The 48,851-nt window shown below is 51.0% G+C and carries 39 protein-coding genes, 1 tRNA gene and 1 other annotated feature; of the genes, 13 read left to right on the top strand and 27 right to left on the bottom strand.

What is annotated here, in order from left to right:
- Positions 1-447 (top strand): RNA-guided endonuclease TnpB family protein (locus EWH91_RS11560; protein ID WP_165364314.1); only part of this gene is annotated, 447 nt, incomplete at its 5' end.
- Positions 448-582: 135 nt separating this feature from the next.
- Positions 583-1,443, top strand: a complete 861-nt coding sequence (locus tag EWH91_RS11555; RefSeq protein ID WP_129930193.1) for an NAD(P)-dependent oxidoreductase — start codon at positions 583-585, stop codon at positions 1,441-1,443.
- Between the two features lie 58 nt (positions 1,444-1,501).
- Here EWH91_RS11555 and EWH91_RS11550 read toward each other — a convergent pair whose 3' ends face one another.
- Both EWH91_RS11550 and manA read right to left on the bottom strand, forming a co-directional pair.
- Positions 1,502-1,945 carry a hypothetical protein gene (locus tag EWH91_RS11550; protein ID WP_129930192.1) on the bottom strand — a complete coding sequence of 148 codons (444 nt, stop codon included), beginning with the start codon at positions 1,943-1,945 and terminating at the stop codon, positions 1,502-1,504.
- A gap of 25 nt (positions 1,946-1,970) precedes the next feature.
- Positions 1,971-2,927 carry a mannose-6-phosphate isomerase, class I gene (gene manA / locus EWH91_RS11545; protein WP_129930191.1) on the bottom strand — a complete coding sequence of 319 codons (957 nt, stop codon included), beginning with the start codon at positions 2,925-2,927 and terminating at the stop codon, positions 1,971-1,973.
- A 533-nt stretch (positions 2,928-3,460) separates the two neighbouring features.
- Between manA and nrdJ the strand changes: the two genes are divergently transcribed.
- The 3 genes from nrdJ to EWH91_RS11530 are packed head-to-tail and all read left to right on the top strand — an operon-like array spanning position 3,461 to position 6,646.
- Positions 3,461-5,689, top strand: a complete 2,229-nt coding sequence (gene nrdJ, locus EWH91_RS11540) for a ribonucleoside-triphosphate reductase, adenosylcobalamin-dependent (protein ID WP_129930190.1) — start codon at positions 3,461-3,463, stop codon at positions 5,687-5,689.
- An 11-nt stretch (positions 5,690-5,700) separates the two neighbouring features.
- Positions 5,701-6,219 carry an ECF transporter S component gene (locus EWH91_RS11535; protein ID WP_129930189.1) on the top strand — a complete coding sequence of 173 codons (519 nt, stop codon included), beginning with the start codon at positions 5,701-5,703 and terminating at the stop codon, positions 6,217-6,219.
- Positions 6,220-6,226: 7 nt separating this feature from the next.
- Positions 6,227-6,646: a DUF4430 domain-containing protein gene (locus tag EWH91_RS11530; protein WP_165364313.1), complete on the top strand. Its 420-nt coding sequence runs from the start codon at positions 6,227-6,229 to the stop codon at positions 6,644-6,646.
- 739 nt (positions 6,647-7,385) lie between these two features.
- On the opposite strand, the gene EWH91_RS11525 is transcribed toward EWH91_RS11530, so the two are convergent.
- From EWH91_RS11525 to allC, 3 genes are read right to left on the bottom strand one after another with little or no spacing between them, the layout of a single operon-like run.
- Positions 7,386-8,744 carry an allantoinase gene (locus EWH91_RS11525; protein ID WP_129930187.1) on the bottom strand — a complete coding sequence of 453 codons (1,359 nt, stop codon included), beginning with the start codon at positions 8,742-8,744 and terminating at the stop codon, positions 7,386-7,388.
- A gap of 54 nt (positions 8,745-8,798) precedes the next feature.
- Positions 8,799-10,073 (bottom strand): pyridoxal-phosphate-dependent aminotransferase family protein, encoded by a 1,275-nt coding sequence (locus EWH91_RS11520; protein WP_165364312.1) that lies wholly within the window; start codon positions 10,071-10,073, stop codon positions 8,799-8,801.
- Positions 10,070-11,347 carry an allantoate deiminase gene (gene allC / locus EWH91_RS11515; RefSeq protein ID WP_326407610.1) on the bottom strand — a complete coding sequence of 426 codons (1,278 nt, stop codon included), beginning with the start codon at positions 11,345-11,347 and terminating at the stop codon, positions 10,070-10,072. The genes EWH91_RS11520 and allC overlap by 4 nt, the downstream gene beginning before the upstream one ends.
- Positions 11,348-11,679: 332 nt before the next feature.
- On the opposite strand from allC, the gene EWH91_RS11510 reads away from it, so the two are divergent.
- The 3 genes from EWH91_RS11510 (at position 11,680) to EWH91_RS11500 (ending at position 14,471) form a co-directional block, all read left to right on the top strand.
- Entirely contained in the window at positions 11,680-12,720 is a 1,041-nt protein-coding gene (locus EWH91_RS11510) for an aromatic ring-hydroxylating dioxygenase subunit alpha (RefSeq protein WP_129930186.1), read from the top strand.
- A gap of 96 nt (positions 12,721-12,816) precedes the next feature.
- Positions 12,817-13,077 carry a ferredoxin gene (locus EWH91_RS11505; RefSeq protein WP_129930185.1) on the top strand — a complete coding sequence of 87 codons (261 nt, stop codon included), beginning with the start codon at positions 12,817-12,819 and terminating at the stop codon, positions 13,075-13,077.
- Positions 13,078-13,133: 56 nt separating this feature from the next.
- Positions 13,134-14,471: a nucleobase:cation symporter-2 family protein gene (locus EWH91_RS11500; protein WP_129930184.1), complete on the top strand. Its 1,338-nt coding sequence runs from the start codon at positions 13,134-13,136 to the stop codon at positions 14,469-14,471.
- Positions 14,472-14,590: 119 nt separating this feature from the next.
- On the opposite strand, the gene uraH is transcribed toward EWH91_RS11500, so the two are convergent.
- From uraH to EWH91_RS11480, 4 genes are read right to left on the bottom strand one after another with little or no spacing between them, the layout of a single operon-like run.
- Complete coding sequence (gene uraH, locus EWH91_RS11495; protein WP_129930183.1) at positions 14,591-14,926, bottom strand: hydroxyisourate hydrolase; 336 nt, start codon at positions 14,924-14,926, stop codon at positions 14,591-14,593.
- Positions 14,927-14,932: 6 nt separating this feature from the next.
- Positions 14,933-15,460: a 2-oxo-4-hydroxy-4-carboxy-5-ureidoimidazoline decarboxylase gene (gene uraD, locus EWH91_RS11490; protein WP_129930182.1), complete on the bottom strand. Its 528-nt coding sequence runs from the start codon at positions 15,458-15,460 to the stop codon at positions 14,933-14,935.
- Positions 15,461-15,484: 24 nt separating this feature from the next.
- On the bottom strand, positions 15,485-17,107 hold the full coding sequence (locus EWH91_RS11485; RefSeq protein WP_240697350.1) for a PucR family transcriptional regulator: 1,623 nt from the start codon (positions 17,105-17,107) through the stop codon (positions 15,485-15,487).
- A gap of 23 nt (positions 17,108-17,130) precedes the next feature.
- The gene (locus tag EWH91_RS11480) at positions 17,131-18,309 is read right to left on the bottom strand and encodes an amidase (RefSeq protein ID WP_129930181.1); all 1,179 of its coding nucleotides are present in this window, start codon (positions 18,307-18,309) and stop codon (positions 17,131-17,133) included.
- Positions 18,310-18,542: 233 nt separating this feature from the next.
- On the opposite strand from EWH91_RS11480, the gene EWH91_RS11475 reads away from it, so the two are divergent.
- On the top strand, positions 18,543-19,961 hold the full coding sequence (locus EWH91_RS11475; RefSeq protein WP_129930180.1) for an NAD(P)-binding domain-containing protein: 1,419 nt from the start codon (positions 18,543-18,545) through the stop codon (positions 19,959-19,961).
- Positions 19,962-20,030: 69 nt separating this feature from the next.
- Here EWH91_RS11475 and EWH91_RS11470 read toward each other — a convergent pair whose 3' ends face one another.
- The gene (locus tag EWH91_RS11470) at positions 20,031-20,930 is read right to left on the bottom strand and encodes an ROK family protein (RefSeq protein WP_129930179.1); all 900 of its coding nucleotides are present in this window, start codon (positions 20,928-20,930) and stop codon (positions 20,031-20,033) included.
- A 273-nt stretch (positions 20,931-21,203) separates the two neighbouring features.
- Here EWH91_RS11470 and EWH91_RS11465 point away from each other — a divergent pair, with 273 nt between their 5' ends.
- Both EWH91_RS11465 and EWH91_RS11460 read left to right on the top strand, forming a co-directional pair.
- Complete coding sequence (locus EWH91_RS11465; RefSeq protein ID WP_483315837.1) at positions 21,204-22,190, top strand: ATP-binding cassette domain-containing protein; 987 nt, start codon at positions 21,204-21,206, stop codon at positions 22,188-22,190.
- Entirely contained in the window at positions 22,187-23,017 is an 831-nt protein-coding gene (locus tag EWH91_RS11460; protein ID WP_129930177.1) for an ABC transporter permease, read from the top strand. Before EWH91_RS11465 ends, EWH91_RS11460 begins: the two co-directional genes overlap by 4 nt.
- Positions 23,018-23,895: 878 nt before the next feature.
- Here the strand turns inward: EWH91_RS11460 and EWH91_RS11455 are convergent.
- The 7 genes from EWH91_RS11455 to EWH91_RS11425 all read right to left on the bottom strand — a co-directional run bounded on the left by EWH91_RS11455 (position 23,896) and on the right by EWH91_RS11425 (position 34,133).
- Positions 23,896-25,185, bottom strand: coding sequence for an MDR family MFS transporter (locus tag EWH91_RS11455; protein WP_129930176.1), 1,290 nt, complete (start codon positions 25,183-25,185; stop codon positions 23,896-23,898).
- Positions 25,186-25,752: 567 nt separating this feature from the next.
- Positions 25,753-26,817, bottom strand: coding sequence for an iron-containing alcohol dehydrogenase family protein (locus EWH91_RS11450; RefSeq protein ID WP_129930175.1), 1,065 nt, complete (start codon positions 26,815-26,817; stop codon positions 25,753-25,755).
- Positions 26,804-27,475, bottom strand: coding sequence for an MtnX-like HAD-IB family phosphatase (locus EWH91_RS11445; RefSeq protein WP_129930174.1), 672 nt, complete (start codon positions 27,473-27,475; stop codon positions 26,804-26,806). The genes EWH91_RS11450 and EWH91_RS11445 overlap by 14 nt, the downstream gene beginning before the upstream one ends.
- A 157-nt stretch (positions 27,476-27,632) precedes the next feature.
- Positions 27,633-29,465: a putative bifunctional diguanylate cyclase/phosphodiesterase gene (locus EWH91_RS11440; RefSeq protein ID WP_129930173.1), complete on the bottom strand. Its 1,833-nt coding sequence runs from the start codon at positions 29,463-29,465 to the stop codon at positions 27,633-27,635.
- Positions 29,466-29,663: 198 nt separating this feature from the next.
- Positions 29,664-30,248, bottom strand: a complete 585-nt coding sequence (locus EWH91_RS11435; RefSeq protein WP_129930172.1) for a competence protein ComK — start codon at positions 30,246-30,248, stop codon at positions 29,664-29,666.
- A 292-nt stretch (positions 30,249-30,540) separates the two neighbouring features.
- Complete coding sequence (locus tag EWH91_RS11430; protein ID WP_240697349.1) at positions 30,541-31,605, bottom strand: PTS sugar transporter subunit IIC; 1,065 nt, start codon at positions 31,603-31,605, stop codon at positions 30,541-30,543.
- Positions 31,606-31,778: 173 nt separating this feature from the next.
- Positions 31,779-34,133 carry a YfhO family protein gene (locus EWH91_RS11425; protein WP_129930171.1) on the bottom strand — a complete coding sequence of 785 codons (2,355 nt, stop codon included), beginning with the start codon at positions 34,131-34,133 and terminating at the stop codon, positions 31,779-31,781.
- 160 nt (positions 34,134-34,293) lie between these two features.
- Between EWH91_RS11425 and EWH91_RS11420 the strand changes: the two genes are divergently transcribed.
- Positions 34,294-35,202, top strand: coding sequence for an aldo/keto reductase (locus EWH91_RS11420; protein WP_129930170.1), 909 nt, complete (start codon positions 34,294-34,296; stop codon positions 35,200-35,202).
- Between the two features lie 74 nt (positions 35,203-35,276).
- Here the strand turns inward: EWH91_RS11420 and EWH91_RS11415 are convergent, their stop codons facing one another.
- The 9 genes from EWH91_RS11415 to EWH91_RS11375 form a co-directional block, all read right to left on the bottom strand.
- Positions 35,277-36,107: an energy-coupling factor transporter transmembrane component T family protein gene (locus tag EWH91_RS11415; protein ID WP_129930169.1), complete on the bottom strand. Its 831-nt coding sequence runs from the start codon at positions 36,105-36,107 to the stop codon at positions 35,277-35,279.
- The gene (locus tag EWH91_RS11410; RefSeq protein WP_129930168.1) at positions 36,079-37,812 is read right to left on the bottom strand and encodes an ABC transporter ATP-binding protein; all 1,734 of its coding nucleotides are present in this window, start codon (positions 37,810-37,812) and stop codon (positions 36,079-36,081) included. Before EWH91_RS11410 ends, EWH91_RS11415 begins: the two co-directional genes overlap by 29 nt.
- A 4-nt stretch (positions 37,813-37,816) precedes the next feature.
- Complete coding sequence (locus EWH91_RS11405) at positions 37,817-38,371, bottom strand: ECF-type riboflavin transporter substrate-binding protein (RefSeq protein ID WP_129930167.1); 555 nt, start codon at positions 38,369-38,371, stop codon at positions 37,817-37,819.
- 161 nt (positions 38,372-38,532) lie between these two features.
- Entirely contained in the window at positions 38,533-39,372 is an 840-nt protein-coding gene (locus tag EWH91_RS11400) for an SAM hydrolase/SAM-dependent halogenase family protein (protein WP_129930194.1), read from the bottom strand.
- A gap of 130 nt (positions 39,373-39,502) precedes the next feature.
- Positions 39,503-39,773 (bottom strand) — a binding site (T-box leader).
- A 603-nt stretch (positions 39,774-40,376) separates the two neighbouring features.
- Positions 40,377-41,060 carry a YczE/YyaS/YitT family protein gene (locus tag EWH91_RS11395; protein ID WP_206184327.1) on the bottom strand — a complete coding sequence of 228 codons (684 nt, stop codon included), beginning with the start codon at positions 41,058-41,060 and terminating at the stop codon, positions 40,377-40,379.
- Between the two features lie 171 nt (positions 41,061-41,231).
- A complete protein-coding gene (locus EWH91_RS11390) occupies positions 41,232-41,972 on the bottom strand; it encodes a gamma-glutamyl-gamma-aminobutyrate hydrolase family protein (RefSeq protein WP_129930166.1) in 741 nt (246 codons plus the stop codon).
- Positions 41,973-42,194: 222 nt separating this feature from the next.
- Complete coding sequence (gene pepV / locus EWH91_RS11385; protein WP_129930165.1) at positions 42,195-43,607, bottom strand: dipeptidase PepV; 1,413 nt, start codon at positions 43,605-43,607, stop codon at positions 42,195-42,197.
- A gap of 25 nt (positions 43,608-43,632) precedes the next feature.
- On the bottom strand, positions 43,633-45,009 hold the full coding sequence (locus tag EWH91_RS11380) for a sugar phosphate nucleotidyltransferase (RefSeq protein WP_129930164.1): 1,377 nt from the start codon (positions 45,007-45,009) through the stop codon (positions 43,633-43,635).
- Between the two features lie 119 nt (positions 45,010-45,128).
- Positions 45,129-47,618 carry an excinuclease ABC subunit UvrA gene (locus EWH91_RS11375; protein ID WP_129930163.1) on the bottom strand — a complete coding sequence of 830 codons (2,490 nt, stop codon included), beginning with the start codon at positions 47,616-47,618 and terminating at the stop codon, positions 45,129-45,131.
- Positions 47,619-48,039: 421 nt separating this feature from the next.
- Here EWH91_RS11375 and EWH91_RS14500 point away from each other — a divergent pair.
- Positions 48,040-48,111, top strand: a tRNA-Gln gene (locus tag EWH91_RS14500).
- A gap of 268 nt (positions 48,112-48,379) precedes the next feature.
- On the opposite strand, the gene EWH91_RS11370 is transcribed toward EWH91_RS14500, so the two are convergent.
- On the bottom strand, positions 48,380-48,568 hold the full coding sequence (locus EWH91_RS11370; protein WP_129930162.1) for a hypothetical protein: 189 nt from the start codon (positions 48,566-48,568) through the stop codon (positions 48,380-48,382).
- Positions 48,569-48,851: the final 283 nt, after the last annotated feature.

Genomic DNA, 48,851 nt, shown 5'->3' with positions numbered 1-48,851 from the left:
GATGACTTTAAAAATTATAAAAAAGCCAAATTAATGGTTGCTGAATACAATGAGAAAATGACTAATCAACGCAATGACTATCTCCATAAAATTACAATGCAATTAGTTAAAGATAATGATGTCATTGTCATGGAAGATTTGAAAGCAAAAAATCTTCTACGCAATCACAAATTATCCAGAGCAATTGTTAATCAATCCTGGCGGGAAATGAGACGGATGCTTGAATACAAATGTGCATGGCGTGGTAAAAAATTAGTCATTGTCAATCCCTATAAGACATCACAAATATGCTCGGAATGTGGTTATGATGACGGAAAGCATACGTTAGACATAAGGGACTGGACATGCCCTGGCTGTGGGCATCATCACGATAGAGATATTAACGCAGCAAAGAATATTCTTCGGCTCGGGACGAGCCTTGGTAAAAGAGTTGTGACCTCTGCCTGAACGTTAGGTAAGTGTGCAATGTTCCCAGAAGCACACGACTTAAGTCGTGTGAGGTTCACAAGGCATTTCTTTTCAGTGCTGCCAATCTCTGTGCTATGCTATCGATGGATGATTCTTGAAAAGGAGAGAGCATAAATGATAGGATTTATCGGAATCGGTATCATGGGCAGTCGGATGGCCGCCCGTCTCCAGAATGCAGGTAAAGCGCTCGTTGTGTACAACCGGACAAAGGCGAAAGCCGACGCCCTGGTTGCTCACGGAGCAAAATGGGCGAACACTCCGCGTGAAGTCGGGGCTCAGGCGGATGTCGTCTTCTCGATGCTGGCCAATCCGCAGGCCGTTGAAGCGGTCGCCTTCGGTAATGACGGATTGCTGAACGGACTGAAGCCGGGCAGCATCTGGGTCGACAGCAGTACGATCAACCCGGCGACTTCGGTAAAACTTGCGCAGGCCGCTGCCGAAAAGGGCGTTCATTTTCTTGATGCACCGGTTGCCGGTTCGACCGGACCGGCTGAGAAGGGCGAACTGGTCTTCTTTGTCGGCGGTGAAGAAAAAGAGCTGGAAAAGGTACGCCCGCTCCTGGATATCATGGGTAAAGCCGTACAGTATAAAGGGAAGAGCGGAAGCGGAACCGCGATGAAACTGGTCAATAACCTGATGCTCGGGCAGGCCATCGCCGCCTTCTCGGAAGCTGTTGCCTTCGGGGAAAGTCTGGGTCTGGATAAAAAAGGCCTCATTGAGTCGCTGTTTACCGGTCCGACCTGCGCTCCTGTCCTTCAGTTCAAAGAGCCGAAGTTTCTCAAGGAAGATTTTGATCAGGCGGATTTCAAGGTCAGCAGCATCTATAAAGATATGGAGCTGGCTTCTGAGGAAGCCTACGCCCACAACTTTGCCCTGCCGCTCTCCAATTTTGTGAAAGCTCTGTACGGGCTGATCAAACAGCAGGGTAAAGGGGAGTACGACTTTGCCGCGATTTACTCGCTGTTGAAAAAATAACACAGCTTTTTTCGCGAACATATGATATGTAAAAGCGGATCCTCTCCGGGGTCCGCTTTCATTTTACCGTTTTCAGTTTCCTTCTGCGCCACTTTTTCCCGATGGACCGTTTTCTGTTATTTCCCGCTTTCGGGAGCATCTGAATAGCTCTGCGTATTTTTTCAGAGAGAGCCATGGAGGGAACGGGATCAATGACGACCTTTATCTGATGTTTTTTTGCCAGATCTGCTATGCGCATCACGGCACCCACCGTCACATCATGCATCAGTAAAATCAGTTTGCTTCTGGCGATTATTTTTTCAGCCGCACGTATATCCGCCTGATCTGCGCCGCGATCCCCGCCACGAACCAGGATCAGCCGGAAGGCAGGACGTCTCAGGACAGAGACGGACCCCCTTCTGCCCGTCGCAGGATCTGAAACGGGTGCCGCCATCGTTCCGCTCTCTTCAAGATAGCCTGCCCGTTCCACAGCCGGGTTTCCGATAAGCGTGATCGTCGGCACATGCCTGAACCGTCTGCGCCGCATCTCAAACCGGGTTGGAGACGATCAGGTCGAGCCTGCCGGTAAACGATATCGCTTCGACGGTTGACGGGACCACCAGATGATCGCCTTTTGTCAAGGTATATTTTGTCTCATCAATGATGAGTTCGCCATTTCCGTCCAGCACACTGATCAGAAGGAATGGCCAGTTTTTCTTAATCGGCCCGGACTGACCGCGAATGTCCCAGTGCGATACCGTAAACAGTTTTTCACGGAGCAGTTCGGTAAATTTTGCCTGCGCTTTCTGACGGACATGATAGGTTAGCTCCGGATCGACATGGGGACAGTTCGCACAGTCAATGGACTGTCTGATGTGCAGTTCACGCGGCTTTCCGTCTTTTCCCGGGCGATCATAATCATAAACGCGGTAAGTCGTGTCCGAGCTCTGCTGCGTCTCAAGAATCAGGCAGCCGCCGCAGATGGCGTGAATCGTTCCACTCGGCACATAGAAAAAGTCGCCCGGCTTGACCTTCACGCGCCGGAGCAGCGTGTCCCATTTTTTCTCCTCCACGGCCTGACGAAAGGCTTCCCTCGTCGGTGCGGTATGACCATAGACAATCTCTGAGCCTTCATCACAGTCGATAACGTACCAGCATTCCGTCTTACCGAACGGCACATGCTCATGCTGCTGCGCATAAGCATCATCGGGATGCACCTGAACCGACAGATCGGTCCGGGCATCAAGAATCTTCGTCAGGAGCGGGAAAGCATCACCTTTATATTGATCGAAAAGTTCGCGGTGATCCTTCCACGCTTCAGCGAGTGTCCGGCCGGCAAGCGGTCCGTTTTTAATCACGGCCGGTCCGTTCGGGTGCGCAGAAATGCCCCAGCACTCGCCCGTCGTCTCACTTGGAATGTCGTAACCAAAAACATCGCGAAGTTTTGTTCCGCCCCAGATTTTTTCATGAAGGGCAGGTTGTAAAAAAAGAGGTGTCTTATCCATAGAAGTGCCTTCTTCCACTAAGTTCCGTCTGTTGATTGCCGCCATGATCCGGCGGCTTCTGTCCAGTTGTTATTATACCATGACCGGTCACAGAATAAGGGGGAATTCCTGACAATCTGCTGAAGACTGCAGATCACTCTCTAGTGCGTCTGATCAGGCGCGGACGGGGCGACCATCATCGCGCCTGTTTTCGGCGTGCTTTGAACTGTTCAAAGGTATGGGCCGGGCATTCCCGGACAATCGTCGCCCCCCATTTTCGGCGCGTCCTGCTGCAGAATCTGCTTCAAGCCAGAAAGAGGACATCTGATTGGGCGCACCGTTCTGACTCCGGGCGGCCGTATCAATCCGTTAAAATTGAAGATTGCATGACACAAAAAAATTCCTTCTTACGAATTCTGCTGCCTGTCCCCCCAAATCTGCGCTGCAGAGCCATTTTTCGTCCGAGCCGTCGTGATACCACATATAGATCACTCCTTTGACTACGGCACAATATATGGTATTATAATCAGGTAACTTACTGGAGGTATCCGTTTATGAACATTAAATTATCTGACGACTATATCAGGAAAATAAAATCAACCGTTCATCCGCACTGGGGAGAACTCGGATGGGTCACGTATAAAAGGACCTATGCGCGCTGGATTGACCGGCTGAACCGGTTTGAAGAATGGGACGAAACGGTAAAGCGTGTGGTTGAAGGCAACATCAATCTCGATCCGCGTCTGCAGAACGGGACAGCAACACCCGATACCGTACGCGTGCTCAATCAGGAAGCAGAGCACCTGTTTAAACTGATTTACGGTCTGGCCTCAACGCCATCCGGGCGTAACCTGTGGATTTCCGGTACAGACTACCAGAAGCGGGTCGGCGATGCGCTGAATAACTGCTGGTTCATTGCGATACGGCCGCAGGCATATGGGGACAGCCATATCGTGCCCTTCTATCTGAAAAAAGACCAGCCGGCAGTTTCGATGCCCTTCTCCTTCCTTTTTGATGAACTGATGAAGGGCGGCGGTGTCGGATTCTCCGTTTCCCGGAAAAACATCAGCCAGATCCCGCCGGCAGATCGCCAGGTGGATCTGGATATCTTAATCAGTAAAAAGAACGGAGATTACGCAGCAGCGGTTGAGGCCGGGGCCGTGGATGCCGAGGACTGGAAAAAGCATCACGATTCTTCAGCCGTGATGACTTATCAGACACCGGATACCCGCGAAGGCTGGGTAGAGTCCTGTGCCCTGCTCATTGACGCCCACTTCTCATCGATCATAAAAAACGGTGGTCATCTGGCCATCGACGTCAGCAAAATTCGTGAAAAAGGGAAAAGAATACATGGATTCGGTGGGGTAGCCGCCGGACCGGTGCCGTTTATTGAGATGCTTGGCGCCGTCAACCAGGTGCTGAATCAGGCCTGCGGCAGACCGCTCACCTCCGTTGACTGCACAGATATCTGTAACTTAATCGGTAAAAATGTCGTTGCCGGTAACGTCCGCAGAAGCGCCGAAATTGCCCTCGGCGATCCGGATGATCAGGACTTCATCACCATGAAACAGGATCAGAAACAATTAATGGATCACCGCTGGGCATCCAATAACAGTGTCCTCGTCACGCCTGAATTCACCCATTACAGCAAGGTTGCGCGTGCCATCGCCGATAATGGCGAGCCGGGCGTCGTGAATATGGATATGATCCGTAACTACGGACGGCTGGTGGACGGCCGGCAGCCCGGGATTGACGGCGAGGCTGAAGGAACCAATCCGTGCGGGGAAATCTCGCTCTGTAACGGAGAACCCTGCAATCTGTTTGAAGTCTTTCCGGAAATTGCAGAACACCAGGGCTGGGCAATGGATGAGGTGCTTCATCTTGCCGTCCGCTATGCAAAACGCGTCACCTTCTCACACTATGACTGGGCCTGCTCCCGAGCGATCATCCGGAAGAATCGCCGAATCGGTATATCAATGAGTGGTATTCAGGATTGGGTCCTGAAGCGTTTCGGTGAACGTCTGGTGACCGGGTTCAGAAACATCCGTGATCCGGAAACCGGAGAGACTTACCGGAAACCGGTCTTTAACAGAGAAGCCGCCCGGATTTTTGACGCCTTTTACCAGTCCACCGTCGCTGCTGATCAGGCCTATTCAGAAGAACTCAGCTGCCGGCCGTCTATCAAGCATACAACCGTCAAACCTTCCGGAACGGTTTCCAAGCTCGCCGGGATTTCTGAAGGCATGCACTTCAGTTTCGATAAATATCTGATTCAGCGTATTCGTTTCCAGGACAGTGACCCTCTGCTGCCTGCACTGCGCGAAGCCGGCTACAAGGTTGAAAAAGACGTCTACTCTGAAAATACCATGGTTGCCGAATTCCCGGTCAAAGCCGGCGGTGCTGAATATGATCGGTTCGTCTCCGCCAATGATGTATCAATTAGCGAACAGTTTGCGACTCAGCTTTTTCTTCAGACGTACTGGGCTGATAACTCGGTCAGCTGCACCATTACGTTCCACAAAGATGAAGCCGGGAAGATTGCCGGACTGCTCCGCCAATACCGGAAAGCCTGCAAGTCCACCTCGCTGCTGCCTTACAGCGGACACGGATTCGCACAGGCACCAAAGGAACCGATCAGTAAGGCCAGATACCGTGAAATCAAGTCAGGGATTACCGGTGATGTCAAAGCCATCTATCAATCCTTAAACAGCAATCAGTCAGAAAAAGACCTTGAATTAGTTGACCAGAGTGACTGTGCAACCGGCGCCTGCCCGATTAAATAATCGTGTTCATCATGCCGGACATTCATAAAATCACTCTGCTGGCTCTCCTGACCGCTGCCGCTGTTGCCGGACGGCTGATGATTCATGGCTTTAATGCGCAGCCGGCAACGCTGATTATCATTCTGACCGGATGGTTTTTCGGCTGGAAAATGGGGTGTGCAGAAGGCATGCTGACTGCCCTGGTTTCCGATCTGTTTCTCGGTTTCGGATACTGGACCCCCTTTCATCTTGCCGCATGGGGACTGATCGGCCTGCTGTCGGCATGGCTTCCGAAGAAGCACTGGATCTATTTTTTATGGCTGATTCTTTCCGGGTTTTTATTTGGCCTCATTATGGCCCTGTCCTATTTCGCATTTTCTGCTTCTCTCCTGACCGTGATCAGTCTGTGGATCAGCGGCCTGTGGTTTGACAGCTTCCATGCGGCAGGAAATCTGATTTTTGGCCTGTTTTCACCTCTTCTGTTCAGGATATTCAGGCGTGAAGCCGAAAAAATAAAAGCCGGCGAGTCTGGCAGGTATCCTGGGAGGTGAAGTTGTTGTGAAATCATTCTATCGGATCATTATCTATCTTATTGCCGCCCTTCTTTTATTTGGAGCCGGATTTCTGACTGGACAAAAGACCGCACCGAAAACCGTATCGGATCCCCCGGCCGAAAAGAGTGCCGTATTCATCAGTATTGATGACGGTTCCGATGCAGGTGTGCAAAAGGGAAAAATCACACTATCGGAAGATGAAACAGTTTTTACAGCACTGCAAAAGTTTACTGAAGCAAAGCATATCGAAATGAGCAGCAGCGGTAAAGGAAAAATGGTTTATGTGACCAGCTTGAATCATAAGAAAGCGGCAAAAAATGCCGGATGGCTGTTTACAGTGAACGGGAAACAGCCGGACGTCGGTGCCGGCGCGTTTACCGTCCACAAAAATGACCGAATCAACTGGCACTACAGTCATTTTTAGCGGTCATCGATATGCTGGAGGTTATATCATATAGAACGGAAAAAGAGAGACTTCATCAGTCTCTCTTTTTTTGACTTTGAATTGGACAGTACAAATAAACTTCTTTAATTGAAAAAAAGGTGTTGAAGCCGACGGTCTGGCTGAAATATTTACGGAGCGGCTGATATAATCCGGATTGCGGCTGAAATATGTTCTGGGTCGGCTGATATATCCGGAACCCGGCTGATATATTTCTGGAGCCGCTGATAAATCCTGAAAGGCGGCTGAAATATGCTCAGAAGCGGCTGATAAATCCGTGCCTGGCTGATATATTTCTGGAGCCGCTGATATAAACCGAAAGTCGGCTGAAATAGGGTCAGAAGCGGCTGATAAAATCCAAGAGTCGGCTGATATATCCGGAACTTGGCTGATATATCTCCTTCAGGCAGATCTCTGCGCCCCGGGAACTGTGCAGCTATCACCGGGTCGTGCAGGCCGACTCTTCCCTTAATCAACGGTCCAATGGAGAAGCCTGTGCCTGAGTTGTCACATTTTCACTGCGTACCCTCCCCCATTCCAATGTGCTGCCCGCCTTTACAACATATTAACTAAATACGACGTATCTGTGTAAATTTATCTAACAAAAAAGTCCTGACCTTGGCGACCAGGACTCCATTCATTGACTTTACGAGATGATGATAGTTCATTTTTACTCCGTCATGATCCAGGACATTTTCCCGAAACCAGGTCTGATTTTTGGTTACCTGACAGGGTGCAGCACAGACGGCCGAATCCACCGGCCCTTTGCCGCCTGACTGATCTTACCGTTTCGGAAGACAACCCGGCCGCGGTTGATCGTGGCAGCGACAGAGGAAGGAAATTCGTGTCCCTCATAGAGACTGAATTTATTTTTCTGAAAGAGTTTCTCGCGCTCGACCCTGAATGGGGCGTCCGGCCTGATTATCGCCAGATCCGCATCGGCACCTATACGGATCTGTCCCTTGTCATTCAGCCCAAAGCGGGCAGCAGGAGCTCCAGCTGTCCATTCGGCGACACGTGTGAGCGGCAGATGACGGGCTTTGGCGATCTCAAGCACACTGAGCAGAGTGAACTGTCCGCCGCTGATCCCGCCCCATGCCTGAAACAGATTGTCCCGCTCTTTGTCTTTCCACTCACAGGGTGAGTGATCGGAGGAGACCATATCCAAGTCTCCGCGAATCAGGCAGTCAATCAGACCTTTTCGCTCATCTTCGGACCGAAGCGGCGGCGCACATTTTCCCACGACACCCAGCCGGCGAAAATCTTCATGACTGTACATCAGATAGTGGGCACATGTTTCCAGGGAAACATCCTGACCCTTTTTCTTCGCTCTTTGAATGCAGGCCACAGCCTCAACTGTACTGATATGGACAAAATGCAGCCGGCAGCCTGTCAGTTCGCCGAACATTAACGCACGGGAAACCGCCTCAGCTTCAGCCACCGGCGGCCGGCTTTCGGCATAATCATCATATCCGGTCAGGCCCTGTGCCTCTTTTTCCTTTTGCAGAAAGGTGACGATCGGAGCACTTTCAGCGTGCAGTGCGAGGATGCCGCCGAGCGAGGCGATCCGGCGCATGCCGGCAAGCAGGGACAGATCATCAACCGATTCAAATTCCGGATTGCCTGAAGGTGACATAAAAGCCTTGAAACCAATGGCACCGGCGCGGCTTAATCCTTCAAGATCATCAACATGGTCAGGGACCAGGCCGCCCCAGAGGGCAAAATCCACATGTGATTCATTTTCGCCGATCCGAACTTTTTCCTCAAAAGCCGGTCGGGTGACAGTCGACGGAATACCGTTGAGCGGCATATCGAAAAAGGTGGTGCATCCGCCTGCGGCAAGCATCGATGAACCTGTCTCAAAGCCTTCCCATTCCGTACGGCCGGGCTCGTCAAAATGAACATGAACATCGATCATGCCGGGGAGTACGGTCATCCCCTCCGCATCAATGACCTGACCGGCTTCCGCATCCGGTGCACCGAGGGCCGCGATTTTCCCCTTGCTGATGCCGATACTGGTTTTCACAACACCGTCCGAAAGCACCACGTTCCCATTTTTAATCAAAAGATCAAAAGACATGACGTTTACCTCCTTCACTGTTTTCTGTTCCATATCCCGGACAGTTCAGCTTCTTCATCGCGATTCGGCAGTCTTTTTCAGGGAGGCTTCCCGGGTATAAACGTCTATCGCAGCCTGAACGCCTTCCCCGCGGTTCACCTGCGCACCGCAGCGAATCAGGGCCGCTTCCAGTCCGGCAAGAACGGAAAGAACCCGGTCTTCCCGGCAGCTGTAGCCCATCGTGCCGATCCGCCAGATTTTCCCCTGCAGAGCGCCGAACGATCCAGCAATTTCAATCCCGAAATGGTTCAGCAGCACCTCACGGACTTCATCTGCCCGGACGCCATCCGGCACGCTCACGCAGGTTACGGTCGGCATGATACAGTCCGGATCGCCGAACAATTCAAGACCCATCGCCCGGATGCCGGCAATCAGCGCCTTCTGGTTCAGCAGGTGCCGGGCAAAACGGTTCTGAAGCCCTTCATCAAGAACCAGCTTCAGTCCTTCATGCAGGGCATATTCCATTGATGTCGCCTCCGTATGATGGTTCAGGCGGCGCTCGCTCCAGTAATCCTGCAACTGACCGAGATCGAAATAATTACTTCGAACCGGCACATGTCCTTCTGCCTCCAGTCTGTCGGCTGCCGTTGCGATCCCGCGCTCCACTTTCTTCCTTTTCTGAATGACCTGCCGGACGCGGTCGTTATAAGTTATCGGCACAATGCCTGATGGAATCGACAGGCACTTCTGTGCACCGCCGATCACGGCATCAAGGCACCATTCATCGGTTCTGATATCCACTCCGCAGAAGGTGGCGACCGCATCAACGATGAGCAAAGCGCTGTTTTCGCGGCAGGCACGGCCGATTTCCGCCAGAGGCTGCATCCGTCCTGTCGATGTTTCGCCATGAACGAGCGTGACGACTTTTGGGTGCACCTTTTTTATTTCCGCGATCACCTTTTCCGGATCAAAGACGGTTCCCCAGGGGCAGGAAAGGGTATGAATTTCCGCACCGTAACGCTCGCCAATCTCGACAAACAGATCACCGAACCGTCCGAAAATTGGAACAAGCATTTTATCTCCCGGCTCGATCAGACTGGCAATCAGTGCTTCCGTACCTGCACGTGATGTCCCGTCAATCGGGTAGGCCCAGTGATTTTTCGTCTGAAACGCCGCGCGCAGCATCTCCATCACTTCATTCATGATCTGTGTAAACGCCGGATCAAACTGTCCGAGAATCGGCATCGATAACGCACGCAACACGCGCGGGTCGACTTCAACCGGTCCCGGCGTCATGATCGTGCGCGGAGGCACCGACAGATTTCTCGCTTCAGATGGATTTTTCGTCATTGTGAATCACTCGCTTCCCTTTTTTCAGATGTCCAGGCAAGCTGATAAAGCAATTTCATCAGCATCCCGACACCTGTCGCCAGATCCTCCGGCCGGGTAAATTCTTCCGGAGCGTGACTGATCCCCCTGTGGCTCGGAACGAACATCAGGGCAGTCGGGCAGTACGTTCCGAATATCTGCGCATCATGGCCGGCTCCGCTGACCATCTGCTTACAGGGGAGGCCGGCTTCTTCCGCCAGCTTCATATTTAAGGCCAGGAGATGTGGATCCAGCCTGACCGGAGACACATCCATCCATTGATCCATCTGAATGTTCACATGACACTGCTCCGCTGTTTTTTTAAAAAAGCGAGTCAGTTTACGACTGAATTGATCAATAACCGACTGCTGATGATGACGGATATCGAGTGAAAAGCGGCATCTGCCGGGAATCACATTGACCGTATTGGGTTCCGCCTCAATCCGGCCGACGGTGGCAACAAGACCATTCGTCATTTCCGCTGCATCCCGGCTGACTCCGGCAATCATCCGGGCCGCTGCAGCCAGTGTATCGCGCCGGCTGTCCATCGGCGTGGTGCCGGCATGGTTACTTACGCCGGTGAGCGTGATCGTAAAACGCCTCTGACCGACGATATAGCTGACCGGAGCCCACACCTGGTGCCGGATTTCCATCGTCATCCCCTGCTCAATATGTGTTTCCAGAAAGCAGGCTATATCCCGGCGTTCGGGCTGACTGTATTTTCCCGATCCAAACCCGGCGTCCTGCATGGCCTTCAGGAGTGAGATCCCCTCCGAATCGACAATATGTCCGGCCAGATCCGGCTGATACTTTCCTGTCAGATTACCTGATCCCCAGAAAGACAATGGGAAGCGGCTGCCCTCTTCTTCACAGAGCGAAACAACTTCGATCGATCTTTCCGGATTCCCGTATTTCCTTAAAAGACGGCTGACAGCAACCATCGAGGCAAGGATACCATATGCTCCATCGTATTTACCGCCATCAATCACGGTATCGATATGGGAGCCGGTTAAAATCACCTGTTTATCCGTCCCTCTTCCCTGGACACGTCCGAACAGATTTCCGACATCATCGAAACGGACCGAAAACCCCATGTGCTTCCATTTTTCCGCTAATGCATGCTGGGCCCTGCGCCATGCTGAATCATAAAGCAGACGCCGGACGCCGCCGGACGGCGTTTTCCCGTAATGGGACAGCCATTCGATAGAATCACGGAGTTCATCCCTGATTAACACTGAGGTCTGATCAATCATCATTCCTCACCTTCTCATGTTGTATGACCTGACATATACTGATTGAAACATGTTTATTGTAGCAAATGATGATTTCCCGACCATTATCAATTCATCTAATTTTCAGCTGACGGATTGGTTAATATGGCTAAAATCCGGGCATCCACAGGGCATCTGAGCATCGGTTATCCCAACTTACACTTTTTAAGATAAATAATACAAAAACACTTCGAACTTTAGACTATCTATACAAAAATCGCCTGTTTTTGTCAGATATACTGACATTTTATTTTCGTTCTTTTCAGATTTGTTATAAGCTTTTAAAGAATCAAGCAAGAAGCAAAGGAGGAACCAATATGGCGATGATGTCTGTAAAAAGAAGCACGCCACTGCCGGCGGATTGCACATTTACACCAGAAGACTGGAAGGTGCTGGCCCAGTACTGGTATCCCGTAGCAAAAAGTGAAGAGGTGACAGATCAGCCGCTCGCGGTTAAACTGCTGGATGTGGCGCTCGTCGTTTACCGGGCGGGTGCGAAAGCCGTAGTGGCAAGGGACCTCTGCATCCATCGGGGGACACCGCTCAGTATGGGCTGGGTGGAAAATCAAAACATCGTCTGTCCCTATCACGGCTTCAGCTATGCGGCAGATGGCAGGTGCGTCTCGATCCCGGCCCACCCCGGTGCGAAAATTTCTCCACGCCTCTGTCTGACCATCTATCCGGTCGTCGAACGCTACGGACTGGTCTGGACAACACTTAATGGAACCGATGAACAGATTCCGCCGCTTCCTGTATGGCAGGATCCGGATTACCTGTCCTTCCTCGCACCGGTGATTGATATCAACGGATCGGCCGGGCGTCAGGTGGAAGGTTTCCTGGACGTCGCACACTTTGCCTGGGTCCACACCGACACGTTTGCCGACCGGGATAATGCCTTTGTTCCCAGTTACAAGGTCACGCGCACGGATTACGGGATTCATACCGATTATCTGAGTACGGTCAGCAATTATCCGAAGGGAATGGAAGATCCGTCACCGGCTGATTTCAAGTGGCTGCGTGAATATGACGTCTATCCGCCGCTCGCGGCCCGGCTGGTTGTTCATTTTCCCGGGGGAAAACGGCTCTGGATTCTGAATGCCGTCTGTCCGGTTTCCGCCAGAAAGACCCGGCTCTTCTGTCCGATCGCCCAGAATTTCGATAAAAATCTTTCGGTCGAAGAGGCCTGTGCCTTTAACCTGCGGATCTTCAATGAAGACCGGGAAATGGTAGAAAATCAGAAACCGGAGGAGCTGCCGCTTGACCTGCAGGCGGAGGCGCACATTATGGCCGACAAAACGTCTATCGCCTACCGTAAACTGCTGAAAGAGATGGGACTCGGCAAACAGTATACAAGCTGATCATGATGAACAGGCCCTTCATGGCAGAGATTAGAAGACTCGGCAAACAGTATACAAGCTGATCCCGTGATCATCTGAAAAAAGAAGGTGAGTGAATTGGCAAAATACGTCATCGTTGATAAAGATACCTGTATTGCCTGCGGCGCATGCGGATGTGCGGCGCCGGACGTATTCGGATATGACGAGGAGGGATTATCCGAAGTCCTGCTGGACCTCAATCAGGGAACGGCAAAAATTCCGGATGAACTGCTCGATGATGTGGAAGACGCTTTTGAGGGCTGCCCTTCAGAATCGATTAAGATGAGCGATACGCCGTTCAACGGAAATCCGCTGAAGGCAGAAAATGAAGCAAGCTGATTTTTTAAATGACATCCTGCGATTTTAAAGAGAGTTTAAGAATGGGAGTGAAAAATATGGGAACAACAGATAAACCGGGAAGAATTATTTCACTGGGTATCCAGCATATGCTGGCCATGTACGGGGGTGCCGTCATTGTTCCGCTGATTGTCGGGGCTTCAGTGGGCCTGGAAGGAGCGGAACTTGCTCTGCTCGTCTCGATTGACCTGGCGGCCTGTGGTATCGCCACTTTGCTTCAGGCATGGAAAAACCGTTATTTCGGTATCGGACTGCCGATTGTGATGGGGTGTACCTTCACCGCCGTTTCCCCGATGATTATCATCGGAAAATCGTATGGGATAGCCGGCATCTGCGGAGCGATCCTCGTTGCCGGACTGGTTGTCCTTCTGATGTCCACCTTTTTCGGAAAAATCGTCCACCTCTTTCCACCTGTTGTCGTCGGTACGGTTGTGATGATTATCGGCATTACACTGATTCCGGTTGCCATCAACAACCTTGGCGGCGGAGTCGGCGCTGAAGGATTCGGCAGTGCTCAGAATCTTACACTGGGATTCGGCGTACTTGCCCTGATCATTTTCATGAACCGCTTTTTCAAAGGCTTTCTGCGGACCCTGTCGATCCTGATCAGTATTATTGCCGGAACCATCGTCGCCGCCTTCATGGGCATGGTTGATTTTTCTACCGTTTCCGGGGCCGGCTGGTTCAGCCTGATCTCACCGTTCAGCTTCGGCCTGCCGACGTTTCACATTGATGCGATTCTTGCCATGTCCATCGTCGGTATCGTCAGTATGATTGAAACCACAGGCGTCTATCTGGCACTCAGTGAGATCTGCGATCAGCCGATCAATGAAAAGGATATGCAGAAGGGCTATCGTGCGGAGGGACTGGCCATTCTCCTTGGTGGATTTTTTAACGCCTTCCCTTACACCACTTTTTCCCAGAATGTCGGTCTCGTTCAGATGACACGTGTAAAGACCCGGAGCGTGGCCATCGTCTGTGGGATTTCCCTGATTGCGCTCGGGCTGATTCCGAAAATCGGTGCGCTGACCGTGCTGATTCCCAATGCAGTGATTGGCGGCGCAACCCTTGCCATGTTCGGCATGGTGGTTGCTTCCGGTGTGCGGATGCTTGGCAAGGTTGATTTTTCACGTCAGGAAAATCTGATGATTGTCGCCTGTTCCGTTGGTGTCGGACTCGGCGTCACCGTTCAGCCGGATCTGTTTGCCAAATTCCCCGGCCTGATTCAGATCCTGACCAACAACGGCATTGTCTCCGGCAGTCTCACTGCACTGATCTTAAATATCATTTTCAATGCCGGCCGCCACACTGAACAGAAGACATCCACCGACCTCTCCGGCCAGGTGATCGCGGAAACCAGTGCGGCAAAATCCTGACCGTCTTTCATGAAAAAAGAGCACGGCGCATATTGACGATGAGCAGCCCGCCTGATGGGCTTCAGCCATCTTTCATGAAAAAAGAGCACGGCAATCCCTGTCGTACTCTTTTTCTGTACTCAGCTGCCGCGATACACCTGGTACCCGTATGGGGAAACAAGCAGCGGGACATGAAAATTCTGGTCCGGATCGGAGACGGTGAATCGGATGGTCAGTACATCGAGAAACGTCTGATCCGGCTCGATGCCAAAATATGAGCCAATATGCACATGCAGCTCATACCGCCCCTTTTTCAATGATCGGATCAGCGGCACGTCCGGCCGTCCGTCCCTGTTTGTCATGCTGCTGCCAAGGAAGCGAAGAGACGCCCCGTCACAGGCATAACAGTCAATCCGGACATGCGCTGCCGGTTTTCCCCGGGTCAGGTCGAGAATATGTGTCGTTAATGCTCCCATTGCCTGTCACGCTCCATTCCTGTTTCTGGTATGACCCCGCTCCGGATCGAACAGGTCATCAAAACGGAAACGGGCGATTTTGATGATTTCTTCAACAGCAGTCGTGAACTCGACGGCCTGAGTGTGCGTCAGACGCTGTCGCATGTCGGTCAGAATCTCCTGCTTCTTTTTTCCGCGCACAGCCAGAATAAATGGAAAACCGAAACGCTGTTCATAAGCCGCGTTTAATGCCGCCATATCCGCCGCTTCTTTTTTCTCCAGCTGACTGAGGCCGGCCCTTTTCTGCTCATTCACGGACTGCGCTGTCATCTTGCCGGATCCGCCGAGCCGCGGATGATGGTTGATCAGTGCCCGGCGCCCGGCCGGTGAAGCCCCGCGGACGGCCGCCGCCAGGGCCGAGAACAGGTCATCTGCTGAGCGAAAAGGCCTTTTCCCTGAAACCGCCCGCGCCACCCATGGCGATTTTTCAAAGACGCCGCCCAGCATCCGGACAAACGCCTCTTCATCCATCTGATTGCATGCCGTAATATCCATCGTGCTGCCTCCGTCATGTATTTTTCACCGTCTTGATCCAAGAAGCGGCTTCAGCCTCAGCGCAAAACGCAGCTGAAAGACGGTATCCGGATCCTTCAAATCTTTTCCAAGCAGATGTTCACATTTGTCCATTCGGTATATGACCGTATTACGGTGAACAAAGAGCTTCTTCGCTGTTTCCGAAATCTGACAGTTTGACTCCAGATAGACATACAGCGTATGGAGCAGATCCCGATCCTCCTCCCGCTTCGGAAAAGCGAGACTCTGAAGCGTCTCCTCATAGAGTTTGGCGAGATCTTCTTCAGGAAGCCTCCGCAACAGGTCGGCGATGCCCCGGGACTGATAGTTCTGGATAAACGCGCTTCGCCCCATCTGCATACCGGCATGAAGGGCATCGACGGCTTCCTGAAAGGCTTCCGGGATACCGGCCACTTCATCAAAAATATTACTCAGGCCAAAAGAGAGCGTATGCGGGAAGAAGCGCGCCACCTGCTCCTGCATATGGGCGAGGGCCGGTTTCAGAAAACGCATGGCATGCTCCCCGTTCATCATGAGTTCAATAATCAGGATGCAGGTATGATCCCTGACGAATAAATGGCCCGGAAACGGCAGATGGCCGACTTCCCCTTCAAGGTATTCAAACTCTTCACCTGTCTCCATCTGAAAATGTGTGAAACTGATCGGCGTCTGATCCATATCCAGTTCTGCCGCGGCACAGACGCAGGGCCGCCCCTGGTGCAGCCCGAATTCCTTCGCCCGACCCTCTGCTTCTTCAGCCGTCGCAAATGACCGGCTGACCAGATTGGCAAAAAAGGCGTCACGAACTTTTCGGTCGGTCTGTTTCAGAGCCTCGTCTTTCATCAGCTCGAAGGCAATCACATTCGACGCCTGTTCGATCGTCAGCGTAATCAGCCGTTCAGTGGAGGGTACCCATCTGCGGATCAAAAGAAAAAACCTTTTCCGCTTATATGTATAGAGTGTAAATAGAGAACAGGTTTCCCGTGTCGCAATAAAGGAAAACGACGTGACACGCGACTTCATCTGAAAAAATACCTGACCCATTTTTCCGAGCCGGGAAAGAAAATCAGGCTCAGACGCCGCGCCTGAGGAAGTAATCACTTTGGACCAGGAATCCAGAAGAATCACCGGGGCACCGATCAGTTCGGCCAGCCTTTTGAGCAGGCGGTCGATACCCTCTCCGCGCATAATATGTTTGGTAAACTGCTGATGGGTGTCAATCGCGAACTGCAGTTCCTTCGTCCGGGCATCAAGAATCGTGGACAGGGTCTGATTGGCAATATCCACAAGCGCAAGGCTGTTGGGCAGGTCAATCAGCGGAAAAGACAACCGATCGGCGAGCCGAATCACTTCAGCCGGTACGCCGTGGATGAAGCGGCGGGTCTTAATCCCGAGTGCTGCACAGCTCTTCTCCGCCATCCGGGCCACCAGACGGCAGAAGAACTCCGGATTATCCTGCAAATGATAGCCGGTCGTAATCAGCCAGTCATCCGGCTTCAGATAGTCGATGATATCCGGGGCATCCATCATGTTGACATTCCGTATTTCCCGGCCTGTTCCGTCCTTTCCGGCCAGAAGTCGGAAATCACTGAACGCCGGATAGTGAAATAAATCGGAGACTTTCATCATTAAAGCACTCCCGTAGTTATTGTTTATCCGCCTTCCGTGCCGGCAAAGTGTGCAGCTGCCCATCTGAGCAGCTGCCGGTCCGTCCCCCGTCCCGAAATAAAGGACAAACCAATCGGTCCGTCCGGATGCGGGACGGGTACCGTCACCTGAGGCAGGCCGGAAACACCGGCAATGCAGGTCAGCTGCATCGTCCGCGACCGCACACGTTCACTTTCTTCAAACGAAGCCGCCCGTTTCGGGGCAGGTCCATAAGTCGTCGGAATCAAAATCAGCCCGTTCGCCTGTGTCATCCGCGCCATCGCCTGACTGAATTGTGCCTTGACTGTGGCGGCTTTTTCAAATGGCGCATGATCTGTCATCCGTGACGCCGCTTCAAAACGTCCGGCGATATCGCGCCCGAAGGCCGGGTGCGTCCTTTCAATCCATGCGCCATGCATCTGCCACGCCTCTGTCCCCTGGATGATCCGGAAGGTTTCCGCAATTTCAGGCAGCGATGAAACAGGCAATGGAACCGGTTGGGTCGTCATAGCGGGGCAGGTTTTTCTGATAAAATCCATCAGCGTTTCCCTGACGGATGGATCACGGATCAGATCCCAGGCTTCCTGAAGCATATAAAACCGAGTGTAAGAATGAAGCGGCTGTTCCGGAAGCAGGCAGGAGCCGATATTTTCAAGCCCCTTCGCGCAGCGCGCCATCCATCCGACCGTGTCGAAAGAAGGGGCAAGCGGAATCACGCCTTCGAGTGATATCGCGCCGTGGGTCGGACGAATCCCGAACAGGCCGCAGTAAGCAGATGGAATACGGACGGACCCGCCGGTATCGGTACCGATGGCAAAGTCAACCTGTCCTCCGGCGACGGCGGCCGCCGATCCGCTCGACGATCCGCCCGTGAACGCATCGGGGACGGCCGGATTAATGGTCGGTGGAAAGTGAATATTGTCCCCCTTCAGACTGTACATCAGCTCATCGGTCACCGTGACGCCGCGCAGCAGGGCTCCGTTTTTCCTCAGTACGGCAACGGCCGGGGCATCGGCTTCGGCTGCCTGGTGCGTCTTCAGCCAGTCCGGATTTCCGGCACTTGAGACGTGATCCTTTATTGCAAATATATCTTTTACAGCAAATGACCGGCCGCGAAGATCTCCGTTCCCGGTCGGTGCCAGATTCATCTGATCTTCAATAAACGCGCCGTAATCCTTTTTCATCCGGACCGCCTCCCGTTTCCTGTTTCAGAAATTTCATTTTTATCTATTATACTGCAAAAATCAGACATTGCGATAGACCATTCCGGGCGATACAATCCATATCTGTTGAATCTGCCCAATGTCCTAAAGAAAATTTAGATATTTTACAATTGAAGTCATGGCAGAATGACGTTAATATAAATAACAGATGATGTCATATAATGAAACAGGCCGACTAAAAGGGAGGCAGGACAATGGCCCTCGCAACTTTGAATGAACGCGTGAAACAGGATCTTTCATTTCTTGATTTTAATCGTAAAAGTTGGGTTCGCCCGCTTCACCATCCGGAGGGACATGTCTACGATACCGTCATTATCGGCGGCGGGCAGTGCGGGCTCGGTATTGCCTTCGGACTGATGCGCGAGCGGATCTTCAATATTCTGGTGCTTGATGAAAACGCAGAAGGCCGTGAAGGCCCATGGGTGACCTATGCGCGGATGGCGACCCTGCGTACGCCGAAAGGACTGACTCCAGTCGATTTTGGCATCCCGTCCCTGACTTTCCATGCCTGGTGGGTGGCTCAGTATGGCGCGGAGAACTGGGACGCACTGGACAAAATTCCCCGCGAGGACTGGATGCGTTATCTGCGCTGGTACCGGAACGTACTCAGCCTCCCGGTTAAGAATCAGGTGCATCTCGATCTGGTCGAACCGCTTTCAGAGGATCTGTTCCGTCTGCATGTTTCAGGCGCCGGTGCTTCGACAGACCACCTTCTGGCCCGGAAGGTCGTCCTCGCCACCGGCATACAGGGGGGCGGGACCTGGTATACGCCGCCGGTCGTCACGGAAAATCTGCCGCACCGGCTCTACGCGCATACATCAGAAAACATTTCTTTTGACCGGCTGAAAGGGAAAAAAATAGCGGTCCTCGGTGGCGGAGCTTCTGCGTTTGACAACGCCGATTTTGCATTAAAAGAAGGCGCCGCGGAGGTCCACATCTTTGTCAGACGTAAAAAACTGCCCCGGGTTAACCCGATCCGGCAAATGGAACCATCCGGCCTGATCGAACATTTTCAGAGACTGACCGAGGCAGAAAAATATGCCGTGATGGCTCACTTTTTCAAACTGAATCAGCCACCGACTAATGACATGTTCAGACGGGCTTCTTCCCACCCGGGATTCCACCTGCACCTTCACTCCCCCTGGCTCGGCGTGACGGAAAAGGGCGGACTCGCCGCTGTGACCACGCCTGATCAGACGTTCACCTTTGATTTTCTCATCATCAGCACCGGCCTGCGCACGGATCCGGCGCTCAGGCCGGAACTCCGTCTGGTTGAAAAACATATTGCCCGATGGGGCGACCGCTACCGCGCACCGGAGGAAATCGCCAATCCGATTCTTGATGCTCATCCCTGCCTGAGTCCGGGGTTTGGCTATCAGAGCCGCGATGAAGCCGGAAAAAAGCAGCTCCACGGTCTTTATGCCTATAATTATTCAGGCATGATCAGCTGCGGCCTGTCGGCTTCCGCTCTCTCAGGCATGAAATACAGCCTGCCGGCAATTGTAAAAGATATTGCCGGTCAGCTTTTTCAGGATGACAAAATGACGTATCTGAACCGTTACTTCGCCTACGATGAACCCGAATTTACCGCTGAGTGGTCCGGGGTCCACTGAGTTGTCATGTGTAAATAGCACAGGGTGCGCTCCCAAAATGGAAGCGCACCCTGAACATCGTACTTCAGATTACGCGTATTTTTTATCCGACTTTTTTTCATCAAGGGCCTGCCTGGCAAGAATCAGCGCACCGGTTATTCCGGCATTATCACCGAGCGCAGGCGGAACCACATAATCATTAATATTTTCTTTTACTTCAGGAGCGACAATGTAACCGGCAAGCAGTTCCTGCAGCCTCCTCCGAATCATTGGAAAGAGCTGCTTCTGCTTCATCACACCCCCGCCCATGACGATCCGTTTCGGTGACACAATCAGCACGTATTGCATCAGTGCCTGTGCCAGATAATCTGCTTCGATCGTCCAGGCTTCGTGATTGGCCGGCAGTTCGGCAGCCGGACGCCCCCAGTGTGCCTTGAGTGCCGGGCCGGAAGCAAGCCCTTCCAGGCAATCCCTGTGATACGGGCAGATCCCTTCAAAGTCATCGCCCCGGTAACGCCGCGGGAGAATATGGCCCATCTCCGGGTGCGTCACCCCATTGAGCAGCCGGTTTTCCGTAATCAGCCCGGCCCCGATACCTGTACCTACGGTGATATACAGGCAGCCGTCAAGTCCTTTCGCGGCGCCGCATGCCAATTCACCCAGTGCCGCTCCGTTCACATCTGTCGTAAATCCGGCGGGAACATGCAGTGCCTCTTCCATTGTCCGGACAAACGGGTAATTGGCCCACCCCGCCTTAGGCGTCGACGTAATATATCCATAGGTTGCACTGTCCCTGTGCAGGTCAACCGGTCCAAATGAGCAGATGCCGAGTGATTCGATCTTGAAATTTTTAAAAAAACTGATCACCCGGCTCATGGTATATTCCGGATCCCTTGTCTCGATTTTTTCTTTGGCAAAAACGGTGCCCTGATCATCTCCGACGGCACAGACAAATTTCGTGCCGCCTGCTTCAATACCGCCTAAATACATGTCTATCGCATCCAATCACTAATATTAATGTAAGCTCACCGTTATTAATGTAAGCGCTTTTTCAACATATTCATTATAACATATTTGAATCTACTTTGTTTGTAATTATGTGACATTTTTTTATAAATAATAGATAAATATTCCCTTATTTATTTGATTTTTCTGTTTTATTACGAATTCTGCTTCTTCTCGTTTGTGAATATATAAAAGGTTTCGTATAATTGACACATAATGGACAAAAAGCAAATCTATAAATCATCGGAGGAAAATGATTTGGATCACTACACTGAAGAAGAACTGGCTGTCAGGGCCTCGGGACTAGTGAAAATATTTGGTAAACACCGGGCTGTTGACGGGGTGGACCTGGCCATTCCGCGCGGGATTGTCTACGGTTTTCTTGGTCCGAACGGTGCAGGCAAAACGACGACAATCCGTATGCTGTCGACCCTGCTGAAGCCGGATGGAGGATCAGCAAAAATTCTCGGCCATGATCTTGTGACTGAACCGGATTCCGTGCGCCGCCGGGTCAGTCTGACCGGACAGTTTGCCTCGGTCGACGAAGACCTTTCCGGAAAAGAAAACCTGATTCTGATTGCCCGTCTGATGGGTTATTCCCGGAAAAAAGCCGGAATCAGGGCCGATGAACTGCTCGGCGCCTTTGGACTTGAGGAAGCGGCGAAACGGCAGGTCAAAAAATATTCAGGCGGGATGAGACGACGGATCGATATTGCCGCAAGTATCGTCGTCCGGCCGGATCTCTTGTTTCTGGATGAGCCGACGACAGGCCTTGACCCGCGCAGCCGCAATCAGATCTGGGATATCGTCCGTGCCCTTGTTTCAACCGGAACGACCGTGCTCCTGACGACACAGTATCTGGAGGAAGCCGATCAGCTGGCAGACCGGATCGCCGTGATTGATCAGGGGCGGATTATTGCAGAGGGAACTAGCAGTGAGCTGAAAGCATCGATCGGTTCCGGTGTGCTTCATGTCCGGCTGAGCAGTGCAGATGAAAGACCGGAGGCGCAGCGTCTGTTAACGGAGCATCTGGACGTACCGGTTCAGCTTGCTTCCGACCCTGCCGCCCTGTCCGCGCGAATGAACCATCCGGAACGCGCACCGGAGGCACTCACTGCTCTAAGTCAGGCGGGGATCCGTATCAACAGTTTCTCGCTCGGGCAGCCCAGTCTGGACGAAGTATTCCTGACATTGACCGGTCGGCCGGCGGAGGATGAAAAAGAGACAGCGGAGGTACAGGCATGACAACAAATGACGCACAGGAAAAATTATCCCGGCTTCAAGAGGCCTTTTCCGGACAGACGCGCCCGCCGCGTGCCGGCGCCCTGTCCGCATCGCTGACATTCACGTGGCGTGCTCTGCTGAAAATCAAATATGTTCCCGAGCAGCTGCTGGACGTCACCTTTTTCCCCGTGATGTTTACGCTGATGTTCACGTATCTGTTTGGCGGGGCGCTCGCCGGATCAACGAGCGAATATCTGAAATTTCTGCTCCCGGGCATTCTCGTCCAGACCGTCGTTTTTACGACAGTCTATACCGGGGTCACACTGAACACGGACATATCCAAAGGGATTTTCGACCGGTTTCGTTCGCTGCCAGTCTGGGGTCCGTCCCCGCTCGTCGGCATGTTGCTGGCCGATACGTTCCGTTATACGATAGCTTCGGTGATTGTTATGCTGCTTGGTTTGATTCTCGGCTTTCGCCCGGAAGGCGGACTGATCGGCGTTATTCTTGCCATTATACTGGTTCTGATTTTCTCGTTCAGTCTTTCATGGGTGTTCACTGTACTGGGGCTGATTCTGAGGACACCAAACTCCGTCATGGGGATCAGTATGACCCTGCTTTTTCCGGTGACCTTCGCCAGCAATATTTTTGTCGACCCCTCGACGATGCCCGACTGGCTCCGCGCTTTTGTCGACGTCAACCCCGTCTCGCTTCTGACCACCGCCGCGCGCGGGCTGATGCAGGGGCGCGCAGCTTCCGCAGACATCGTCTGGGTGCTGCTGTCTTCTGCAATCCTTGTTCTGATTTTTGCACCGATCACAATGTATCTTTATCGGAACAAGCGGTAGGCTGACCCGCGCAGTCCGGGTCCAGTTAGCCGGCAGAGTGGGTGAATTCCCCATTATCCGGCTGAAATATTGGGGGGCCCGCTGAATTATTTGGGGAACCGGCTGATAAACCAGTGTAACTGGCTGAATTCCATTTTCCCGGCTGAAATAAGGCGTAACCCCGCTGATATATCCGGGATCCTTGCTGAATTATCTGTGAGACCGGCTGAATTATGGTGTAATCCGGCTGAATTCTATTCCCCGGCTGAAATAAGGCGTAACCCCGCTGATTTATTCCGGAGTCCCGCTGAATTATCTGGGGAACCGGCTGAATTATCCAGGAACCCCGCTGAATTATCCGGGGGACCGGCTGAATTATCCAGGAACCCCGCTGAATTATCCGGGGGACCGGCTGAATTATCCAGGAACCCCGCTGAATTATCCGGGGGACCGGCTGAATTCCTGACCCCGGCTGAATTATGGCGTCATCCGGCTGAATTATCCGGGAACCCCGCTGAATTATCCGGGCAACCGGCTGATAAACTGTGGCATCTGGCTGAATTCCTCGCCCCCGGCTGAATTATGGCGTCATCCGGCTGAATTATCCGGGAACCCCGCTGAATTATCCGAGGAATCGGCTGATAAACAGTGGCATCTGGCTGAATTCCTCGCCCCCGGCTGAAATAAGGGGTAAACCGGCTGGAATATCCGGGAACCCCGCTGAATTATCCGGGCAATCGGCTGATATACAGTGGTAACCGGCTGAATTCCTCGCCCCCCGTTAGATAAGCCAGCATTCTGACTACCCACCGCCGTGGGTCTTTCACCTTGACATCCACTTTCCATAATAAATAAAGGGAGCTTCTCCTGGTATCAGGAGAAGCTCCCTTAATCATTCATTACACATTTTTCGATGCTAAGGATACTTTCTCTCTCCGGTAAAACATCGCAAAGAGAACCCCATAGAGCATCATGCCAAGAAACGCCACCGCAGCCAAAATGATAAAGGTTGCTGGATAACCAAACCAGACGGTCATCGGAATAGCAATCGGGGCGATCGTCCGGCCAAGTGAGAAACGCAGCCCGGATGTGGCAAAATACTGTCCGCGTAATTCAGGCGGTGACAGTTTCGCAACAAAACTGTCCTGAACCCCGACTGTCATCAGTTCCGCCCATGAGAACAGCACAATACCAAAAAGCAGCAACCACGCATTTACTGTCGATCCCATTAAAATCATCGCCACACCATAGCACAGGGAAGAAATCATGAATACTCCGCCTTCCCTGTATCGCGCCATCCATTTTGTGACCAGCACGGTGAAAAGGGCTACACAGAGTCCGTTCATCGAAACCATCAGGCTGAACAGCTGATGACCTGAGGCGGTGAAAGACCACCCATCAAAGGACAAAAGTGTCTGATCCGGCACCTTGTCAGAAGTATAGACGGCGATCAACATATCAAGTTGCATGAAAGTCTGTGCCACCAGCACACCGGCCAGAATATAGAGCAGGAAAATACGATCTCTGAGAATCACACCATAATCCCGAAACTGATTTTTTAGAAAGGAAATCCATCCAGATGATCCGTTTTCTTTTTTACATGCAGCAGCCGACTGCGGGACTGTCTCGTGAATCCACACTCTCAGCGCCTGAAGCAGGATAAAACTGACGATGGTGCAGGCAACAAGCAGGGCGAACCGGTGTTTGAAAAAAAAGAAGCCTCCGAGCAGCGGACCAATCACCACCGAGATATTGATTGACGTATAAAATATAGCAAAGACACCCGGCCGGTGCTTTTCAGGAACGACATCCGCGATCATCGCACTGCTCGCCGGCCAGTACAGCTGTCCGAACAGACCGAGCAGTGAAAAGCTGATAAAGGTCAGAAACGGTGACTCCATCCAGGGAGAGTTAGCCAGCGCAAAGAAAATAAAGCACACTGCCTGGCCGGCTCCGGAAAAAACCATCATCTTTTTTCTGCCAAAATGATCAGCACAGTACCCGCCGAACAGACCGATCACTGTCCCGATAAACTGTGACAGAATCAACAGCAACCCGGCCGTCTCCTGCCCGAAATGATTAGAAAAGTAAATAGCCATAAAAGGAAAGAACATCCAGAAAAGTAGATTAAAAGTTCCTTCACCTATTAAACGAACTTTGAGATTAATATCCCAGTCGCTCCATTTCAAATCGATCTCTCCTGTCCCTGTTCACACAAAAAAGCCTGCCGCTCGAAGCAGGTCTGAAACATACTTCAACAGCAGGCTCTAAAAATCACCGAATGCTTACGAATCTGTCCGCCGTAATCATTCAAATGATTCAGCAGTCTGAAAGCTCAATATAAACCGTTCATGCATAAACCCCGGCGTTATGGTACCTGCTTCAGAGGCACAGATTCGATTATACTGTGCCATAAATCATCTGGCAACTGTCACCCGGAAAGCTCATACCTGCTCTTTGAAGATCGAGCATGTCTTTTGCATTTCCTGCCATTTTTCGGCATGGTAACCGAAGCTTTCTCCTGACACGAAAAAGGAGCTGAACAGCTCCGATCGTTACAAGCATAAGTCCGTAAAACAGCCAATGATCCTGGCCACCCTGTTAAAGGCAGCGTCTGTTTGATGTCGCCGTTTCTGGAATCACGGCGTCGGCTTCACGCCTGAGCAGCGCAACCTTCAGGAACAGAATCCAGAAATTTTTAACATGGCACTAGCCAATCACCATCAGACGGGTAAAGCCGCCTGCCCTGATTTTTCCTATCTGCTCAGTACATCCTGCAGGATCGGGTCCTCATGCAAAATGCGATGGGCAAGCTGACGATATTCCGCGATGTGCAGATACGTGCAGCGCATCGGTTTGATCTCAGGCGCCTTGTCAATCGCCATATCGAAATCAGATAGCCGCATCCCTGTCGTTTTAGCATAATCAAAAAAACCGGTACGCGTCAGAACATTCTTTACCCGCTCATAGCGATGATTCTGCACACGGCTCATCAGGTATGTCGCCACACCGACCTGCAGGCCGTGCAGCTGCGGTTGTTCAGCGTAACGGTCAAGCGCATGTGAAATCAGATGTTCGCTTCCGCTTGTCGGTGCGCTGCTGCCGGCAATTTCCATAGAAATTCCGGCCATCGTCAGTGAATCGACGAGTTCCTTAAGAAACAGATCATCGTGAATCGTCCCGAAGTCCGTCCGGACGAAGCTGTTGACCGCCTTTTTCGAAATCATCAGCGCACAGTCATCAACCCTTGTCCGGCCGTTTTTCTCTTCAAATATCCAGTCTTCTGCCGCTGTAATTTTTGAAACCAGATCGCCGACGCCCGAATAGATAAATCGTTCTGGTGCCTTTTTAATCACATCAATATCGATAATGATCCCATATGGCATTTTGGCATGCACGGAAATTCGCCGGCCATGGATCGTCAGTGACGTGTTGGAGCTGGAAAATCCGTCATTTGACGATGAAGTGGGGACACTGATAAACGGCCATTTGCGCAGAAGTGCCGTATATTTTGCCGCATCCAGTGCTTTTCCTCCGCCGATGCCAAGAACGGCCTCTGTCTGTGCCGGAAGCTGGAATGCCCGGTCGACCACCGCATCGATATCAATATCGGATACTTCCTCTGTGCTCAGACAGTCCACGCTGTAATCTTTCAGCGAATTTAGCACCTGCCCTCCAAGCAGATCAGTCAGACCCTCTCCAAAGAAAATCACGACCTTCATCAGTCCATGGCGCGTCAGAAGACGTCCAATCTGTCCTATATTCCCTTTTCTAACATCCAGCAAAGTAGGAACAACAATCTGATGGTTATCGGCTGCCATCAGTAAACACCTCCTTATGACGGTTCAGATAATCTTCCACATCCGCAAAATTACGGATAGCGACATACGGTTTCTTTTTTTCATCCAGAAGCGGCTGCAGCTTTCCTTTGGCAAAAACCGTATCTGCGAGCAATGCGGCCTCGAGATCCGGACGACTGTCTCCGGCATAAAAGACGGTTTCATATTCCTGCATCAGATCCCTTGCAATCTTTTCCTTGTCAACTCCATAAAGCGGAGAGTAATATTTCCCGGCCGGATCCACATTCAACCGGATCCCGCGGTTGGCATAAACCCCGGGATTGGAGAAAATGCGGACATGTGAAATGCCATAATGCTGAAATATTCTCCGGATATAATAATCTGTGCCTGCACTGATGACAACGAAATCGCCGCCAAGCCGCTGAACGTGATCAATCACTTTTTTTGCATTCGGATCGAACGGAATACGCAGAATATCTTCATCAATACCGGCCTCATCCCGCCCGATCGACTGGAAAATACGGCTCAGATATTCGAGATCCGTCATCACTTTATGATCCCAGTCTGCATACAGCTTCTCGCTGTCTTTCTGAAAGTATGTGTCAATGATGACATGGAAGAAATCTTTTTCCGAAAGCGTGCCGTCAAAATCAGAGAGAAAAAGGAATTGTTTTGTCATACAATAATGCTCCTTTTCTTGTTCTGTTATATTACAGTCCAAGTATATCAAAACACCTGATTGCGGGATAACTTTGCAAACGTCGCCAATATGGCGAAGTCGTGAAACATCATTATTCTTCCCGTAATCAGATGTCAGACATGCATACCCGGGCGGATTACTGTTGATGGCCGGTTTCAGGCGATCCTTTCCTCAGCAGGGTATCCACCTCTTTCATCCGCATCGGCCGACCGTACAAGTAGCCCTGGATAATATCGCAGTGATTCAGATCGAGAAAAGCATTCTGCTCGCCTGTTTCTACCCCTTCTGCAAGGACCGGCAGATTCATCTGATGCAGCATGGAAATGATCGTGCTGACAAACTGATTGCTCTTCAGATCTGTATGAATTTTGTCAATAAATGCCTTGTCGATTTTAACCAGATCAAAGGGCAGCTTCTGCAGGTAATTCAGTGAGGAATAGCCGGTGCCGAAGTCGTCCAGCGCCACGGATGCCCCCATGCTTCTGAGTTCAGAGATCACATGACGCACACGTTCCAGCCGAGCATCAAAAGCCGTTTCTGTGATCTCAAACTCCAGCTGAGTCGGGTCAAATCCGCTTTCCCGCAGCAAATCTCTGACCGTCGTGACGAAATCGGGTGCCATCGCCTGGACCGCTGAAACATTTACGGCAAGCTTACCGCTGAACAGATGCTGATCCTGATACAGCTTAAACGTCCGGAAGGTTTCACGCATGATCCATTTCCCGATTTCGACAATCTGACCGTTATGTTCAGCAATCGGGATAAAACGGGCCGGCGACACCAGGCCGAATTCTGACGACTGCCAGCGAATGAGGGTTTCAAAACCCCGGAGACGGCCGTCGGGGACAAAATACTGCGGCTGAAAAACCAGAAAAAGTTCCTGATTGATCAGCGCTTTTCGAAGTTCCTGCTCCAGCCTGGCATCGGTGATTAACTCGTTGAACAGGCTCTTTTCAAAGAAACAGATCCTGTTCTTTCCGCCTGCTTTCGCCTGATACATCGCCGTATCCGCGAATTTCAGCAAATCCACAGTACTGCCCGTATCTTTCAGAAAGGTGGTTACGCCAAAACAGGCGGTGACAACGACTTTTTTGTCACCAAGAACCATGGGTTGATTTAATTTCTCTGTCATCTTCCCCAGATAGGCGGCGATCGCCGGCCGTTCCAGAGGACGCAAAATCATCAGAGTGAATTCATCCCCTCCGATATGTGCCAGGACATCGGCAGGATGGGCCCATTCCTTCAGATACTGTGCGGCCTTACGGATCAGTTCATCTCCGGTGTGGTGCCCCATCGTATCATTCACCTGCTTAAAATTGTCAAAATCCATGAAAACAAGTGAAAAAGGCTGTCCATCTCGAAGGGCGTTAACAGATGCCGTTTTCAGAAATTGCTGAAATTTCCGTCGATTAGGGAGTCCGGAAAGCGGATCAATATAAGCCAGCTCATAAATCTGCTTTCGATCTCTTTCGATAATCTGATTGGATTGCTCCAATTGCTTATTTTTCTGATAAAGCTTTTCCTCGGATACAGCTGCCTGATAATAGGCCTTTGAAACCTGTTCCTTCTGCCGCAGCACTTCTTTAAAATTTTTTTGATTGCGCAGCGCATACAGGGCAATGATTGAGAGTGCGATCATGATATCGACATAGAACAGGCCCTGGAATTCTGCATATCCGGCACCGGCATCATACTGCCGGACTATGAATGCCAATCCAATGAGATTCAGTGATACAGCAAGAATATAGCCGTAGAAATAATAGCGAAGTGTCAGATAAATGGTAATGATCATCTGAAGCTGGAGCAATAGGCCGAGGAAAAGCGATGTTGGGTCATAAAATGCGCCAATCACACTAATGAATAAAAATAAAGCAGCGGCCAGCGACATGGCCAGTGCTGTCCGTCTATGATTGACGCTCTTCATCAGCCGGTCCGCAAAAGTGGCTCTGAGTTTATGTTTCCTGTTCATTCTGTTGTCTCCTGTAGATGGCGGTTCGCCCGGTTCTTTTTTGCTACATCTATTATACTAGCGAAGAAGTACGCTGCAATCAATAAAATTGCGACTTCTGTTTATTCAGTATCCGAGGTACCAGGCGAATGATCAACAGAAAACAGCGACCGGATGTCCCGCCCAGAATCTTCAGGGCGCGATAAGACAGGCAGGTACTTATCTCATTTGCATCTCCTGATCTGTCTTCAGTGAAAAGGTCCCTCTTTCATTGAACTGTATATGAAGCTGCGGCCCGTCCTCTCTGACTAATGCACCGGTTTCCATCATCTGATAGGGCGAGATACGCAGTCTTATCTGATGCCGGAATTGTGTGGTTCGCATCGTTTTATTTCGGAACACACTGACGGGTACCGGCAGCCTCAGGCTCTGATCATGGGTCATATGTACGAGAACATCTTTTTGCCCGCCGTCTTCCCAGTTGTTCACATGGGAATGCCCGATCCAGATGCAGCCGCGCTGGGACTCAGACATTAAGGGATAGAAATAGATGCCCAGTTCATTGCAGATGCAGATGGGCGGCATACTCCTGAAGCCCAGACAGGCTGCCCCTTTCTTTCTTCCTTTATAGGTGGATCCGAAATAGTTGCATGAATTCTGGACAATTTTAAGAGGTGAAAGTAAAACTTCAAGCATCCTGCCCTCTTCCACAACGATGGTGTGCAGACTGCCATCCTCAGCATCAAGTGGCAACAGGGCCATTGTTTCTCTTCTAATGATATACTGATTCAGTGTTTCCATCATCTTTACAGCTCCTTTATACTTTTTTAGTTTGCCATGTGTTTACTGATTGTTCTGAAATGCGAACGGGAAGGGGGTTCTGGAAGCAATAACTGAGGATTGCTTATGAGTCGACAGATCTATGAGGAATCTCTTATATCCACAATTATACAGAAATATAAAAATCATTCAATAATTAACAATGTGTTAAGTAAAAAAAATGTACCCTGCTGAATACTTGTTCGATAAATAGACAAAAAATAAGAACCAGAGCGTCACTCCTCCGGTTCCTGCCATGACCTGTATTTCGTTCTATTTACGCATCTGCGCCGTAATCCTCCGCTTTATAGAGGTGAAGCACGCGGCGACAGAACCATTCAAAAAAGAAACCGCCGGCAAAAGCAATGACCAGGTAAACCAGAACCAGGATCAGAAAATTGACCGCTGTCGCCCCCCCCTCCATAAACTGGATCGCATTAATCGGTCCGACAAGGCCGGAAAATCCAAATCCGGCACTGATCGGCGTGCCCTTGATGTCGAACAGGACGCCGAAAATACCCAGCACCGCCGCATTCAGCATGATCGGTATGGCGATCCTTGGATTACGGACCAGCGCGCCGATCATGATTTTCGGTGTACCGAGGATAATTGAGAGGGACAGACCCATCGGATTGATACGCAGGCCACCGACAAACATCCCGACCGCTGCCGCCACACAGCCGAGGTTGCCGGCACCTGAAGCAAGGTCACTCATACTGATCGCTGTAGCGATTGCGACCGTCGAAACCGGTGAAATCATAATCACTGAGAAACTGGCGGCGACCAGAATGGCCATCGGGATCGGCTGCAGGACGAAAAAACTGTCAACCACCCGGCCGATACCGACTGTAATCGCATGAACAAAAGGATAGGCAATCATGCCCATCCCTCCGCCGATGACGCTGACAATCGGCGGCATAAGCAGTGGTTCGAACGAGCCCAGTCTTCCGTCGATGAGCAGAATCAGCCCGCAGGTCAGACTGATTGTGACCAGTGTATTGACCAGGTCGCCCATGCCGTGAACCAGAACCCCATCCGCCGTAAATTCCAGTGCGCCTGATCCTATGAAGGCTGCGGCAGCAGCACAGACCATCGGGATCGGCTTCATCCCGAATTTAAAGGCGCAGGCCGCGCCAATCAGGAGCGGTACGGCAATCATATAGGCCGTCACCAGCTGATAAATCGTACCGAACACCGGAAACTGGTTCTGCAGTGCCTTACAGATTTCTCCGAGGAGAGCTGATGGAACCAGTCCGGCAACGATTCCGATCGCGTGTCCGACCAGAATGTTATTGACAAAAGTTTTTACCGACATTTTTCCTTTAACCGGCTGACCTTCCAAGGATCAACACACCCTTCTGTTTGCATTTCTCTCTATATACTAAAAATCAGACCTGTGCCTGCTATTCTAACAGCAAATAGCCGATTTGTCGATAGAACGCGTTTAATCGCTAAAGCACTTCCTCAAAAAAAAGGGCGATCCGGTTCAGCCGCTACACTGCGGGCGGATTCCATTCATCCTTTTACATCCGGGAGAAACGGCTGCTGAGGCGGCCTGCGTCTCCTGATCATTTTCCTTTTGAATAATCTTCTTCGGAAAATCCAGACGATAAACCCTGAACCGGAGACCAGCGACAGGAAGATCCCTGCAGTGAGTCCCGGTGTATGATAATTAAAACGAATAATATTTTTTCCTTCATACACCGGAACCATCATAAAGCCGTCACTGTTGATAATCTGAACGGCGCGTCCGTTCACGGTCGCCGACCAGCCCTTATCATAAGGGACACTGAAGAAGGCAAACTTATTCGCATCCACATCGATCTCCGATGTGAAGCCGCGCGTATCATGATGAAACGATCTGGACGACTCTTTCTGACGTGCCTCGAGATCCTTCCTGTAATCGTTTTTCTCAAAAGTGAAGATCTGGGACTCAGGCAGCGGCAGCATCCTGTTCCTGACCCTGTTCACCTCGCCGTCAGGCAGAACCGCTGCCTTCAGTAAGACAAGATGTTTATACTGATCGGCGATATGGTCGAACCGGCTTTCCGTCAGATAGTAATCGTAGGTAAAACCGATCGGCAGCGCATCGGGATTTTTATAAATATAGATGGTATTCGTGCCGTTAAAAAAAGAAGCATAAGGCTCCTGTTTTGCCCGGGGCTGCGTCTGAACAGCATAGCCGACCGAAAGCAGCGGCTTCAATCCGTAATAGTCTTCAGGGATGATCGTTTTCACATCGCGCGGTGAACCGATCGATTCATAGAACTGAAAAATGGACCCGTTAACCATACTGGTGAACGAATTGACCGTCGGCGTCTGCGAGACCATCGGCAGATTCCATCCGTTATCACTGATACTGATCCGGTAATCCTCCCGGTCAGGAAGGACCCGTTTCACTTCCTGACCCGTTTTGACTACGGTATCCTCAATGGCCTGGGGAGACTGCCAGGGATAGATCGAATGAATCGAAGCGATATTGAAAAAGCCCAGTCCGCCTGAAAACAGGACGACACCGATCGTGGTGAACAGCATCCAGCGCCGGGCATTCCGGAAACGGATAAGAAGATAGTAAGCTGCCGTCAGACCGGCCGCCGTGCTGCACAGGTAGAACAGAAAGAGATCCATCTGCAGAACAGCGCTCTTCTGGCTTTCACTCCATGGATAGAAGAGCAGAAAACCAGCGAGCAGACCGGTTACCACGCTGGTGATCAGAAGGGCTCTGCTGCAGGGGTACGCTTCCCTTTTTTCAAGGACAACAGCAGTCATCAGTGCCATGATCAGAACGGGCATATAGAGCCAGCGCGCGTAGTAGGATGCATTTAACGCATAGAACAGACTGTTCAGAAGCGGTACACAGGCCATCACGACAAGGACTTTGAACAGCCGGCTCATCCAGCTCTTTTTGGCCCCGATAAGCAGGGCAAAGACGGCGACCGGGCCGAAAAGCGGCAGCCAGGCGCCGCTTGACGTAAAATCAGACGGATAAATGGCGGACTGGTGCGGCATGATATCTGCAGGCATAAAGAAGGCTTTGAGCAGCTCCAGGTACCGTCTCCCATCAAAAATCAGTGCTGTCGGGCCATAAAGAAACGCATCCAGGCGCGGATTCTGCAAGGTAAACAGCACGGCCGGGAGCAGCAGGACACCGGCCATACCCACGCCGATCACGCCTTCAAGCAGGACAGCCGGCAGGCGCCGGACATATCGCTTAAAATCTTCCGCCAGAAAGCGTACGATAAAGTAGAGCAGCAGAAAGACCACTTCTCCGGTGAAAAAGAAAAAATTCAGAGTCGCATTCAGCGCAACCGCTGCAGCAAACCATCCGGACTTTTTATTCAGAACCAGCCGGTCAAGACCAAATAATAAAAGCGGAAAAAGGGCGATGACATCATGAAAATGATTGAACATCAGATTCACAGTTGAAAATCCGGAGAACGCATAGAGCAGCGCACCAATGATTGCATAACGACCGTCTTTGACATAGCGGCGGATATAAGCGTAAGCCGTCAGACCGGCCGTGCAGTATTTCAGCATCAAAAGCGGAGCAACCACATAAGGAAAAGCAAACGGCGGAAACAGAAGGCTCAGCCAGAAAAACGGACTGCCCAGTGTGTAGAAACTGTAGGAACCGATAAAATTACTGCCAAGATCCGTATACCAGTTCCAGAATATATCCCCCGATTTAATTGCCCGGTTGCTGAGGATATTAAACGGGATCTGCTGATAATTAAAATCTCCGACAAGGGAGAACAGACCTTTATTCATCAGAAGTGTCGGAAGAAACATCATTCCTGAAGTCAGGAGGCAGAGAAGAAAAACTTTTGTATAATCATTTTTGCCTATTTTTCTCAGCATGTATTGCGGCATAAAAATAATGACTCCCGTCCTCTCTTTAGAATCTGAGAAAGTTATACTTCTATTATATTATGCATGTTTCGTCTGAATTTCGAAACCACCGGATTCTGTCAAATTTCAATTGGCGCGTCCGGCGAATGTCTGCAAATAAATTTTCAGGAGATGTAACGTCATGAAAGGAATCAATGATCAAGAAGCAGAAAAAATCCGTACCCAACTGGCCGCCCGCAGCGTGACTTTACCTGATGGGACAAAGGTCCCTGCGGTGGGACAGGGTACATGGCATATGGGCGACGATCCGTCCAAGAGAAAGCAGGAAATTGAAGCGCTCAGAACCGGGGTTGATCTCGGCATGGTCCTGATTGATACTGCGGAATTATACGGTTATGGAAAATCTGAAAATCTGGTTGGCGAAGCGATCAGGGGGATCCGTGACCGCGTTTTTCTGGTCAGCAAAGCCATGCCAAGTCATGGCAGCCGGAAAGATCTGGCTGCTGCCTGTGAGAGAAGTCTGAAGCAGCTTGGCACGGATCATCTGGATCTCTACCTGCTGCACTGGAAGAGCAGCGTTCCGATTGAAGAAACGATTGAGGGGATGGAAGCCCTGAAGAAAAGTGGAAAAATTCTGCGCTGGGGCGTCTCCAATTTTGATACAGCTGATATGGAGAACCTGGTAAGCCAGCCGGAAGGGGCGCACTGCACCACAAATCAGGTCCTCTATCACCTCGGCTCACGCGGGATTGAGGTGGATCTTCTCCCGTGGCAGCGTCGCCATCATATGCCGATAATGGCCTATTGTCCGCTCGCCGAAGCCGGCTCCCTTAAACGCCAGCTGACTTCAGACACACAGGTCCGGCGAATTGCTGAGGCCCACCACATCTCACCACTTCAGCTTTTACTCGCCTGGTGCATCCGTCATACAGAATCGGATGGGATCATCGCGATCCCGAAAGCCAGTCAGGCGGCACATGTCATTGAAAACGCCAGGGCGGCCGGAGTCGTTCTCACTGAAGAGGAACAGCACGCACTTGACCGCGCCTTCCCGCGTCCATCGTCGAAAGTTCCTCTGGCTATTGTCTAATCAGGTCTTTCTGCCGGCAGAAAGACATTGTACGGATTCACTTAAAAAGGCATCCCTGTTCAGGGGATGCCTTTTTATATGAAGGGATTATAATATCTGCTGCCGCGGATCAGCGTCAAAGCCAGCGAGGCGATCAGCAGTGCTGCTGAAAAACCCATGGCAAGAAAATCTCTTGCGGCAAAAGGACGGGCACTGTACCATGTCCGTTTCTTCTTTTTGCCGAAACCGCGCAGCTCCATACCGTTACTGATCGTCTCGATCCGATCCAGACTGGAAAAAATTAGTGGGACAACAATTGCAGCAGCGTGCTTTATTCTTTTCCTGAGGTTCTCTTTTTTCGACAGGTCGATGCCCCGTGCCTGCTGCGCCTGAGCAATTTCACGATAATTACGCTGAATATCGGGGATGTATCGCAGGGTGATCGATACAGCAAATGCGATTCGGTAGCTGACACCGATCCGGTTCAGCGAAGCGGCAAATTCACTGGGACGGGTTGTTACGATAAAGAGCAGGGCAAAAGGAATGACCGAGAAATATTTCAAAGTAATGTTAAGTTCGTAAAAAAGCTGTTCCAGTGTCAGGCTGTACCGGCCTGGCAGCTGTAAAATTACGTGCTTTGTTCCATAAATCTGAACGCCCTGCCCGGGTGAAAATCCATAAATGGCCAAATCATTGAGCAGCAGAAAAACCAGGATAAAGGAAAGCACGAATGAAACTTCCCTCATTTTAATCTGTGACACTTTGAAGGCAATCAGTCCAGTCACAAGCATAATCAGCAGTACCCATGTATCATACGTTGTCATACAGATCGCCGACCAGAGCAGGAAACAAATCAGTTTTGCCGCGCCGGTCATTCGGTGAATCGTTGTCGGACGGTCAATATAGCTGAGCATCTGCATGTTCATACTTCCGGCGCACCTCTTTTTCATGGTGTATATAGTGTTCGACAAACGTGATCGGATCGGCCAGGCCCAGTCTCTTCGCCAGTGTGAACAGTGAGGTTTCCTTCAGACTGGCCTCTTCTGCCCGTTTTCTGTCGGAAAGCAGGGTTGCCGGCGGCTCATCAGCCGTTTTTTCTCCACCGGACAGCACAATGGCGCGATCGGCATATTCCAGCATCAGGTGCATATCGTGCGTAATCAGCAGCAGACTGATGCCGCGCTTGCTCAGTTTCTCGAGAAATTGCATGATTTCCGTATAATGCCGGTAATCCTGCCCGGCAGTCGGTTCATCGAGAATGATCAATTCAGGTTCCATAACGAGGATCGATGCGATCGTCACACGTTTCTTCTGACCGAAGCTGAGGGCTGAGACCGGCCAGTTCCGGTATGGATACAGGCCGCAGATTTTCAGCGCCTGATACACACGCTGTCTGATCTCTTCCGGGGCTGTTCCCCGGATGCGCAATCCGAGCGCGACTTCATCATAAATCATCTGCTGCGAAAGCATCTGGTTCGGGTTCTGCATCACAAGCCCGATTCGATCCGAACGCTCTTTAATCGTCCAGTCTGCCAGATTCTCTCCGTGGAAGAATATCCGCCCGGCAGTCGGTTTTTCCAGACCGCAGATCAGCCTGGTCAGTGTCGATTTCCCTGCCCCGTTCTTTCCGACGAGCGCCACACATTCCCCTTTTTTTATTTGAAAAGATATATCTCTTAATACCATCGTATCCTCCGTATAGTGAAAGGCGATCTTGTCGAGACGTAGCACTTCCTCCTGATCCGCTGTCTCCGGATCAGATTCCGCCGTTTCTGACCAGGCAACCAGCGGTGCTCTGACCGTATTTATGTCCAGCGTATCTATATGTTCCGGATGCATCTCCTCTGTTACGTGGACTCCGGCCATCTTCAGAGCAGAAAGATAGAGCGGCTCACGGATACCGTACCCTGACAGCACATCGGACGCGAGAAGACGACCCGGCGGCCCATCCGCAACAATTTTCCCGTCAGCCATCAGAATGACACGGTCAAGATCGATCTCAAGCACATCTTCCAGCCGGTGCTCAATGATGATCACCGTCAGTCCGGTCTCTCTGTGAATCTGCGCGATGAGCCGCATCGTCTGCTTCCCTGCTGCCGGATCAAGATTGGCAAGCGGTTCATCAAAAAGAAGAATCTGCACCGGATCAACCAGTACCCCGGCCAGTGAAACCCGCTGTTTCTGACCGCCGGACAGGTCATGAGGTGAGCGACTGAGTTCGCCGGCCATCCCTACCCGTTTTGCCGCAGCGCGTACCCGTCTGAACATATCGGGCTGAGGCACAGCATCATTTTCAAGCGAAAAAGCGATGTCCTCACCCACTGTCAGGCCAATGAACTGGGCATCGGTATCCTGCAGAACCGTACCAATCTGTTTCGAACGATCAAAGATACTCAGATCTTTTCCTTCTTTACCGCATATCTTCACAGATCCCGTGATTTCCCCCTTAAATGCATTGGGGATCAGTCCATTGATGCAGTGCGCGAACGTGCTTTTACCGCAACCGGAAGGCCCCGCGATCAGTACAACCTCCCCGTCATGGATAGAGAGATTGATATCATTCAGCGTCGGGCTTTCCTGACTGTTGTATTTAAAACTGAAATGTTCAAATGAAATAATCGGTTTTTTCATAAATTTACTCTTTCTTCAGACTTCCCTTTTTCGTCTGCGTCCTGGCATAGAGCCAGATCAACAGAGTCCCGAAGATGCCCACGGTAACGATATCCAGGATTCCGGCTACAAACCCCTGGGTGAATACTTTGTTTGCCGGTTCGCCATAAATGGCGATGTCCAGTACCGGAGCGATCAGGAACCAGCCGATCGCCTGAGTCACGATCTGAACGACATTGAACAGAACAATCGATTTGCCGTTAAAAATCCCTTCTGATATTTTCAGTTTTCGGAAAATGCTGCCAAAACCGGCACCGACAAATCCGGAAACAACGACCCAGCTCCACCATACCGATCCGTACTGCAGAGCGTCTCCAATCGAATGACCGATCAGGCCGATCAGGGCACCGGCAAGTGGACCATAGATGCTTGCAATCAGCGCCAGAAAAATATAGGACAGCTGAACCGTCGTGTTCGGGACAATCCCTGTCGGAATAGCAATGTAACGCAGGACGATAAAGATCGCCGCACCAATACCAACGGCAACAATGGTGCGAATACTCAGCAAATCTTTTTTCATGGAACCTCTCCCCTTTTTCATGAACGTATAAATTAAAAATAAATTCTGAAAAATCTTTCTGGGAACACAGACTTTCCCCGGTCCCCCTCATTGTACAATAATATTATGCTGCAAAGAAAAGTTTTTTCGTCAGGGCGGCTGTCACCTCCTCTAAAGGGCGGTCAGATTTTCCGTAATGAGATTCTCCAGTTTGTCCCGGTTCCGATACTGTAGGCTTTGGCAAATGAGCCCTGGTTGATCGCCACCCCCATATTCTCCAGCGAGTTCACATAGATCACCGGCTCACCGATCGCTACAGAAGCAAACGAACGGGCAAAAACCATTTTGTTTTCATAGACGTTCCGGCTGTCATTCGTGATATTGACTTCCAGACGGTCACCGTGCTGCACGTCGAGTTTATGGAACAGGGTATTGCCGATATTTGTCCAGAGATTGCCAAACCGCACATCCAGGACATCAATTATGCCGTTCACCTGATTACCTTCGCGCCAGGATGGGGTCACGGGCAGCTCGACAATGGAGTCGACGGGAACCTCTTCGCCGAAATGGTCATAATCAATTTTCCCTGAAGCGAGACGGGCACCGGTATAGGCGTAGATGTCACGGCCGTAAAACGTGTACGATTCACCTGCGCTTGCCAGCTTGTTCTTCTTTTCATCAAAAACCCGGACACTTTTGATGCCTGCAACCTTATTAATATGCGTCAGCGTTCCGTTATCAGGTGTAATGATATACTGGTTCCGCCGTGTTTTTGCGATCACACTGCGCCTTTTGGACCCTACACCCGGGTCTACTACAGAAACAAATACAGTCTCCTCCGGCCAGTAATCAATCGTCTGGCGCAGCCTGTAAGAAGCTTCCCAGATATTATATTGCGGGATCTCGTGAGTCAGGTCGACGATTCTGAGTGATGGATCAACCTGGGTCGCAACGCCATACATCGCACATACCGCCCCGTCTCCTAAACCGAAATCTGTCTGAAATACCAGTGCTCGAGTCATGTTCTTCACCTTTCCTTCTGTTTTTTCCGCGGCGTCCTGTCTCTTTCTCACCCGTTTTTATCCCGTTAACCCCACTGATTGAAGCTGCACTTTATTATTTGCCGGAGAATTAAAAAACCCCGTCCTTAATCATAAGGACGAGGTTTTAATTCGTGTAACCACCTTTATTCACCGGTAACTCACATTACCGGCCTCAGTAAGTACGGGACTGCCGCGCAGTTCTTATACTTCGGTTTTTGTAACGGGTACCCTTACCCGTCGTGTCTTACTTCGGTCATTCCGTTATTTCAGACACGCAGCTCTGAGGCCATGTTCGAAAGGCTGATTTTACCCCCTCTCACCGGACGGAGGCTCTCTGCGGAAAAGCAGCGTTTTCTACTTCTTCTCATCATCGCTTTTTTCTGTTTAAATTATATTATCGCGGTGAATATTTTAAATGTCAAGAACTTTTTCATTCAGGATTTTTTGCGATGTTGATTTTTTCATTACGCCAATCTAAGCGGCCCAACTTTTCCAGATGGTCAAAGGTTTGCCTTCTTGCCGGGCAAATCTTCTTCGTATTGCGATCCTTTTAAAGTCGCCACAGGCCATTCCCCATCTTGCAAGGGCTTACATTTCACTTACTTGTCATAAAATTTTTTGTCCTGAGAGCAAAAAGTAAAATAAGCGGAGATTTTCCGGTTAGGGGCAGAACCCAGGCAAAAAGCTCCATTTTCCCATTTTCTGAGTCAATGGGCGGAATATCTCCGTCTATTTTAACTGTTTTTAAATTGAATGACTTAAGTAAGCGGAAGTTTTCCGTCTATTCATCTGATCAGGCGCTTAACCGGATCCCCCAACCGACAAGAGCGGATCCCAGGTACCCTCCCCTGTATTTTTTATGTGGGGGGTCAACCGTCCCTGATTGTTGACCATACATGCCCTCTGTTTTGGGAGAAAATAATTTCAGAACGCCTTATCATCCCTTTTAACACAAGAGTTTCCCCACATCGAAATGAGCTCATTCAGGATTTTAAATGGCCGGCTTTACGCATCCCCCGATGCGGCAGATGCAGGCCGAACGTCCATTTTCGATTCAGATACAGATGCAGCCTTTTATCGAAAAACATGATAAAATAGCCCATACATAAAAAACTGACCGCGGTTCCGAGACTGATTCCGATCAGCTGATGCTGCGACAGACCGATCATGAGTGCGACAGAAAGCGGAATGCCCAGTGAAATCCGTTGAGCGCGCACGACATTCCCGTGCAGATACTTTTCACGGAGGATTTTCATCAGGTCATCAAAAGGGTGAAGGCAAAGATTGACACGAAAATAGATGGAAAGCGCCGCGCCGATACAGACGACTCCGAATACGCAGACGACGACCCTGAACAAGATCCCGTCAATACTCACGCGCTGTATGACAAAAAGCCAGAGGTCCACCACATAACCGAATGAAAGCAGATACAGAAAATTAAAAACATCTTTAATCCCGTTCCAGTGCCGTCTCAGAAAATCATCAGCAACCAGAACGACCAGTCCCATGATAATCAGCGCGTTTCCGACTGTTATCCCGGAAATATGGGCCAGATTCAGACCTGCCGCCGTCCACGGAGCAGATCCCAGAGCCGCCTTAACGGTCAGTGCATTCCCAAAAGCATTTATCAGCACGCTCGCAATCAGCCAGATAATCCCTTTTGTCATGAAAAAACAATCCCCCGAAAATTTTTTTAAAAGTTATGTTCAGCATTCTTAACCTATCAGCCTCGCACATGAAAAGTAACCGGAATTTACGTCTTTTTTGTGCCGTTTTCCCGGGTGAGGATCTGATATCAGCACAAACCGGAGCAGCTAAAAGCTGCTCCGGCTGTCCCTTTATACCATTTTTTCTTTAACCCGGCCACATTGATTGACAAAATGACGGAACAGACGGCACATCATCGGGTCACCGCCTGAAGCCATTGATTCAGGATGCCACTGGACACCGAGAATCCGGTCATTTGTCTCGTGTTCAATGGCCTCAATTACGCCGTCCGGTGCGACAGCGGCCGAACGAAAACCCGCAGCCAGTTTTTTAATCGCCTGATGGTGAAGACTGTTCACATAAAGCGACTCTTTATCGTCAAAAAGTGCCGAAAGCCGGCTGCCCGAAAGCAGACGCACGCTGTGGCTGGCCTTCTTCCGCGGCACTTTCTGGTCATGCTGCAATGGATTTTTCCATTCGGTCGGCAGATCCTGCACCAGCGTACCGCCATACATCACATTAAGCACCTGCATGCCACGGCAGATACCCAGAATGGGCTTGCCCGCAGCAACTGCTTTTTTCATCAGCGCGAATTCGATCCGGTCTCTTTCCGTGATGAATGTATCCAGATAAAGGGATGGCGACTCACCGAAAAACCTCGGATCGACATCCCCGCCGCCGCTGAAAATAATACCGTCACACAGGCTGAGATAAGCGTCTGCCGTCTCTTCCGGGGCAATCGGCAAAATCACCGGCAGAGCATCTGCGTTTAAGAGGGCCGTCACATAATCACGATGTGTATAAGGTCCGAGAGAAAAATCGGTCTTTTTGACAAAGCTCGCCGTCACTCCGATTACCGGCCTGTCTCCCATACTCATCTCCCCCGTTCACAAAAAGCTTTTAAAAACAATATATTCGACTTTTTGCGAACCGTCAAACACTTTATCCTTTTTTTTCTGCTGTTTTACCTCTTCAGGAGTATGAGGGTAAACGAACATGGCCGGGCGCGGGACAACTGCCCGATGGGTTCAACGAACAATCAGTGGAGGATAAAGATTCCCCCGCTGATTGACGTTTCACTTTATTCGAAGTGCTTATTTCTCCAGATTTCCGAGTTCATACATGGCATCTGCATAGATTTCCGATGCCTTCAGGAGATCATGCAGTCTGACATGCTCGTCCACCTGATGGCCGGTATACGGATAACCCGGCATGCAGGCACCAAAGGCTACACCTGCGTCGAGATACTGGGCGTAAGTCCCGCCGCCGGAGGTCAGGAGCGTCACATCTTTCAGGCCCATGTGTTCTTCATACACCCGCTTTAGAATCTGTACACCCGGCAGTTTCGGATCCATGTAGAGCGGTTTGCTCTTCTCAAGCCCGCCGATTTTGAAACCTAAGCCTTCTACTGTCTGTGTCAGCGTTTCTGCCGTCTGCTCCAGATCAGCTTTAATCGGGCAACGAAGATCAAGAGAAACCGATCCTCCCTGACCACCTTTGTAGCGGGAAAGTCCCGCGTTTACCGTCAGGTCTCCTGAAATGTCATCACTGAAAGCGACATGGAGCCGTTCACCGGAAAAATCACGATTCAGCGTCTCAGCCAGGAGTGAGATGAAGGCTTTTTCCGATGGGGCAAACGGGATCTCTCTAAGGGCTGATGCAAGGAGAAAGGCCGCATTAATGCCGTCCGCCGGCTGTGACCCATGGGCGGACTTCCCTTTAACCGTCAGTTTGACCCCTCCAGCTGTTTTTTCTGCTGAAAAAGGCGTTCCCTGATCGTTTAATTTTTGCTTCGCCTCATTCGCCCATTTTTCTGCTTCGGCTCCTGAAAGCACCGCATACGCATGGTCCGGGACCATGTTCACCCGCTCTCCGGAGGTAAACTCCGTCAGTTGAACAGCGCCTGTCGCCTTTTCCCCCGGCACATCGATCCGGGCAAAGATCCGCCCTTTTTCAGCGAAGATCAACGGAAATTCGGCATCCGGCGCAAAGCCGAACAGCGACATCGGTTCGAGTTCGTTATACTTGATCAGGCATTCACAGCCGCTCTCCTCATCCGTACCGATAACCAGCCGGATCCGGTGCCGGATCGGCAGGCCGGACGCTTTCAGGGATTTGAGGGCGTGGTACGCCGCTAATGTGGGCCCTTTGTCATCGATCGCACCGCGGGCATAGAGCGTGTCGCCTTCCTGATGCAGGGTAAAAGGGTCATGTGACCAGTTACCTGTCGCCGGCACGACATCGACATGTCCAAGGACGGCAATATAGTCCTCAGCATCTTCCGGTCCGTATTCAATATACCCCGCGTAGCCCAGCAGGTTTTTTGTCCGGAAGCCGTCGCGTTTACCGAGTTCAAGCATGTGATTTAATGCCGCAAGCGGTCCGGGACCAAACGGGGCTCCGTCTTTCGCTTCTGAACTCTCCTTCGTACTTTTAATGGCAATGAGCGCCGACAGGTCTTTCAGAAAATCTTCCTTATTCGGCCTGACCTTTACTTTTTCCGTCATACATCCATCCCTCTTCCTGATTTCTTCAGCCCCTGATGGAGGCACAGTTTTCTTCAATTTCTTTCCAGTTCAGATATTTACGGTCAATGTCTTCTTCAATCAGCTGGCTGCCTATCTGCACTTCAATCAGTTCCATCGGTTCATCTGCAACAATCGCATGCATCGTCTCCGCCTGAACAATGACCACATCGCCTGGTTTCAGTGACCGGATCACACCGTTCTCAGCATAGCGGCCCCGACCTTTAAGAATCGTCCAGACTTCCTGACGCATATGATGACAGTGATAACTGATATTAAGTCCCGCTTTGATCTTGATTTTTTTCGTCAGAACTTCTTCATGGTTCTTTGAATAGCTTGTGTAATCAAGCACCCGGTAAGATCCCCAGTGCCGCTCTTCGTACATCGGCCGCTGATCAAAGCCCTTCATGACTTCCTTGATTCTCGGGCTCTGTTCTTTATCGGAAACCAGAATGCCGTCCGGACTGACAGCGACAACAGCGTTGGAGATGCCGAGTACCGTTACAGGAAGATCCAGTTCATTGATCAGATGGGTGTTTTCAGAATCCTTGCTGATGATCCCCTTCCCGATTCTTTGCGTGTCCATTTCCTCGGTCAGGGTATTCCACGTGCCGAGATCTTTCCAGAATCCGTCGTAAGGCAGAGCGACAATATGCTTTGCTTTTTCAACGACCGCGTAATCAAAACTGATTTTCGGAAGTTTCGTAAATTGCCGGGACAGTTCTTCATAATCCAGCGGCAGCCCGAGTGACTCCAGTTTCTGAATCACAAAATTCAGTCTGAAAGCGAACACACCGCAGTTCCACAGCGCCGATTCACGGATCAGCTGCTCCGCCAGCTCCTTTTTCGGTTTTTCTGTGAAATGATCGACACGGATATAGTGCGCATTTTCGCCTTTTTCAGGAACAATATAACCATATTTTTCTGACGGGTAAGTGGGCCTGACGCCCATCAGCGCCAGATCTGCCTGCGTTCTGTCAAGAAGCGGGGCAAGATCCATAATCCGTTTAAAAAACGACGTATCAACAAACGGATCCACCGGAAGAACGGCAACCACTTCATGGGGATCAACCCCTGATCGGGAATACAGGTAGGTCGCCGCCAGTGCAATCGCCGGAAACGTATCGCGGCGTTCCGGCTCGACGATCAGAGGAACATCGCCGCCCAGCTGATCTTCGAGCATCTCAACCTGTCCCTTGCCGGTTGCGACAACCGTCGAATCGCCGAGCCCAATTTTTTTCAGCTGCCCGAAAACGCGCTGCACCATTGACTGTAACTGCCTGTGATCATCTTCCAGCACACGCAGAAACTGTTTGGAACGTGCATCATTTGATAACGGCCAGAGCCTTTTCCCCGAACCTCCGGACAATAATACCAGATGCATAGTGACCTCTCCCGTTCTATACTTTTTTAACCGACTGTAATCATAGCTCTATTATGCCACGAATGATTAAGGGTGTTCAATACACGTCATCGCGCGTCTATCCTGCCATCAGACGGTGATCAGAGTCTTCCATGTCCGGGAAGATATTTTCCGGTCAGACTGGCGGGAGACGCTGCGACCTGCGCCGGCGTACCTTCAGCGATGATGCGTCCGCCCTTCGATCCGCCACCCGGTCCGAGATCCAGAACATAATCACAGTTTGCGATCACGTCCGGATCATGATCAATCAAAATGATTGTCGCCCCGAGTTGCATCAGTTTATCCAGCACGCCGAGCAGAACTTCAATATCATGGACATGAAGTCCGGTCGACGGCTCATCAAGGACATACAGCGTATCCGAATGGCGGCGTTTCAATTCTCCGGCCAGTTTGATCCGCTGCGCTTCACCGCCGGACAGTCCGGGCGTCGCCTCGCCGAGAAGCAGGTACCCCAGACCCACATCATGGAGCGTCTCAAGCTGATCAGCCAGATCCGGCTGGTCGGTGAAAAATGTAAGTGCTTCGTCCACACTCATACGAAGGACATCGGCAATCGATTTGCCTTTATATTTGACTTCAAGCGTTTCCGGCCGGTAACGCGTGCCGTTGCAATGCGGACAGCGGACACGCTGTTCCGGCAGATACTGCATATCGAGCAGCATTTCCCCCCGGCCTTCACAGGCTTCGCAGCGGCCGCCTTTGACATTGAACGAAAACATGCTCGACGACCAGTGCCTTTTTCGCGCTTCATCTGTCCCGGCAAAGAGCCGCCTGATCCCGTCAAATAATCCGGTATAGGTTGCCGGTGTGGAACGGGCATTTCGACCGATCGGGGTCGCGTCGACTTTGACCATACGCCGAATGTGTTCAAAACCTCTGAGCGATTCAATAAAATCGGGCGGATTCTTCCTGCCCAGTGCTTTTTTCAGCGCCGGCACCAGACAGTCAAAAACAAGCGCGGTCTTGCCGGCCCCGGAGACGCCCGTGACTGCCGTCATCCGTCTGAGCGGGAATCCGGCGGTCAGATGATGCAGATTATGCCTGCTCCGCACTGCGATCCGCAGCCATTCATCTTTCGCAGATACCGGCTGAGGCTGCCGGACAATGACCTTTCTGCTGCCGGAAAGATAACGGCCGGTCAGTGTCCTGCCTTCGCCTGCGATCTCGTGCGGCGTTCCCCTGCCGACAACGGTTCCGCCCCGGTCGCCGGCTCCAGGTCCCATTTCAATCATATAATCACCGTTTCGGATGATATCCAGGTTGTGGTCAACAACGATCAGACTGTTCCCGTTCGCTACCATTTTCCGCATCAGCTGCTTCAGACCGTCGACGTTTGCCGGATGCAGTCCGACCGACGGCTCATCGAGGATATAAAGGACGCCTGTCGAACGCCCGCCTGCCATCATGGACAGCTCAAGCCGCTGACGTTCCCCGGTGGACAGCGTGTTTCCCTGACGATCCAGTGTCAGATAACCGACACCCAGATCCAGAAGCGGCTTCAGACCGTCCCGGAGTCCGGCGGACAGTTTCCCGGCCACCTCACGAACGGAGACCGGCAGCGCTTCAGGCAGAGCGGCTGCCAGTTGATCCAGCCGGGACAGCGACATCCCGGTAACCTCGGCTATGGACTTACCGGCAACAGTCGTCTGCAGCGCCTCCCGGCGAAGGCGCAGACCGCCGCACGTCTCACAGGGACGGACACTGAGAAATTTTCTCATCCGGGCATAGCGGGTCTGGTTTCGGTCGCCGGCCAATGACTTTCGGACTGCTTCAACCGCATTATCGTATGTAAAGGTAATCGGATATTCTTCGCCCGTCTTCCGGTTATGAAAAATCAGCGGTCTGCGCGTTTCAGGTCCATTCAGCACAATATCCCGCTCGTGATCCGTAAGTTTCTTCCAGGGGACATCCAGTCGAACGCCAAGGAGTGCAGCCAGCCGGACCGTATAGCCGCGTCCGGCTGCCCGCCAGGAAGCAACTGCGCCCTGCTCAAGCGTGAGTTCCGGATCAGGAACCACAAGCGTCGGGTCGACTTCAGCCCGCTCGCCCAGTCCTCCACAATCCGGACAGGCGCCTTCCGCCGAATTGAATGAAAAAGACTCGGCAGACGGCAGATTAAAGCGGGCCCCGCACACCGGACAGACGCAGGTTTCATCAAAAATGGCCTTCATCGAAGGAGGCACCTGATGGCCCCGCGGACACCGGTGCGTTCCGAGACGTGAATAAATCAGGCGCACGAGATTGTAAAGTTCAGTCATCGTGCCGACGGTACTTCTCCGCCCCGGAACCGGCGGTCGCTGCCTGAGTGCCAGCGCCGGCGGCAAAAAATCAATCCGCTCGACATCTGCACGCTCCGCCTGATGAATTTTCCTTCTGGCAAAAGCGGACAAGCCTTCCAGATAGCGTCTGCTTCCTTCTGAGTACAGAACGCCCATGGCGAGCGAAGATTTGCCGGAACCGGAAACACCGGTAATCGCAACCTGACGATGAAGCGGGATATGGAGCGACACATCCTTCAGATTATGAGTCCGTGCATGATATATCTCAATATTCTCTGGCTGTTTGTTCATAAACCCTCATTCCTCTATCGTTATCATGAACCCTGCACGAGTGATCCTGGCTCGGGTCCACTATCCATATTTTATCATTCCAGGAAATCTGATGCCTGGCGGAGGAATCATCAAATGAAATTTCAATCAGTGGAGGGGGGTGGGCGGACAGGACGTGCTCGTGTTGGCATTGCGACAGGGCGTCGCATTTTTAGCCTGTTTCATCCCTGCTGATTGCTCGTTGAATCCATCGGGCTTCAGCGAACAGTGATCCCCACCCTGGCCTGTTCATTTACCCTCGTGACCCTGATTGGGTACTGCCCGTTCATGGGGGATCAAATGTTGTCAGGAAAATTGTAAAAATATAGACTTTCAATTTTTCCCGGAAATGGACTTGCATTATTCGTCAATAGTGGATATAATAATTCTTGTTCTGATTTAATACCCCATGGCCAAACGGTAAGGCAGCGGTTTCTGGGGCCGCGATGTTCTGGTTCGAATCCAGATGGGGTAATCAAACAAGAGCCCGAAAACTTTGATCAATCAAGGTTTCGGGCTTTTTTACTGGCGCTGTCTCACAGCTGTGAGAGATACTATTACTACCGATTGTTGGCCGGTAAAGATCTAAAATCATAAAGAGCAAGACGATTTTTTGTCACTGGATGGTCTTGAACATAGCGAAACCCAAAGTCTTCATACAGATTAATAAAAATTAGAGAGTGCATTTTTCACACTCTCTTTCCCTGCGAAACCTGTAAATTGATTCAAATCCATAGAATACATTACTGCTTTTGCCCCCATACACGTCGCATTTTCTCTTCAATCGTTTTCCTTTGTTCCGGAGTTGCAGATTCATAGATGACGAAAGGAGATTTTAAATCTTCAGGGAGGACATTAACTTGCTTCATACGTTCTAAAGCCGCTTCGTCAATGACGAAATCCTGATCCAACATTTCATTTCGTGTTGCCAACTTGTGCTCATCTCCTTTATATTCACTACTTTTCTTTTTAACATCTCCTAATGTTCTTTTCTATAACCTAGAATATTCATGGCCCGCGGTATGAACTTTACTTGTCGTTGAGCCACCAAGGTTTACAGCGATTTTCACTTTTCACCTGAAAAGTGAAAAAAGGAAATGAAAAAGGAGCTCATTCCTTGTATGATTAAGTTAAGCGAAACCAAACATACAGGGGGCTCCTCATATGTCCAGTGTAAAGGAATCAACGTTCCACTTCAATAAAAAGATTAAGGCC

The sequence above is a fragment of the Sporolactobacillus sp. THM19-2 genome (genome assembly GCF_004153195.1).
Lineage (GTDB): Bacteria > Bacillota > Bacilli > Bacillales > Sporolactobacillaceae > Sporolactobacillus.
This window is presented reverse-complemented; position numbering and strand designations above follow the sequence as displayed.

What these genes read in the sequence shown, in the direction of transcription:
- EWH91_RS11555 (WP_129930193.1), top strand. Translation starts at nt 583, where the DNA reads ATGATAGGATTTATCGGAATCGGTATCATGGGCAGTCGGATGGCCGCC.
- manA (WP_129930191.1), bottom strand. Translation starts at nt 2,927, where the DNA reads ATGGATAAGACACCTCTTTTTTTACAACCTGCCCTTCATGAAAAAATC.
- nrdJ (WP_129930190.1), top strand. Translation starts at nt 3,461, where the DNA reads ATGAACATTAAATTATCTGACGACTATATCAGGAAAATAAAATCAACC.
- EWH91_RS11535 (WP_129930189.1), top strand. Translation starts at nt 5,701, where the DNA reads ATGCCGGACATTCATAAAATCACTCTGCTGGCTCTCCTGACCGCTGCC.
- EWH91_RS11525 (WP_129930187.1), bottom strand. Translation starts at nt 8,744, where the DNA reads ATGTCTTTTGATCTTTTGATTAAAAATGGGAACGTGGTGCTTTCGGAC.
- EWH91_RS11520 (WP_165364312.1), bottom strand. Translation starts at nt 10,073, where the DNA reads ATGACGAAAAATCCATCTGAAGCGAGAAATCTGTCGGTGCCTCCGCGC.
- allC (WP_326407610.1), bottom strand. Translation starts at nt 11,347, where the DNA reads ATGATGATTGATCAGACCTCAGTGTTAATCAGGGATGAACTCCGTGAT.
- EWH91_RS11510 (WP_129930186.1), top strand. Translation starts at nt 11,680, where the DNA reads ATGGCGATGATGTCTGTAAAAAGAAGCACGCCACTGCCGGCGGATTGC.
- EWH91_RS11500 (WP_129930184.1), top strand. Translation starts at nt 13,134, where the DNA reads ATGGGAACAACAGATAAACCGGGAAGAATTATTTCACTGGGTATCCAG.
- uraH (WP_129930183.1), bottom strand. Translation starts at nt 14,926, where the DNA reads ATGGGAGCATTAACGACACATATTCTCGACCTGACCCGGGGAAAACCG.
- uraD (WP_129930182.1), bottom strand. Translation starts at nt 15,460, where the DNA reads ATGGATATTACGGCATGCAATCAGATGGATGAAGAGGCGTTTGTCCGG.
- EWH91_RS11485 (WP_240697350.1), bottom strand. Translation starts at nt 17,107, where the DNA reads ATGATGAAAGTCTCCGATTTATTTCACTATCCGGCGTTCAGTGATTTC.
- EWH91_RS11480 (WP_129930181.1), bottom strand. Translation starts at nt 18,309, where the DNA reads ATGAAAAAGGATTACGGCGCGTTTATTGAAGATCAGATGAATCTGGCA.
- EWH91_RS11475 (WP_129930180.1), top strand. Translation starts at nt 18,543, where the DNA reads ATGGCCCTCGCAACTTTGAATGAACGCGTGAAACAGGATCTTTCATTT.
- EWH91_RS11470 (WP_129930179.1), bottom strand. Translation starts at nt 20,930, where the DNA reads ATGTATTTAGGCGGTATTGAAGCAGGCGGCACGAAATTTGTCTGTGCC.
- EWH91_RS11460 (WP_129930177.1), top strand. Translation starts at nt 22,187, where the DNA reads ATGACAACAAATGACGCACAGGAAAAATTATCCCGGCTTCAAGAGGCC.
- EWH91_RS11450 (WP_129930175.1), bottom strand. Translation starts at nt 26,817, where the DNA reads ATGGCAGCCGATAACCATCAGATTGTTGTTCCTACTTTGCTGGATGTT.
- EWH91_RS11445 (WP_129930174.1), bottom strand. Translation starts at nt 27,475, where the DNA reads ATGACAAAACAATTCCTTTTTCTCTCTGATTTTGACGGCACGCTTTCG.
- EWH91_RS11440 (WP_129930173.1), bottom strand. Translation starts at nt 29,465, where the DNA reads ATGAACAGGAAACATAAACTCAGAGCCACTTTTGCGGACCGGCTGATG.
- EWH91_RS11435 (WP_129930172.1), bottom strand. Translation starts at nt 30,248, where the DNA reads ATGATGGAAACACTGAATCAGTATATCATTAGAAGAGAAACAATGGCC.
- EWH91_RS11425 (WP_129930171.1), bottom strand. Translation starts at nt 34,133, where the DNA reads ATGCCGCAATACATGCTGAGAAAAATAGGCAAAAATGATTATACAAAA.
- EWH91_RS11420 (WP_129930170.1), top strand. Translation starts at nt 34,294, where the DNA reads ATGAAAGGAATCAATGATCAAGAAGCAGAAAAAATCCGTACCCAACTG.
- EWH91_RS11415 (WP_129930169.1), bottom strand. Translation starts at nt 36,107, where the DNA reads ATGAACATGCAGATGCTCAGCTATATTGACCGTCCGACAACGATTCAC.
- EWH91_RS11410 (WP_129930168.1), bottom strand. Translation starts at nt 37,812, where the DNA reads ATGAAAAAACCGATTATTTCATTTGAACATTTCAGTTTTAAATACAAC.
- EWH91_RS11405 (WP_129930167.1), bottom strand. Translation starts at nt 38,371, where the DNA reads ATGAAAAAAGATTTGCTGAGTATTCGCACCATTGTTGCCGTTGGTATT.
- EWH91_RS11400 (WP_129930194.1), bottom strand. Translation starts at nt 39,372, where the DNA reads ATGACTCGAGCACTGGTATTTCAGACAGATTTCGGTTTAGGAGACGGG.
- EWH91_RS11395 (WP_206184327.1), bottom strand. Translation starts at nt 41,060, where the DNA reads ATGACAAAAGGGATTATCTGGCTGATTGCGAGCGTGCTGATAAATGCT.
- EWH91_RS11390 (WP_129930166.1), bottom strand. Translation starts at nt 41,972, where the DNA reads ATGGGAGACAGGCCGGTAATCGGAGTGACGGCGAGCTTTGTCAAAAAG.
- pepV (WP_129930165.1), bottom strand. Translation starts at nt 43,607, where the DNA reads ATGACGGAAAAAGTAAAGGTCAGGCCGAATAAGGAAGATTTTCTGAAA.
- EWH91_RS11380 (WP_129930164.1), bottom strand. Translation starts at nt 45,009, where the DNA reads ATGCATCTGGTATTATTGTCCGGAGGTTCGGGGAAAAGGCTCTGGCCG.
- EWH91_RS11375 (WP_129930163.1), bottom strand. Translation starts at nt 47,618, where the DNA reads ATGAACAAACAGCCAGAGAATATTGAGATATATCATGCACGGACTCAT.